Here is a 55,005-nt window from a genome sequence, read left to right on the forward strand (position 1 = left end):
TACGCCTTGGCGACCTTCTCCTGGGAGGCGACGGCGAAGGCGTCGGCGCGCTCCTTGCCGATGGACGGGTAGCGGTCGTGCAGGTTCTCCGCGGTCATGCCCATGACCAGCGCCGAGCCGTCCACGAGCCGCTCGGACAGGAACCGGGGGTTGGGGTCCACCCCCTCGCCCATGGGGTGGCGGCCCATGTGCTCGACGCCGCCGGCGATGGCCACGTCGTACGCGCCGAAGGAGATGCCGCCCGCCACCGTGGTGACGGCGGTCATCGCGCCGGCGCACATGCGGTCGATGGCGTAGCCGGGGACCGACTTCGGCAGGCCGGCGAGCACCGCCGCTGACCTGCCGATGGTCAGGCCCTGGTCGCCGATCTGGGTGGTGGCCGCGATGGCCACCTCGTCCACCCGCTCCGGGGGGAGGCCGGGATTGCGCCGCATCAGCTCGCGGATGACGCGGACTACCAGGTCGTCGGCACGCGTCTCGGCGTACAGGCCCTTCGGGCCCGACCTGCCGAAAGGCGTCCGAACGCCGTCGACGAAGACGACTTCACGGGACGCAGGCACGGGTTCGCTCCTACTTGTCGGTAGCTTCCGGCTCCCTATGCTACTGGCCAGTAACCGGTCCCGGGATCGGTGGGTCCTCGGTGCCTGTGAGTGATCGTTAACCGGCCAGGAATCGGACGGAATCAGTACATGTTGCCGGTGACGATCTCATTCGGGATGCAACCCCTCAAACCTCAAGAATCACCCCTCTAACCCTTGCAGGCGTCTTTCTTGGGGCATTGCACTCGAAAAGGAACCAATGCGCTCTCCTGTGCGCGCCTGGATCAAGGCGCTCGCCGCGGCCGTCACGGCCGCGACCCTGTCCACCCCCCTCCTCGCGGGACCCGCGCACGCCGCGCCGCCCGGCTCGACCGGCGGGGACGGCACCTGGACCGTCGAACCCGTCGGCGGCGGCCACCGGGTCACGCTCCACCTGAACAAGCCGCTGCCGGTCCGCGACGCCGTCCCCGAACTCGCGGCGGACGGCCGGTCGCTCGGTCCGGCCGAGGAGTCGCCCGACGGCATGACGCTGACCGTCGTCACCCCCGACCCCGTCGTCGCCACGGCGTCGTCCGTCGACGTGTCCTGGAACGGCGAGGTGCCCGAGGCCGCCGCGACGGCCGTCGGCAAGGCCGCGCCCACGCCCGCCGCGCCGCCCGCCAAGTCGCACGGCAAGCCGGCTCCAGCGCCCGTCGATCCCGCCGCGCCCGGTCCGTACGCCGTGACCCACGACGACTACGACCTGGGCGACACCGCCATCACGCTGGAGGGGCTCGGCGGCCGCCAGGCCGAGATCCGGGCGAAGGTCTATCTGCCGGAAGGCGCCCGCGGCAAGCGCCCGCTGGTGGTCTTCCTGCACGGCCGCCACTCGGCCTGCTACAACCCGACGGCCTGGACGACGTCCAACACCCAGTGGCCCTGTCCGGCGGGACAGCGGCCCATCGCCAGCTACCAGGGCTACGACGGCCCGGCCGACGTGCTCGCCAGTCAGGGGTACGTTGTCGTGTCGGTCAGCGCCAACGGCGTCAACGCCGCTGACAACCCCTACAGCGAGGACCGGGGCGCGCTGGCCCGGGGCGAGGTCGTCATGCGGCACCTCGACCTGCTCGCCGACGCCGCCAAGGGCGTGGGCGACGCGAAGCTGGTGAGCCTGTTCAAGGGCCGCCTCGACATGTCCGACGTCGGCCTGATGGGCCACTCGCGCGGCGGCGAGGGCGTCGTCAAGGCCGCGCTGATGAACGCGGGCCGGGCCAGGCCGTACGGGATCAGGGCGGTGCTGCCGCTCGCGCCGACGGACTTCGCGCGGGCGACCCTGCCCGGCACGCCGATGGCCGTCATCCTGCCGTACTGCGACGGGGACGTCTCCAACCAGCAGGGCCAGCACTTCTACGACGACTCCCGGTACGCCGCGGACGGTGACCCGGCCTTCCGCTCCTCGCTGATGGTCATGGGCGCCGACCACAACTTCTTCAACACCGAGTGGACCCCGGGCGTGGCGCACGCGCCCGCGTCCGACGACTGGTCGAACCGCAACGACCCGGTCTGCGGCGGCACCGCGCCGTCGCGGCTGACCGCCGCCGAGCAGTACGCCGTCGGCACCGCGTACATCGCCGGGTTCTTCCGCCTGGTCCAGGGCGGCGAGCAGGGCCTGCTGCCGCTGTTCGACGGCAGCGGCGGCACCACCGCCTCCGCCGGGCGGGCCGTCGTGCACGCCGTCGCCCAGGCGCCCGCGGGCAAGCGCCTCGACGTGGCCTCCTTCACGTCGCTCGCGCCGTCCACGCGGGTCTCCGGCGCGGCCACCGCGGTCGTCTGCGCGGGGATGCTCGACCGCTCGCCGCAGAGCGGCCTGCCTCCCTGCGCCTCCACGCTGACCACCTCGCAGGCGCCGTCCTGGACGCCCGCGACGTACGCGAACAACGTCGCCTCGACCCCGGTGCTGCGGTTCTCCTGGAGCGACCCCACGGGCATGGTGACGGTGCCGCTGGACAAGCAGGTCCAGAACGTCTCCCGCTACGACGCGCTCACCTTCCGCGCGGCGAGGGACGAGACGGCGACCGGCGACCTGGACCTCGCGGTCGAGATCGTCGACAAGCGGGGCGCGTCCCAGACGGTCAGGGTGTCCGAGGTGAGCGACGCGCTCACGGCGTTCCCCGGCACGGCCTCGCCGCTGCCCAAGACCTGGCTGCGCACGGTCCGTGTCCCGCTGAGCGCGCTCACCGGCATCAAGCCGCAGCAGATCAGCGAGATCCGGATCTCGGGCGCGAGCCGGAAGGGCGCGGTCTACCTCGCCGATCTCGCGTTCACCACGATGGCCGCGGGTGCGGCCCGCACCGACAGGCTGCCGCAGGTGTCGGTGGAGGGCGCCACGGTGGACGAGGGCGACGGGCCGGGCACGGCCACGATGACCGTGCGGCTGTCGGACAAGAGCGCCACTCCGGTGACGGTCCAGATCCAGACGATCGCGACCGGGGCCGCGCCGGTGATCGCCTCGGCGGCGCAGGAGGTCGTCATCCCGGCCAGGTCCCTGGAGGCGTCCTTCCAGGTGCCGGTGAACGGCGACCCCGCGGTGGCGTCCGCGCCGCAGTCCTACCAGGTGGTCGCCTCTGTGCCGGTCAACGCGACGATCGGCGGCGGCTTCACCCGGCTCGTCGTGACCGACGACGACGCGAGCTGACCACGAGCGGCCCCTCTGGCCGCGCGGTCAGAGGGGCCGCTGCCGGGAGAGGAAGCTCCTGGACGTACGCCGGCCGCTGCCGATCGCGTACCTCCAGGAGCTTCTGCCTGCTCCATCCGTCCCGTCACCGGCAGGACGCGGAAGGGCTCAGCCGGCGTCGGCCACGGGCGTGCAGGGCTTCACGGGCGAGCCGGCCTTGGCCAGCCAGGCGCCGAGCCTCCAGGGCCGCTGCGCGTCCTGGTTGTCGCGGAACTCCAGGACGAGCGTCTCGCCCGGCCGGATGAACTCCGGACGGATTCTGATCTCACGGACGTCGACCACCCGGGTCGCCTCGAACGAGCGCCACCGTTCCACGCCCTTCCGCAACTGCGCCTCCGTGTGGCCCCGCGACCCGTACGAGGGGTCCACGCCCTCGAACCGGGAGTCCGCGCACCGCGTGTGCGGCGCCAGGAACGACACGTCGGCCGTGACGCCGGCCGCCAGCAGATCGGCCCGCAGTCCCTCGGGGTCGCGCATCTCGTTGAGAGCCACCGTGATCGTGCCGTCGGGGTTCTCGGTCACCGCGTACGCCGGGGTCCCGCCGCTGGCGACCAGCGGTGCGGTGACGGCCGCCGCCGCGACGCCGGCCGCGACCAGCAGCCGAGGGGCGGTGACGAACCGCCGCCGGGAGGTGGTGAGGGCGGGCCGCCGGGCCTGCATCCCGTCCAGCAGCCGCCGCCTGGCCCCGGCGAGGTCGTCCCGCGAGGCCGCCGGAACGTTCTGCCACATGCCGGTGAGCGCGTTCATTGCCAATCTCCCTCTGGTAAATCCTGGCGAATCTGGTTGCGGGCCCGGTTGAGCCGCGAGGCGACGGTGCCCGGGGGGATCGCGAGCGCGTCGGCGACCTCCTGGTAGCTCAGCCCGGCCCAGGCGACGAGCAGCAGCACGTCGCGGTCGGCCCGTTTGAGCCGCAGCAGGGCCCGCGCCAGCGGCCGGTTGACGGCCAGGGTGTTGACTCCGTCCTCCACCTGCGCGCCCGGTATCTCCCCCGGGTGCACGCCGCTGCGGAGGTACGCGCGGTAGAGGCTGGTCTCGGCGCGCCGCCGTTTCCCGATCATGTTCGAGGCGATGCCGTACAGCCATGGGCGGGCGTCGGGGCGGCCCCGGTCGTAGTCGCCCCGGCTCTGGAAGGCGGCCAGAAAGGTGTCGGCTACGACGTCCTCCGCGTCGCTGGGTCCCAGCCGCCTGGTCACATAGCGGTGGAGGAGCGGTGCGTGCCGGTCGAACAGGACGGCGAAGACCTCCGGCTCGTGCAGCGATCTCTCGATGAGGGTCGCATCATCCGCCGCGACGACTTCGCGGGTGGTAGTCATGCATCTCGGCCTTTCCTGGCGAATGCGGTCACCTGTACTTACCGAGCCAGGCCGAAATGCTTCATTCTTTTCAATCGCTGGTCGTACGCGCCGGTCAGGTCTCCGGGGAGAGGAATTCGAGCCGGTTGCCGACGTTGTCGTGGGCGTAGAAGCGGCGGTGACCGGGGAAGTGCGGATCCCAGGCGACCTCGACGCCGGCGGCCTCCAGACGCGTGGCGAGGTCGTCGAGGCCGGTCACCAGGATGCCCGGGTGTGCCTTGCGCGCGGGGCGGAAGTCCTCCTCCACGCCGAGGTGGATCTCCAGGGCCCCGGCCCGCACCCACAGGCCCCCGCGCGCGGCGAGCACGGGGGGCTTGCCGATCTCGGTCATCCCGAGCGCGTCCACGTAGAAGGCGCGGCAGTCGTCCTCCGCCCCGGGCGGAATGGCGAGCTGGACGTGGTGCAGGCGGTAGCCGAAGGGGGAGTCCACGTCCGGGCCGTAGCCGCGCATGTCAGACCTCTCCCTTGATCTCCAGCCGTTCGAGGGCCTTGGCCAGCGGGTGGACGGTCAGGCCGATCTGCCACTCCCGCGCGCCCAGCGCGCGCAGCCGCGCCGCCACGGTCTCCTCGCTGATCGGCGCGGGCGGCTCCCAGGTCAGCCTGCGTACGGCGTCGGGCTGGAGCAGGTTCTCCGTCGGCATGCGGTGCTCGTCGGCGAGCGCGGCGACGACGGCCCGTGCCGCCGCGAGCCGCTTGGCGGCGGCCGGGTCCCTGTCGGCCCACCGGTTGGCCGGGGGAGGGCCGTCACCGGGCCCCACGGGCTGCGGCAGCGCCGGCTCCGGCATCGTGCGGGCCCGGTTCACCGCCGCCAGCCAGTCGTTGAGGTGGCGGCGGGCGCTGCGGCCGACGAATGGCGTGATCTCGGTGAGGGCCTTGGTCGTGCGCGGCTGGTCGAGGGCGGCCTGCACGATCGCCGAGTCGGGCAGCACGCGGCCCGGCGCGAGGTCGGCCTCCCGTGCGATCTCGTCGCGCAGCGTCCACAGCTCCCGCACCACGGCGAGCCCGCGCAGCGTGCGCACCCGATGGATGCCCGAGGTGCGCCGCCACGGGTCGGTACGCGGGGGATGAGCGGGAGCGGCCAGGATCGACGCGAACTCCTCCAGCGCCCACTCCAGCTTGCCGGTGGCGGCCAGCTCGGCGTGAAGGACGTCGCGCAGTTCGACGAGCACCTCCACGTCGAGCGCCGCGTAGCGCAGCCAGTCCTCAGGCAGCGGGCGGGACGACCAGTCGGCCGCGGAGTGCCCCTTCTCCAGCCGCAGGCCGAGAACGAGCTCGACCATGGTCCCCAGGCCCACCCGCTCGTAGCCGAGCAGCCGACCGGCCAGCTCGGTGTCGAACAGCCGTCCCGGGCGGAAGCCCAGCTCGGCCAGGCACGGCAGGTCCTGGTTCGCGGCGTGCAGGACGATCTCGGCGTCGCGTACGGCCTCGTCGAGCGCGGACAGGTCGGGACACTTGATCGGGTCGATCAGCGCGCTGCCCGCGCCTGCCCGGCGCAGCTGCACCAGGTAGGCGCGGCCGCTGTAGCGGTATCCGGAGGCGCGCTCCGCGTCGACGGCCACCGGTCCCGTCCCACGGGCGAAGGCGTCCACGGCGGCCGCGAGCGCGGCGGAGTCCTCGATGACGGGCGGGATTCCCTCGCGCGGCTCCAACAGAGGCTGGACTACGGGTTCTGTCACGGGCTAAGGAACTTTCGGATCATCTCGGCGGGCGGGGCGCGGATGGAGCGTGGCGACGTCGGGTGGCAGCGGGGGGATGCCCGCGGCCAGGCACATGAGGTCGCACCAGGCGGCCGCGTGCGGCGACAGGTCCTCGTCGAGCGGCGACCACGAGGCCCGCAGCTCGATCTCCGTGGTGACGGGGTCGTCCGCCTTGCCGCCGAATCCCTCAGAGACGGCGCGGGTGACCGTGCCGCCCACCGCGGCGTACCTCGCGCCGTGGGCGTCGAGCGCCTCGGTCAGCCAGCTCCAGGCCACCGGCCCCAGCAGCGGGTCTGTGGTCATCTCGGGCTCCATGTCGGCGCGTACGTAGGCGACGAGGCGGAACGGGCCCTCCCAGCCGCGCTGGCCCTCGGGGTCGAACAGCATGATCAGGCGGCCGACGGCGAGCTCGTCGTCGTCACGGTACACGGACGCCCCGACGGCACCGGAGTACGGCGCGAGCCGCTGGGGCGCGGGGATGTCCTCCAGCTCGATCTCCGGCCGTACCTCGGCGGGGCGCAACGTCTCCAGCGCGCGCCGGAAGGCGGCGGGAGGCGCAGGCGGTTCACCGAGGGTCATGACGGAAGAGTAGGTCGGATTCGGGAGAGCGCGAAGCAGGGGGGTGGCTGTGGGGGGCATCGGAAGTCGTCAAACCGTCGCCGCCAGTCGAGCCGCCACCCGGTCGGCCCTCCGTGCCGGGGCGCGTCCGCGCGTGCGGGCGGGGCGCGCGGCGTCGCTGCCGGCACAGTGCTCAGTGCGGCGTTCGGGGGAACTCCACATCGAAGTCATCGCTCCGGGGCCTCTCGTCGGATCCACGGTCGTGGCGGTCGCTCGGGACTGATCCGACGTTGGCACGTCCCGGCGACATTTCCCCGCATCGCACTCGGCGTGTCTCGAAAGTGGTATTGGAATCGATGCCGGATGGCCGATTGGCGAACACATTGCCGAGCTGTGAGATGACTCACAGGAGGGGATGGGGTTCACCTTACGCGATCAACGGCCTTCCTCGCGTCGTTCTGGAGCCCCAGGTCGTGGGTCCAGGCGCCGGGCGGCACCCGGACATGGCAGGCTGGTGCCGTGAAACCCCAGCTCGCCGATTCCGTTTTCATTCGCGCCTGCCGGCGCGAGCCCGTTCCGCACACGCCGGTCTGGTACATGCGCCAGGCCGGGCGGTCGCTGCCCGAGTACCGCAGGGTGCGCGCGGGCGTCGAGATGCTCACCGCCTGCGCCACGCCCGAACTCGTGGTCGAGATCACCATGCAGCCGGTCCGCAGGTACGGCACGGATGCGGCGATCTTCTTCAGCGACATCGTGGTCCCGCTCAAGGCCGTCGGCGTCGACCTGGACATCAAGCCGGGCGTCGGCCCGGTCGTCGGGACCCCCATCCGCGACAAGGCGGGCATGGAGGTCCTGCGCCCTCTGGAGCCGGACGACGTCCCCTACGTGACGGAGGCGATCGGCGCGCTCACCGGAGAGCTGGGCGGGACCCCGCTGATCGGCTTCGCCGGAGGGCCGTTCACGCTCGCGTCGTACCTGATCGAGGGCGGTCCCTCCAAGAACCACGACCGCACCAAGGCCATGATGTACGGCGAGCCCGAGCTGTGGCACGAGCTGATGGAGCGGCTCGGCGCGATCACGCTCGCCTTCCTGCGCGTGCAGGTGGCGGCCGGGGCCTCGGCCGTCCAGCTCTTCGACTCGTGGGTGGGCGCGGTCGCGCCGCAGGACTACCGCACCTACGTGCTGCCGCACACCAGCCGGATCTTCGCCGGCCTGGCGGACCTCGGCGTGCCGCGCATCCACTTCGGCGTCGGCACCGGCGAGCTGCTCGGCCTCATGGGCGAGGCCGGCGCCGACGTGGTGGGCGTCGACTGGCGGGTGCCGCTCGACGAGGCCGCGCTGCGCGTGGGCGCGGGCAAGGCCCTGCAGGGCAACCTCGACCCGGCGATCCTGCTCGCGCCCTGGGAGGTCGTCGAGAGGCGGGCCAGGGACGTGCTCGAACGCGGCCGGGTGGCCGAGGGGCACGTGTTCAACCTCGGCCACGGCGTGCTTCCCTCGACCGACCCCGACCAGCTCGCCCGGCTCACCGACTTCGTCCACGAGTCGTCGGCCCGCTGAGGCGTTACCCCGGCGTGCGCTCGGACTCCCGGCCCTGATCCTGGTTTTCGTCCAGGTCCTCGCGGGGGGCCGGCTCAGGCGACGTGAAGCGCGGCGGCCCGTCAGGGCCGCCCGTGGGGGCGGGACCCGCGGGGGAGCCGGGCCCGTGCCCGGAAGGAACGGGGGGAGCGGGAGGGACGGACCCGGGAGGAACCGCACCGGGGGGCACGGGACCGGCCGGCGGGGCGGCACGGCGGCGCATCCGGCGCATGACGATCCGGACGGCCAGCCACACCACCACGGCCACGACGATCCAGGGCAGCAGCGCGCCCAGCACGGTCAGCGCCATCACGGTCGAGGCGGTCAGGGTGTCCCACCCGGCCCGCAGCCCGGCGAGGAAGCCGGACGCGTCCTCCTTCTTCTCATGCCGGGCCGAGGATCGAGGCGGGGGCATCAGGGTGAGCGTCACGGTGGCCATGCCGGTCTGCGTCTCCAGGGCCTTCTGCCTGGCCTGCAGCGACTCCAGATCGGCCTCGCGGTTGGAGATCTCCCGCTCGATCTCCAGAATCTCGCCGATCTTGTTCGCCTTCGACAGCAGCGTGCGGAACTGCCCGAGCGCGGCCTCGGCCGACTTCACCCGGCTGGCGACGTCGGCGACCTCCTCGGTGACGTCCTGCGCGTTCTGCCGCACCGATGTGCGTTTCCCGAGGTCGCGTCCGAGCTGGGCCAGCACGTCGGCGTAGCGCGCCGGGGGCACCTTGAACATGATCGTCGACTGGTCGCCGCCGGAGACGGACTCGCTGCGCTCCTCGGCGACGTACCCGCCCGCGCCCGTCACGATCGCTTTGGCGCGGTCGGCCGCCGCCGTGACGTCCTTGGCCTCGACGGTGAGCTCGGCCTGGTAGATGATCGCCCGGTCGGCCGGGTCGATCCTGACCTTCTCCTGCCCGCCGCTCCCGCCGCCTGCGGCGGGCGCCCGCTGCTCGCTCTGAACCGTGCCCCTGGCCGTGGGGGCGTCCGCGGCCGGCGCCGCGGGGGCGGCGGCGCTGCCGGCCGTGTCCATGCCGGACACATCCGAGCCGCCGCCGCAACCCGTCAACAGAAAGGCGACGGCCACCAGGGCCGCCGCGCCGTACCGGATTCGCCTCATGTCCTTTACATCGGATTACCGATACGGACAGTTCGGCGCCGGCGATCACGATGGCATCACGATGCCGCCGTGGTCGCCGGCGCCTCTGTTTCGAAGGGGTGTGGGGCCCCGTGGGTCCGGCCGGGCCGGGCCGGACCCACGGGACGTCTTGCTAGCCGCGCAGGCGCTCGATCAGCGCCTTCGCGTCGCGGATGAGCGCGTCGCCCGCGGCCTTGTCGGTCACCCGCTTGGCGTCGCCGGCGAAGCCGACGAACCGCTCCAGGGCCTTGATCGCGTTGTCCTTCTTGCCCATGCCGGCCTGCTTGGCCGCCTGGTCGAGCTGCGCGAACAGGACGTTTCTGGGCCCGGCGGTCACCGTGCCGGCGCTCTGGAAGGCGGTGAGGAGGGCCTTCACGTCCTCGAAGGAGGTCGTGTCGGTGAAGGCCGCCGTCTTCTTCGTGGCGTGCCCGGCCTTGTCCTTGGCGGTCACGACCAGCTCGTTCTCGCCGAGCGGCAGCTTCCACAGGGGGAGCGCCTCGCCCGACTCGACCTGCAGGTCGCCGATCGCCGCGGTCACGCTCGCCACCCCGGACGTGTCGTCCGTGGCGGAGAAGACCGGCGTGATCGAGGTCGATTCGGGAACGAGTGAAGGACGGCGAGGAGGGCGAGGGCGCCCCGCGGACTGCTCCTGGTCAACAGGGTGTCTCCCGTCTCATCGTGAAAGAACGTCCGGGACGTGTGCCGGACTCGCACACGTCCCGGACACCTGCACCGGGCGGTGGCATCCTGCCTGCGGCTCAGGACTGGTTGAACAGTGAAAGCGTCAGGGTCGAGTGGTACTCGCCGGCGGCGACGTCGACCGGGGTGCGCAGGGCGAGGTCGGCGTTGACCTGGGAGGTGCCGATCTCGTCGGCGGAGTTCGCGATCGACGCGAGCAGCTCCTGGCCCTCCAGACCCACGGTGGGGGCTCCGGTGCCGTCGGAGATGACGCTGGAGACCGGCTCACCGGCCGACACCGCCCCGGTGGAGGAGTCGCTCAGCAGGCGCGGCTTCCATCCCAGGTACTGCGGGCCGATGGTCTTGGCGGAGTCTCCGGTCGCGGTGAACTGGCTGGACTGGCCGACCACCGCCCAGAACTCGCCCGCGGGGATCTCCTCGGGCAGGCGGGTGTCGGTCACCGTGACCGTCGGCAGGGTGCCGGTGAACTGGCGGGCGGCGGCATCCGAGCCGTCCTCCGTGAGGGACACCCCGTTGTTGTCGGCCACGGTCATCGACAGCTGACCGGGAGTGGTGGTGGGCTCGATGTTCACCGACACGTCGATGCCGTCGCCGTTGCCGGTGCCGGGGTCGTCGGCCGCCAGCGCGGGACCGGCCACACCGGCCAGCGACAGACCGAGCACCGACGCGGCGAGTATCTGGGTAGTCCTGTTGATCTTCATGTGATGGCTCCAGTTATGGGGGCGGGGCCGGCCGGCTGGTCGGCCGGCCGGCCCCGGTTGTGCTGTGGCGGTGTCCTCGTCGTGTGGACCGTGGTCACCGCCGGGCGGTCAGCGAAGCTGACCGCGGTGTGAGCAGCTCAGCCGCAGGCGATCGCGTTGTAGGAGGCGTCGTAGGACGTGGTGACCTGCTTGCCGCCGATCGTCGCGGTGCCCTTGACGGTCACCTTGCCCGCGTCGATCTGCCCGGCCCGGGTGTTGAAGGACTGGTAGGCCTGCTTGCCCGGAGCCACGTCGGCCACGGTCTTGGAACCGTACGGAGTGGTCAGCTCCACGGTCGCCGGCACGTCACCGTTGTTGACGGCCGTGACCGCCAGGTACGCCGAGGTGCCGATGCAGCGGGACGTGGCGGTGACGGTCAGCTTGACCTGCGGCGAGGACGGCGTGGAGATCGTCAGCGTGAGCGTCTTGACCACCTCGACGTTCCCGGCCTTGTCGGTCGAGCGATAGGCCAGCGTGTGCGAGCCGTCGCCCGTGACCTTCACCGGCTCGGTGTAGGCGGTCCAGTCACCGCCGTCGAGGCGGTACTCGGTCTTGCCGACCCCGCTGCCCTGGTCCTTGTCGACGGCCTTCAGCGTGACCGTGACCGGACCGGTGAACGAGCCGCCCTCCGGCTGCGCCGGGTCGGTCGTCGCGGTCGTCACCGGCGCGGTCTTGTCGATCTTCACCGTGACGGTGCCGATCTGCGAGACGTTGCCGGCGCTGTCGGTCGCGCGGTAGCGGACCTCCGTAGAGCCTTCGGTGCTCAGCGTCACCGGGTTGTTGGCGTTCGACCAGGTGGTGCCGCCGTTGACCGAGTACTGCCGGCTCGCCACCGTGCCGTTGTCGGTCGCGGCGACCGTCAGCGTCACGTTGCCGGTGTACCAGCCGTTCTCGCCGTTCGGCTGGGCCGGGTTGAGGGTGGCCGTCACGGTCGGCGGGGTCTTGTCGGCGACGCCGTCGCCCACGAAGGTGAACGCGTCCAGGTCCACGCCGCCGGTCGAGGTGACGTACAGCTTGCCGCTGCCCTTGGGGGCGTTCGGCAGCGCCGTGGTCACCGTCTGCCAGCCGGAGCCGGCCGGGATCGCGATCGTCGCGAACGGGGTCGCGGTCGGCGAGTTCCAGCGCAGCGACAGGGTGCCGGCGCCGGTGGCCACGGTCTTCACCGAGGTGATGCCGGAGAAGTTCACCGGGTCGTAGGCGATGTAGTCGCCGGCGTCGAACGAGGTGATCTTCGACAGAGCGGAGGCCGTCGGGTCCTGGGTCTTGGTGACGCCCTGGAGCTCGTCCGCGTGCTCGGCCTGCATCAGCTTGGGGTTGAGGATGAGCGCCGCGTCGCCCGTCGCGGGCGGGATCTCGCCGTGGCCGTTGTCCTTGTAGCTCACCACGACCACGCCGAAGATGTTCTCGGTCACGCCGTGCTCGGGCGCGTCGACGGGGGTCGCCCAGGTGACGGTGCAGCCCGTGCCGGTGGTCAGCGGGTGGGCGTGGGTGTCGTGGCCGAGGCCGAACGTCCACTGCACCCGGCTGCAGGTCGGGTTGTCGCCGTCCTCCTTGTCGGTGACCTTGACGGTGAACGGCACGCCGTTGCCCCAGTCGATGAAGCCGCCGTCGCCGGGGGTCTCGATGCTCACCTGGGGCGCGGTGTTGCCCACGGTGATCTCGATGCTCGTCAGCGCGAACTTGCCCTGCTCGTCGGTCACCCGGAGCCGGGCGGTGTACTGCCCGAGCTTGTCGTAGGTGTGGGTCGCGGTCACGCCCTTGGCGTCGAAGGTGCCGTCGCCGTCGAAGTCCCACTCGTAGGTGAGGTCGCCCGGCTCGGTGTCGCTGGACTTGGCGCCGCTGAACTGCACGGTGAGCGGAGCCTCGCTGCTCGACGTCTTGTCAACGGTGATCTTCGCCTGCGGGGCCTTGTTGCCGGGGGAGTAGTCGATGCGGTACAGGCCCGCCTCGGGGTTCTCCCGGAAGAAGCTGCTGCCGTACTCGAGCACGTACAGCGACCCGTCGGGGCCGAACTCCAGGTCCATCGGGCCGTCGGTGACGGGCAGCGCCGCGGTCTTGAGCGCGCTGTTCGGCAGGAAGTGCTCGATGTTGGTGACCGGGCCATCCGGTCCCGCGGCGGTGAAGGCCGCGAGGTAGTCCTGGGAGAACTCCCCGAAGAAGTACTTCTTGTCCCAGTAGGCCGGCAGCTTGGTCGGCGAAGGGTTGTCCGGGTCGTAGTGGTAGACCGGTCCGCCCATCGGGCCCTGGCCGTTCTGCACCGGGTCGAACTCGGTCAGCCCGGACCACTCCGCGGGCTGGTCGCCGGCGCGGTCACCGTAGTACAGGGTCGCCGGGAATCCGGGCGGAAGCTGCTCCAGGCCGGTGTTCCAGCGAGAGGTGTTCTTCGGCCCCGCCGCGCAGTCGAACCACTCACGCGGCTTGGAGTTCGCGTAGTCCCAGTTGTTGTAGTTGAAGTTGTGGCCCGTGCAGTACGGCCAGCCCGCGTTGACCGGCTTGTTGAGCGGGACCATGTTCCACTCGACGTAGCCCATCGGCCCGCGGTTGGGGTCGGCGGCGCCGGCGTCCGGTCCGTAGTCGCCCCACGACACCGTGCCGTTGATGGAGTCGACGTCCATGCGGAACGGGTTCCGCACGCCCATCACGAAGATCTCGGGCCTGGTCTTGGCCGTGCCCTTCGGGAACAGGTTGCCGTCGGGAACGGTGTAGGAGCCGTCCTCCTGCACCTTGATCCGCACGATCTTGCCGCGCAGGTCGTTGGTGTTGCCGGCGCCGCGGCGGGAGTCGAAGCCGGGGTTCATGCCCGGGGCGTCGTTGTTGGGCGCGAAGCCGTTGGCGCCGGGGGCACTGGCCGGGGTGTTGTCGCCGGTGGCCAGGTAGAGGTTGCCCTCGTCGTCCCAGTCGAAGTCACCCGCGACGTGGCAGCACTGCCCGCGGTTGGTCCCGATCTTGATGATGACCTGCTCGGTGGACAGGTCGAGCTTGTCGCCGGTCCACTTGAACCGGGAGAGCTGGTTGTAGCCCTTCCACTGGTTCCAGTAGGACTCGTCCGCGCCGGCGGGCAGGGAGTTGGGCGACGACCCGGCCGGGGTCTCCGCCGGGTACCCCGACCCGGTCAGCTTCCTGGGCGCGTAGTAGACGTAGACCCACTTGTTCTGCTCGAAGTCGGGGTCGATGCCGATCGTCTGCAGTCCGTCTTCGGAGTTGTTGTAGACGTCGATCGTGTTGATGATCTTGGTGACGCCGGTGGCGGGGTCGGTCAGCCGGACGGCGCCGTTGCGGGCGGTGTGCAGGACCCGCTTGTCAGGCAGGACCGCCATGTCGATCGGCTCGCCGACGTTCTTGGTGAGGGTGACCTTCTCGTAGTTCTCCCAGTGCAGCGCGTCGTCGTGCGCCTGGGCCGGAGCGGCGGTGAGCGCCGCCGTAAACGGGAGCGTCAACGCGGCGGCAAGAGCGCCGACCAGAATGCGAGTACGCTTCAAATCTACTGCGCCTCTTCTTTCAGGGGGGTGGCAGGGAAAGGCGGGCCGCCGCGTGCCGGTGGAACTGGTCGAACGCGTGGCGGTCCGCCGTACTCGTCGAAGTCGTCAGCCGCGCAGAGCGGACATGTTCGTGTAGCTCAGGTCCGCGTGCTGCAGGGACTGGCCCGGGTGCGACGCGTCGCCGGGGGCGTTGTCCTGCTCGTGCATCGGGTTGTGGGAGCCCTTGGCGCCCACGCCGCGGAAGAACTTCGCGTTGCCGGCCGTCTCCATCTCTTCTTCGTACGCACTCATCGTCTTGCTGACTCCATCTGCATGAAGAACCTCGATCCCCCCGATGGCGCGGCGAGCCGCTGGTGACTCCTCAGGAGCGGACGGGACGGTCAGGGGTGACGGCCGTCGCCGTGGCGGAGAACCACTGGATGTCCTGCCATGGGTACCGCCGTTCGTCTCACTCCGACCCCTCATGACTGTGCGGAGCACTTGGCGAGCAAGTTACGCCACTTTTACCTAGCAGGGAAGAAGTTTTTCCATGATCGTTTGAACTTTCTCTTCTCAGAGGACAAAGTCAGACTTCCTGAGAGAGCTTGGAGGGGCGGCGTCGGCCGCGTCTGCCGACGCTATCGGACCCGAGTGGGCCGACGGCTGGGAGTCGGATGCGCTGTTCCCGTGCAGGTGGGTGAACTTTCTGTAGCCCGCAAGAAACTTTTGCTTGTCAGTGACGAAACATCCCTCTTACTATCCGAATGTTCCGGGTCATCCTTCATACCCGAGTTGACGGGAGAGTTACAGTGCCCATCGGTGTCTGGCTGGTCGGCGCCCGGGGGTCCGTCGCGACCACGGCGGTGGTTGGGGCGGCAGCGGTTCGTGCGGGAGCGGCCCCGCCCACCGGCTGCGTCATCGAGGCCTCGGGCTTCCCGGGGGACTTCACCCCCCTGGGCGAGCTGGTGTTCGGCGGTCACGACGTGGTCGCGACCCCGCTGCGCAAGAGGGCCGAGCTGCTCGCCCAGGCGGGCGTGCTCCCTCCCGTCCTGACGACCCTGCTCGCCGCGGATCTCGACGCGGCCGAGGCCGAGATCCGGCACGGTTACGTCCCCGGCGAGGAGAGCCAGGCGGAGGCCGCCCGGCGGCTGGCCGGCGACATCGCGGACTTCCGGGAGCGGCACGGCCTGTCCCGCGTCGTCGTGGTGGACGTGTCGTCGACCGAGCCCCCCGCCGAGGTGCCGCACGCCACGCTCGCCGACCTGGAGGAGGCGCTGGCGTCCGGTCAGGACGTGCTGCCCGCCAGCTCCCTGTACGCCTACGCGGCCTTCACGGCCGGCTGCGGCTACGTCGCGTTCACCCCCTCCGCGGGCCCGACGCCGCCCGCGCTGGACGAGCTGGCGCGGCGGAGCGGCCTGCCGTACGCGGGACGCGACGGCAAGACCGGGGAGACGCTGGTCAAGAGCGCGCTCGCGCCGATGTTCGCCGGCCGCGCGCTGCGGGTCCGCTCGTGGTCGGGGCTCAACCTCCTCGGCGGCGGCGACGGCGTCACGCTGGCCGACCCGGCGGCCCGGGAGAGCAAGTCGGCGAGCAAGGCGCGGGCCGTCCCCGCGATCGTGGGCGAGGACGTCGAGGGCCTGACGCACATCGACTACGTGGCCGACCTCGGCGAGTGGAAGACCGCCTGGGACCACATCACGTTCGAGGGCTTCCTCGGCGTCCGGATGACCATGCAGTTCACCTGGCAGGGCTGCGACTCGGCGCTGGCCGCCCCGCTCGTCCTCGACCTCGTCCGGCTCGTCGCGCGGGCCCACGAGACCGGGCACGGCGGGGTGCTCCCCGAGCTCGGCTACTTCTTCAAGGACCCGCTGGGCGGCGCAGGTCACGACCTGCCCACCCAGTACGCCCGGCTGGTGGCGTTCGCGCAGGCTCTGTCCGAGGGACAGCCGTGAGGGCCTGGCTGGAGCTGGTCCGCGCGCCCGCCGCGCTGTCGGTTCCCGGGGACACGCTCGCCGGCGCGGCGGCGGCCGGACGATCGGCCCGGCCCGGCCTCGCCGCCGCGTCGGTGCTGCTCTACTGGGCCGGAATGGCGCTCAACGACTGGTCCGACCGGAAGATCGACGCGAAGGAGCGCCCGGAACGGCCCATCCCCTCCGGCCGGATCAGCCCCGGCGGGGCGCTCGGCCTCGCCGCCGCGCTGACCGGCGCCGGGGTGGCCACCGCCGCGGTCTTCGGCGGACGGCGCGGGCTCGCGATCGCGAGCCTGCTCGCCGGCGCCGCCTGGGCCTACGACCTGCGTCTCAAGCACACCGTGGCGGGCCCGGCCGCGATGGCGGCCTGCCGCGCGCTCGATGTCCTGCTCGGGGCGGGCCCGCGCACGCGGGCCGCCGCCCCCATGGCGCTGGCCGTCGGCGCCCACACCTACGGGATCACCCTGCTCGGCCGCGCCGAGGTGGACGGCGCCACCCCCGCGACCGTCACCCAGGCGCTGGCCGCGACCGGCGCGTCCGCGGCGCTGGCGGCCGTCGCCTGCCGGAGCGGCGAGACTTCCGGGCGGCTGGGCGCCGCCGCCATGATCGCCGGCTACCTCGCCACGGCCGGCCGGGCCCAGGCGGCGCTGCGCGCCGACCCCGACCCCGAGCAGGTACGGCAGGCGGTGCGGATGAGCATCCTCGGCCTGATCCCGCTGCAGGCGGCCGCGGTGGCCGGGCGGGGCAGGCTCGCCCAGGCGGCGGCGCTGCTGGCCGCGCTGCCGGCCGGCCGGTGGCTGTCGGCGAAGGTGGCCACGTCGTGATCTGGGCCTACTGCACCAACGGCTTCCGCGACCATCCGCTCGACCAGACGCTGGAGGTGCTCGCCGACCTCGGCTACACCGGCGCGGCGGTCACGCTCGACCACGGGCACCTCATGCCCGGCGCCTCCCCGGCGGAGGTCGGGCGGATCGCGGCGCTGGCGCGGCGGCTCGGCCTGGCCCTCGCGGTCGAGACGGGCGGCCGTTACACGCTGGACCCCCGGCGCAAGCACTTCCCGACCCTGCTGCACGACGAGGCCGAGGTGCGCGTGCACCTCCTGTGCCGGGCGATGCGGATCGCGGCCGACCTCGGCGCCCCCGTGGTGCACCTGTGGAGCGGCATCCGGCCGCCCGAGGTGCCCGAGCAGCAGGCGTGGGACCGGCTCGTACGGCAGTGCGAGCGCCTGCTCTCCGAGGCCGACAAGGTGGGCGTCACGCTCGGGTTCGAGCCCGAGCCGGGCATGCTCGTGGCGGACCTCGCCGGATACGAACGGCTGCGCGACCTGCTCGGCGGGCACCCGAGGTTCGGCCTCACCCTCGACATCGGGCACTGCCGCTGCCTGGAGCCGTACGACGTGCCCGAGTGCGTCGAGCGGGCGCTGCCGCACCTGGTGCACGTGCAGATCGAGGACATGCGGCGGGGCGTACACGAGCATCTCGAGTTCGGCGAGGGCGAGATCGACTTCCCACCCGCGCTCGCCGCCCTCGACGGTTTCGGCGGCCTGGTCGCCGTCGAGCTGGCCAGGCACAGCCACGCGGCGCCCGAGGTGGCGCGAAGGTCGATCGACTTCCTGAGGAGGGCACATGACATGGCTGTCGCAGGCCGTAGCCGACGTTGAGCGCGACCCGGAGACCGTCTACGCGCTGTTCCCGCGGGCCGCGCGGGAGGGTGGCCCCGGCGCCCGCACCGAGCTGCTGAGGGCGCTGGCGAAGGCCCTGCCGGACCCGTCGGCGGCCGTCATGAAGCTCTACTGGCAGGGCGACGCGGGGGAGCGGCTGGAGATCCTGGAGGCGCTTCCGCAGCTCGACTTCGGTCCGGCCGCTCTCCCGCTCGTCCACGACGCCCTGCGGACCAACGACACCCGGCTGGTCGCCGCCGCGCTCGGCCCGTACGGCTCGGCCTGGCTGGACGACCACGCCTTCCGGCAGGGCGTGCTCAAGTGCGTCTTCATGTCCGTCCCGCTCGCGTCGGTCGAGGGCCTCGGCCGGCGCTCCGACGAGGAGCTGCGCCGCATGCTCGCCGACTTCGCCGCCGAGCGCCGCGCGGCCGGGCGTCCCGTTCCCCCCGACGTTCTCGAGAGGCTCTGATTCCGATGAGGATCTTCGACCCCCACGTCCACATGACGTCCCGCACGACGGACGACTACGAGCGCATGTACGCCGCCGGGGTCCGCGCCGTCGTGGAGCCCGCCTTCTGGCTCGGTCAGCCGCGCACGAACGTCGGCAGCTTCCTCGACTACTTCGACGCGCTGCTGGGCTGGGAGCCCTATCGCGCCGCGCAGTACGGCATCCGCCACCACTGCACGCTCGCGCTCAACCCCAAGGAGGCCAACGACCCGCGCTGCGCGGGCGTGCTGGACGAGCTGCCCCGCTACCTGCTGAAGGACTCGGTGGTCGCGGTCGGCGAGGTGGGCTACGACTCGATGACGCCGGAGGAGGACCGCGTCCTCGAGGCCCAGCTCGCGCTCGCCGAGGAGCACGGCCTGCCGGTGCTCGTGCACACGCCGCACCGCGACAAGGCGGCGGGCACCCGGCGCACGCTCGACGCGGTCAAGGGCATGGACCCCGGCAAGGTCCTCGTCGACCACCTCAACGAGCTGACCGTCGGCATGGTCCACGAGGCCGGGTGCTGGATGGGCTTCTCGATCTACCCCGACACCAAGATGGACCCCCAGCGGATGGTGGCGATCCTCAAGGAGCACGGCACCGAGCGGATGATCGTGAACTCCGCCGCGGACTGGGGCCGCAGCGACGTGCTGAAGACCCGCGAGGTCGGCGAGGCCATGCTGGCCGCCGGGTTCACCGACGAGGACGTGGACCGGGTGCTGTGGCGCAACCCTGTGGCGTTCTACGGGCAGAGCGGGCGCCTGTCGCTGGACGACGTCGAGTCGGGCGGCGACTACGAGGGCAACACGATCCTGCGCGGGACGCGCTGACCATGCGCCTGCTCCATCCCTCCGGTTCCGTCGTCCACCTGGCCTACTGCACCAACGTCCACCCCGCCGAGGACCTCGCCGGGATCCACGAGCAGCTCTCCGGTGTCGCCGCCCGGGTGCGGGCGCTGACCGGCGCGCCGGTGCTCGGCCTCGGGCTGTGGCTGTCGTCGGGTGCGGCGAGGGCGCTGCGGGCCGACCCCGCGGAACTGGCGCGGCTGCGCGCCCGGCTGGACGAGCTGGGGCTGGAGGTCGTCACCCTCAACGGCTTCCCCTACCGGGGCTTCCACGACCAGGTCGTGAAACTCCGGGTGTACCGGCCCGACTGGGCGGAGCCGCAGCGGCTCGCCTACACGCTCGACCTGGCCGAGATCCTCACCGTGCTGCTGCCCGACGACGTGACCGAGGGCTCGATCTCGACGCTGCCCCTCGCCTGGCGCACCGGATGGACGCCGGACAAGGCCGCGGCCGTGAACGCCAACCTGGACGCGCTCACCCGGGGCCTGCGGGAGCTGGCGGAGCGCACCGGCAAGACGATCCGCGTCGGTTTCGAGCCCGAGCCGGGCTGCATCGTGGAGACCACCCCGCAGGCGGTCGAGCTGCTGGCCGGGGTGGATCCCGCGCACCTCGGCGTCTGCCTGGACGCCTGCCACCTGGCCGTCGGCTTCGAGGAGGCCGCCGACGCGGCCGGCCTGGGGCTGCCGATCGTCAAGCTCCAGGTCTCGTCGGCCGTCGAGGCGCCGCCGGGCGGCCAGCGGGCGCTGGCGGCGTACGAGGAGGAGCGCTATCTCCACCAGACGCGCTGCGCGGCCGGCTACGCCGACGACCTGCCGGAGGCGCTGGCAGGCGGGCTCCCGGCGGACCTGCCGTGGCGCACGCACTTCCACATGCCGCTGCACGCCGCGCCCCCGCCGCCGCTCACCACGACGGCACCGTACCTGGAGGACCTGCTCGGGCGGCTCATGACCCCGGACGGGGGCCTCACCGCGCCCCTCACCCGGCACCTCGAGGTCGAGACCTACACCTGGAGCGTGCTGCCCGGCCCGGTGGACGTCGCCGAGGGCATCGCGGCCGAGCTCGACTGGACCAGAGGGCGGCTCGCCGCCCTCGGACTTAAGGAGATCTGATGGCGCCCGTCGTCGTCGTGAACGTCGTCGGCCTGACCCCGCGCCTGCTGGCGCACATGCCGAACGTGGCCAAGGTCGGCGCCGCCGCGTCGCTGAAGCCCGTGCTGCCCGCCGTGACCTGCTCGATGCAGGCGACCCTGCTGACCGGTTCGATGCCGCGTGACCACGGCATCGTCGGCAACGGCTGGTACTTCCGCGACCTGGGCGAGGTCTTCCTGTGGCGGCAGCACAACCGGCTGATCCAGGGCGAGCAGCTGTGGGACGCGGTGCCCGGGATCCGCACGGCCAACGTCTGCTGGTGGTACGCCATGGGCGGCTCCAGCGACTTCATCGTCACCCCGCGCCCGATCTACTACGCCGACGGGCGCAAGGAGCCCGACTGCTACACCAGGCCGCCGTCGCTGCACGACGACCTGGTCGCCGAGCTGGGCGAGTTCCCGCTGTTCACCTACTGGGGGCCGACGGCGAGCATCACCTCGTCCAAGTGGATCATCGCGGCCGCCCGCCGGATCCTCGCCAAGGAACGGCCCGACCTGCTCATGGTCTACATCCCGCACCTCGACTACGACCTGCAGCGCTTCGGGCCCGACGCGCCCCAGGCCGTCGCGGCGGCCCGGGAGGTCGACGCCGCGCTCGCGCCGCTGCTGCGGGAGGACGCCACCGTGGTCGTGCTGTCCGAGTACGGCATCACCAACGCGTCCCGCCCGGTCGACGTCAACCGCGCGCTGCGCCGGGCCGGGTTGCTGGAGGTCCACACGCAGGACGGCATGGAGTATCTCGACCCCTGGGCCTCACGGGCCTTCGCGGTCGCCGACCACCAGGTCGCCCACGTCTACGTGAACGACCCCGCCGACCTGCCCCGCGTACGCGACATCGTGGCCGAGCTGCCGGGCGTGGACGAGGTCCTGGGCCAGGAGGGCAAAGTGAAGTACGGCCTCGACCACGAGCGCGCCGGGGACCTCGTCGCCGTGGCGGAGCCGGACGCGTGGTTCACCTACTACTACTGGCTGTCCGACGACCGGGCGCCCGACTTCGCGAAGCTCGTGGAGATCCACCGCAAGCCCGGATACGACCCGGCGGAGCTGTTCATGGATCCCGACGACCCGCTCGTGAAGCTGCGCGCCGGCACGGCGCTGGCCCGCAAGAAGCTGGGCATGCGCTACAAGATGTCGGTCGTGCCGCTCGACCCGGAGCCGGTGCGCGGCAGCCACGGCCGCCTGCCCGACTCGGCGGCGGACGGGCCGGTGCTGCTCGGTCCCTTCGACAAGGACGCCTACGCCGCGACCGAGGTCAAGGGCCTGCTCACACAGCTTCTGAAGGGCTGAGCCTGTGCGGACGGCCGCCGCCCCCCGCGGGGGGCGGCGGCCGTCCGGCGTCTCAGGAGGGGCGCGGCGCCGCGCGGCTCACTCGACGGAGAAGACGTGGTCGGTGATCAGGCGGGTCGCCCCGACGATCCCGGCCGTCTCGCCCAGCTCGGACAAGACGATGGGCAGGTTGCCGGTCGCCAGCGGCAGTGAGCGCTGGTAGACGACGCTGCGGATCTCCGCGAGCAGCGCGTGGCCCAGGCCGGCCACCCCGCCTCCGATGATCACCAGGCCGGGGTTGAAGAAGCTCACGAGCGACGCGAGCACGATGCCCACGTGCCGGCCGCCCTCGCGGGTCATCCGTACGGCGGCGGCGTCGCCCGAGGCCGCCGCCGCGGCGACGTCCTCCGCGGTCAGCGTGCCCTCCTGAGCGAGCCGTTCCGCGAGGAAGGCGGAGTCGCCCGACTCCGCGGCGGCCCGGGCGTCTCGGGCCAGCGCCGAGCCGCCGAAGTACGCCTCCAGGCAGCCGGTGTTGCCGCACGTGCACAGGGGGCCGTCGTCGGACACCCGGATGTGGCCGATGTCGCCGGCGCTGCCGGTCACCCCGCGGTAGATCTCACCGTCGACCACGATGCCGCAGCCGACGCCGGTGCCGATCTTCACGAGCAGGAAGTCGCCGACGGACCTGGCGAGGCCCGCGTGCAGCTCGCCGAGTGCCATGATGTTCACGTCGTTGTCCACGAGCACCGGGCAGCCGAACTCCCGGCTCAGCGTCTCCCGCACGGGGAAGCGGTCCCAGCCCGGCATGATCGGGGGCGAGACCGGTGTCCTGTCGAGGAAGCTCACCGGGCCGGGGACTCCGATACCGACGCCGTGGATCTCCGTCGTCTCGCCGGTCCGCAGCTTGCCGACGAGTTCGAGGGCCTGCTCCAGCACCGCCTCGGGGCCGTCCCGCACGTCCGCCGGCTTCGACAGGTGGCCGAGCACCCCCAGCTCGCCGTTGGTCACCCCCACGTCTATGGACGTGGCGCCGATGTCGATGCCGACGAAACGCAGGTGTGAGGCGATCCGCACGATGCCCGACCGCCGGCCGCCCCGCGAGGCCGCGAGCCCCCCGGATTCGAGGAGGTTCAGCTTGGTCAGCCGGTCGAGCTCGAGGGCGAGCTTCGACGGTGACAGACGGGCCACCTCGCCGAGTTCGGCGCGCGAGCGCGCGCCGTCCTGACGCAGGAGGCGCAGGATCCGCGCCTGGTGCGGGTTCTCGGGGCGAGCCGTCATTCGCTTCACGCCACTCTTCGGGTCGGGGAATCGGGTGCGTGCCAGAAGTGGCCGTACTTCTGCTCTGACTACAACAACTTTATTACAGCGAACCCTTACTTTTTGCCCAGCAGGTGAAAAGTTTCTGAGAATCTTGCATTCCTGGCGGCTTTGTCGGCCGGTGTTTCGATATGTGACTATCCGTACTCTCTCCGTGGCGGCGGGGTTCCCCGTTCCGCGGCGGACACGCCCCGCGCCGGTGCGGAACCCGCGCCTACGGGCCGGTAGCTTTGCCCCATGGACGGGATTGCGGGTCGTCATGTGGTCGTCGTCGGCGGGGGCATCGCGGGTCTGGCCGCGGCGCTGCACCTGAACCGGGCCGACGCCGGCCTGCGGATCACAGTGCTTGAGGCGGCGCCGAGGGTCGGCGGCAAGCTGTACGCCTCGCAGGTGGCGGGGGTCGAGGTCGACGCGGGCGCCGAGTCGATGCTGGCGCGGCGGCCCGAGGGCAAGGAGCTGGCCCGGCTGGCCGGCCTCGGAGACGACCTGGTGGACCCCGGCACGACCCGGGCCTCCGTCCTGTCGCGCGGGTCGCTGCGCCCGCTGCCCCGGCAGCAGGTGATGGGCGTCCCCGCGGACGTGGTCGCCCTCGCGCGCTCGGGCATCCTGTCGCCGGGCGGGCTCGCCCGGGTGCCCTTCGACCAGTTCCTGCCGCCCACGCTCGTGACCGGCGACGTCTCCGTGGCGGCGTACATCCGGGCCCGGATGGGGAGCGAGGTCGTCGATCGGCTGGTCGAGCCGCTGCTCGGCGGCGTGTACGCGGGCCGGGCCGACATGCTGTCGCTGGACGCGACCATGCCGCGGATCGCCGCCGTCGCCCGCACCGAGCGGTCGCTGCTGCAGGCGGCCAGGAGCATCTTCGCGGAGGCTCCCGCGGACGCCGGGCCGGTCTTCACCACGCTCAGGAACGGCATGGGCGCGCTGCCCGCCGCGGTGGCCAAGGAGTCGGGCGCGCAGATCCGCACCGGCGTCACCGTGCGCGACCTGATCCGGACGCCGGACGGCTGGCGGCTGGTCACCGGTCCCACCAGGGACGAGGAGGTGATCGACGCCGACGCCGTCGTCCTGGCGGTCCCCGCGCGGCCCGCCTCCCGCCTGCTCGGGCGCGAGGTGCCGAAGGCGGCGGCCGAGCTGTCCGGCATCGAGTACGCCAGCATGGCGATCGTCACCCTCGCCTATCCCAGGACGGCATTCCCCGAGCAGCCGGAGGGCAGCGGCTATCTCGTGCCGCCGGTCGAGGGCAGGCCGGTCAAGGCCGCGACGTTCAGCAGCGTCAAATGGCCCCACCTGGCCGAGGCCGACCGCAACGTCATGATCGTGCGGTGCTCGCTCGGCCGCCTGGGCGAGGAACTCGTGCTCCAGCGCGACGACGCCGAGCTGACGGCCCTGGCGTTGAACGAGATGGCCGAGATCATGGGCGTGCGGGGCCTGCCGCTGGACACCCGGGTGACCCGCTGGGGCGGCGGGCTCCCGCAGTACGACGTGGGCCACCTCGACCGGATCGCCCGCGTGCGCGCCGCGATCGCCGGACAGCCGGGCCTCGCCGTCTGCGGCGCCGCGTACGAGGGGGTCGGCGTCCCGGCCTGCGTCGCGACCGCCCGGACCGCCGCCAAGCTCGTCCTGGAGCACCTGCGGGACACCCGGGCCGCATCACCGGCCTCCGGGGCCTGACCGGCCGCGTGGGAGCCGGCCGCCGGTGCGCCTGATCGGCGGCACCCGGCGGCCGGACCACCGCCTCCTACCGGCAGAATGGAGGCATGACGGAGCCAGCCCAGCGGCCCAAGGCACGCGATCTCAACCTGGTCATTCGATACACGATGTGGTCGGTCTTCCGGCTGCGCGACCAGCTTCCCGCCGCCCGCGAGGGCGTGGCCGACGAGGTCGAGGAACTGCTCGCGCAGGCGGCGGGCAAGGACGTGACGACCCGAGGCTGCTACGACGTGGCCGGGTTCCGCGCGGACGCCGACTTCATGTTCTGGTGGCACGCCCCCTCACCCGAGGACCTGCAGGAGACCTACACCCGCTTCCGCCGCACCGCCCTCGGGCGCGCGAGCGAGCCGGTCTGGTCGGCCATGGCCCTGCACCGCCCGGCCGAGTTCAACAAGTCCCACGTCCCGGCCTTCCTCGCCGAGGAGGAGCCCAGGGGCTTCGTCTGCGTCTACCCCTTCGTACGGTCCCTGGAGTGGTACCTGCTGGAGGACTCCGAGCGCCGCAGGATGCTCGCCGAGCACGGCATGATGGCGCGCGAGTACCCCGACGTGCGGTCGAACACGGTCGCCTGCTTCGCGCTCAACGACTACGAGTGGATGCTGGCCTTCGAAGCCGACGAGCTGCACCGCATCGTGGACCTGATGCGCCACCTGCGCGGAGCCGAGGCGAGGCGGCACACCAGGATCGAGATCCCCTTCTACACCGGCACCCGCAAGCCGGTCAGCGAACTCGTCGCCGCGCTGCCCTAGCGATCGAGAACCCCAACGCGGTCCAGGTCAGGGCCTCGACCAGGGGACCCGCCGTGCCCAGAACCATCGTCAGCGGCAGCGTCGCAGGAAGGGCGACGGCGACGGCGCGGGGAATCAGCGCGGAGCGGAAGGCCGCGATCGCGAGTGGGACCAGACCGGCCAGCCACAGCACGATCCCCGGCGCGTACAGCGCGCCGAGCGGGTCCGGCGGGTTCGTGGCGAGGACGAAGGTGGCGATCACCGGGATCGCGACGACGGCGTGGCCGAGGGCGTACAGCAGGGTTCCCGCCGCCCAGGCGCGCCGCGATCGCCTGGTTGCCGAGGCCCGATGCGACGAGTTCGAGGATCTCGTACTCCCGCTCGGTGAGCGCGGGGAACGGCCGCGGGGACACGCGGGGCGGCGCGTGCAGCAGCTTGATCACGGCCTCGGCCGCCCCGGTCCCGAAGACGGCCTGCCCCCGGGCCGCCGCGCGCACCGCGGCGACCACGTCGTCCTGGGCGGCGTTCTTGAGCAGGTAGCCCCTGGCCCCCGCGCGGACGGCCGCCAGCAGCGACAGGTCGTCGTCCGACATCGTGAGCATGACCACGCTCGGCGGCCGAGGCCCCGCCGACAGCCGTCGTGTCGCCTCGATGCCGTCCATGTTCGGCATCGCGATGTCCATCAGCACGACGTCGGGGGAGTGCTCGCGGACGGCCGCGAGGGCACGCAGGCCGTCCTCGGCCACCGCGACGACCTCGATGCCCTCCACGGTCGACATCAGCGCCCCGAGGCCGTCGCGGACCACCGGGTGGTCGTCGACGACGAGCAGCCTGATCACAGGGGAATCCACGCGGTCACCACCGTTCCGCCGCCGTGGGCGGTGTCGATCGTCAGCTTTCCGTCCAGTTCCTCCACCCGCTCCCGCATCGAGGTCAGCCCGACTCCCGGGACGGTCTCCGGCCCGAGTCCCCGCCCGTCGTCGCTCACGCTCAGCTCGAACCCGTCCGCGGTTCGGCCCAGCCGTACGGCGCAGCGGCGGGGCTCGCCGTGGCGCACCGCGTTCGTCAGCGCCTCGCGGGCCACCAGGTAGGCCGTGACCTCCACGGCGGCCGGCAGACCGCTCATGTCTCCGGCCGCGATCTCGATCTCCACCCCGCCGGCGCCCAGCGTCGGTGTGCTCGACGGCGCCGGCCAGGCCGAGCTGGGCCAGCTCGGGCGGCCGCAGCCCCCGCACCAGGCGGCGTACGCCCGCACCCGCCTCGGCCACCTGGGTCCTGATCTGGGTCAGCAGGCCGCGCGTCCGCTCCGGGTCGGCCTTCAGCGCGTTGCCCGCGGCGTCCACCGTGAAGCCGATGCCCGCGAGGAAGGCGCCGAGCCCGTCGTGCAGGTCCCTGCTGATCCGCCGCCGCTCCTCCTCCCGCGCCGTGACCAGCAGCGTCCGCGAGCGCTGCAGCGCCGCGGCGCGGTGGGCGGCGGCGAGCGCGGCCCCGGCGTGCGACGCGAGCGGGGCGAGCACCCGCGCGTCGCCTCCCGACGACCCGAGGGTGCCGAGGACCTCGTCCTGGAAGCGCAGCGGCACCGACACACCGAGCGGAGCGGGCGTTCCCCGCTCGACGACCTTCAGCGGCTCGCCGGGCGCGCCCAGCTCGGCCCGTACGTAGGAGGCCCGGGCCGCCTCGGCCGCGGCGTCGGCGACGGCGGCGAGGATCGCCCCGGGCTCCGAGGTCGCGGCCAGGCGGGCGCCCAGCCGGGCGTGGACGGCCTCAGGGTCGGCCCCGCCGCCGTACAGGATGCGGCCGGAGGCCCGGCGCAGCCAGCGGTGCAGCGGCTCGACCGCGACCGCCACGGCCGCCGCGGCGGCGACGTGCGCCCCGGTGAGCCCGGTCACCGTGAAATACAGCAGGGCCAGCGTGCCGGTCAGCAGCCCCAGGGTCAGCACGCGGCGCAGCCACGGCCCGGTCCCGTACAGGTCGTGGCGGAGCATCGCCACGCCGACACAGGCCGGCAGGGCAGGATGAACGGCACACCGGCGGCGGGAAGCCGGGCGACGGCCGGCAGGAAGACCCCTGCCACGAACGCGGCGGCGCCGAGGCAGATCCACAGCAGCTGGGTGCGCTGCTCGCCCTGCGCCCTGGCCGTACGGACGACGAGCCCGGCCGCGCAGGCGAGCGAGGTCGCGGCCAGGATCACGACGACCACCGGCAGCGCGTCCCGCACCGGTGCCAGGGCCTCCACCGGGAACGGCCGGTCCCGCCCTCCGGCACCAGTGCGGCCACGACCGTGAACGCCGCCGTGGCGGCTGTCCATCGGGTCGGCGCCGCCCAGCGCCCCGCCGGCCGCGACCAGGACGCAGGCCAGCCCGAACACGAGCCAGGACATCACGGCCGGCACGCAACCCTCCCGGTGAACGGTGGAGGACAGGACCCGTTTAGAAGGGACATTCTGGCGGATCTTGCGCGAAGCGTCGGAAACGGTCTTGGCGGCTCGAAGTCTTTGCCATACTGTGACGAAGGATCGACGTCAATGTGAGGCAGAGTGGCAAGCGGGCTGGCACGTTCCAGGGGGCGCCGCCGCAAGAGGCGGGCCCGTTCGCACGTCGTCGAGGTGTCACTGGGGGTGGCCGCCTTCGCCGTCGGAGCCGTCGCGATCGCCTGGCCGCTGTCGCGTTCCGACGCGGCGGCCCCGGCGCACGTGGTCGCCGCGCCCACGCCGAAGGCCTCCCCGGCCGGCGAGCTGACCGTCGCCAGCGTCGACACCGGTAAGAAGGCGACCGGCAAGCGGGACAAGAAGGCGGCCGAGGAGAAGGCGTCGGGACCGTCGAAGTACACCGACACCAAGGCGGAGGCCTACTTCCGCAGCAGGTGGAACGACAAGACCGCCAAGCGGGTCAAGGACATCCGCACCACCGGCCGCTACCTGCGCATCTACACGAACCTCCCCGAGAACGCCGACAACTCCAAGGCCGCGATCACCCTGTGCAAGCGCGGCCTGGAGTATCTGGCCGAGCGGGGGGAGGCCAACCCCGTGGTGTTCGTCCAGTCCAGGTTCGGCGAGAACGGCAACCCCGTCCTCGCCAACATCCTCGGCCCGGACGACGACGACTGCCGGGTCACCTACCCCAAGCCCAAGTAGACGTCAGCCGACCGGCTGCAGGGTCAGGCAGACGGAGTTGATGCAGTACCGGTCGTCTGTCGGCGTGGGGTAGCCCTCGCCGTGGAACACGTGCCCGAGGTGCGAGTCGCAGCGGGCACAGCGGACCTCCACCCGGCGCATGCCGAGCGAGTCGTCCTCGTGCAGGGTCACAGTGTCCGACTCGGACGGCTCGTAGAACGACGGCCAGCCGCAGTGCGACTCGAACTTGGCCTCCGACCGGAACAGCTCCGCCCCGCAGGCGCGGCAGGAGTAGACGCCGACGGTCTTGGTGTCGACGTACTCGCCGCTGAACGGGCGCTCGGTCCCCGCGTTCCTGAGGACCCGGTACTCCTCGGGGGAAAGCTGCGCGCGCCACTCGGCGTCGCTCTTGACGACCTTCTCCATGCTCACCACCCTGCCTTCGGCGGCCCCTCGCGGGGATTACCAACTGAGGAACCCCACGGACGCCCGGGATCTTCCCGGCACGTGTTCCCGGTGCGAGGCATCCTTTCCCGGGTCTTCCGGCGTCTTCACTGACGAGGGGTTGATCGCCGTCACCCGCGCGGGGGCGGTCACCCGCACCGCCGTCAGGGCGGCGAAGCACCCGACCCGTGCTGGACGCCGCCGGACGGTGAGAGGAGGCCGCCCGCGGGCGGCCGTCGTGGTCCGTCCCGTCGCGTCCGGCGCAGTCCGAACGCGAGCGCGCCGTACGCGACCACGAGCCTGCGCCGCGATGGCGCGGCCCGTGGGAGCGCCCGGTCCGGCCGCCGTCGGCAGCCCGGGACGGACCCCCTCCTCGGGGTAGGGTCGCCTCCATGGCTTCGCCGTACATCGAGATAGAGGTGGGTGGCCGCACAGTCAAGGTCACCAATCCGGACAAGGTCTACTTCCCGGAGATCGGCGCCACCAAGCGCGACCTGGTGGAGTACTACGTGAGCGTGGGGGACGGCGTGCTGCGCGCCCTGCGGGAGCGGCCGACCTACCTCAAGCGGCACCCCGACGGCGTCGGCACCGAGGCGATCTACCAGAAGCGGATGCCCCGGCATCCCGACTGGATCGAGACCGTCACCGTGCGCTTCCCCAGTGGGCGCACGGCCGACGCGTTCTGCCCGACGGAGGTGGCGGCCATCGCGTGGTGCGCCAACCTCGGCACGATCGACTTCCACCCGTGGCATGCCCGCCGCGCCGACCTCGACCACCCCGACGAACTGCGCATCGACATCGACCCGCAGCCCGGCACCTCGTTCGAGCAGGCCCGTACGGTGGCCTTCACGGCCAAGGAGATCCTCGACGAGCTGGGCATGACGGGCTTCCCCAAGACCTCGGGCAGCCGCGGCATCCACGTGAACGTGCGCATCGAGCCCCGCTGGACCTTCACCGAGGTGCGGTACGCCGCGATCGCCCTCGCCCGCGAGGTCGAACGGCGCTCCGACCTCGCGACGAGCGCCTGGTGGAAGGAGGAGCGGGGGGAGAAGGTCTTCATCGACTACAACCAGAACGCCCGCGACCGCACGGTGGTGGCCGCCTACTCGGTCCGCGCGCGGCCCGACGCCCGGGTCTCCGCCCCGGTGACGTGGGAGGAGCTGGCCGGCTGCGACCCGCGCGACTTCGACATCAGGACGATGCCGGAGCGCTTCGCCAAGCTGGGCGACGTGCAGCGGGCGATCGACGACCGGGCCTACGACATCGGCACGCTGCTGGAGTGGTACGACGCCGACGACCGGGGCGACATGCCGTACCCGCCGAACTACCCGAAGATGCCCGGCGAGCCGAGGCGCGTGCAGCCCAGCAAGGCGAGGCCGTCCAGCTGATCGTGACGTGCCGGGTGACGTTTTTGTCCGCCTGTCTCTCCTCTTGATCGGCTCTTGCATTCCCGCCCGGTGTCCCTGGAGACGGGGGCGGGGATGGTCCTGGCGAGCGCTCGCCGACGGGGGAGCGGGCGCTCGTCCCCGGGCAAGACCGCGTACGGACGAACCTGGAACACCCGAAGAGCCTCGCCCTCGCACCGCTGCCGAGGGCGGGGCCGTTTTGCACAAGACCGAGCGGGGGGAGACATCCGGATGTGCCTGAGCTGCGGCTGCGGCGAACCTGACGACGACCACGGGAATCCCGACCACATCACCTGGACGGACCTGCAGAAGGCCTCCAGGGCTGCGGACATCAGCCCGGCGCAGGCTGCCGACAACATCAGGTCCGGGATGGAAGCCCTCAGCACGCCGCCTTCCTGACGCCCGGCCGTTTTCCCCTGACTACAACAGTAACAGGTGGAAGCCGCCGCCAGACCGATATGTATGGAGAGTGACCAAGTGACAACACCGGTCAAGAGGATCACGATGTCCAAGCCGTTCTGCGCCCTCGCGGGCGTCGGCCCGTACGCCCTGGCCAAGGCCAACGAGGTGTACGAGGACATGGCCGTCCGCGGCCGCAGGATCGTGAGCAGGATGAGCCGGGAGGCCGCGCAGGAGTTCGAGGAGACCGCGCACGAGCTGGAGGACATCTCCAGGACCGCTCGCCAGCAGGAAAGGCAGGAGCGGGAGAGGGAGACCGTCGGCCAGACGACCGGCCGGGCCCGCGCCACGACGTCCAGGGCCTGACGCGCGGTCGCGTCCGTCGCGCCATGAGCGGGTCCGCCGGGCCACGAGCGAGCGGAAACCGGCCGGAACGGGTCGCGAAGCGGCCCCGCCTCTCTCGGTCCCGGGAGAGGCGGGGCCGCCCCTGGCGCGGGCGGTGTGTCAGTGGTGGAAGCTCGTCGCGTCGTCCGGGCCGAATATGGGCGCGGACTGCTTGCGCAGCCAGGGCAGCAGGTCGCGAAGGTCGTCCACCAGGCGGTCGGCCAGATCGAGCGAGAAGCCGTTGCGGCACACCACCCTCAGCACATGCAGGTCCTCCCGGTTGGGCGGGAAGGCGTAGGCCGGCACCAGCCAGCCCCACTCCCGCAGCCGCCGCGAAACGTCGTAGACGTTGAACCGGGTGACGTCGCCGGTGGTGGTGAAGGCGAACACCGGTAGCTGGTCGCCACGCGTGAGGAGCCGGAAGCAGCCGAGATCCTCGATCTGCCCGGCGAGGTGGGTCGCCACCTGCCGGAGGGCTCCCTGCACCTCGCGGAAGCCCTCGCGACCGAGCCGGAGGAAGTTGTAGTACTGCGTGACGACCTGCGACCCGGACCGGGAGAAGTTGAGCGTGAACGTCGCCACGTCTCCGCCGAGATAGTCCACGTGCTCCACCAGGTCCCCGGGGAGCGCGTCCCGGTCCCGCCACAGGACCCACCCGAGGCCCGGGTAGACCATTCCGTACTTGTGACCGGAGACGTTGATGGAGGCAACCCGCGGAAGGCGGAAGTCCCACACCAGGTCCGGTTCGAGGAAGGGGGCGATCATCCCGCCCGACGCGGCGTCCACGTGCACGGGCACGGACCACCCCGTGCGTTCCTCGAGCGCGTCCAGTGCCGCGCAGATGTCGGCGACCGGCTCGTAGCTTCCGTCCATCGTGGAGCCCAGGACGGCGACGACGCCGATCGTGTTCTCGTCGCACCGCTCGGCGGCCTCTTCGGCGCCCAGGTGGAACCGGTCGCCCTCCATGGGGACGAGGCGGGGCTCCACTTCCCAGTAGTTGCAGAACTTCTTCCAGCACACCTGGATGTTGACGCCCATGACCAGGTTGGGCCGCGCCCCGGCGGCGTAGCGGCCGGCGTTGCGACGCGTCCAGCGGCGTTTGAGAGCCATCCCGCCGAGCATGCAGGCCTCGCTGGACCCGACGGTGGAGGTCCCGAGCGAGATGTCGGGGTCGGGGGCGTTCCACAGGTGGCGGAGCATCGGGATGCACCGCTGCTCCAGCTCCGCCGTCGCGGGATACTCGTCCCTGTCGACGAGGTTCCTGTCGGCGGTGTCGCCCATGAGCGCGTGCGCCTCCGGCTCCATCCAGGTGCTCACGAACGTGGCGAGGTTCAGCCGCGGGTTCCCGTCCAGCATCAACTCGTCGCGAATGAGCCGGGACACGGTGGCGGGCGCCGTGGGCCCCTCCGGCAGCCGGCGCCGGGGAGGAACCGTCGTGATTCCGGAGGCGGGGTTGGCCGCCCCGAAAAGCGGATTGACCCATACCGGCCGATGCCTGGCCTGCCTGCCTTCCTGTGAAGCCACTGTTCGCTCCTCTCCGTCGCCCCTGTCACTCGGGTTTCGCCGGGCTGAAGGGGTGCATCTCGAAAACGCCCGGCCTGACGACCGTGTACGTCGACTCCGGAACCTTCAGCCACAGGCCGGGCAGGTCGCGCAGGGGTTCCGACACGACGACCCGCGCATCGTCGGAGAGCTCCACGGTCTCGAAGACCTCCGGATGCAGGTGCCGGAGAGTCTGGGTGTTCGCGCTGTGGAAGAGCGACCGCGAACGACGGTCGCTGGAGTAGCGGAAGGACCACAGCCGCTCGCCGTTCGATGCGGCCAGCGACATCTGGAGCGGGTGCTCCACGTCGTGTCTCCGCCCCGTCCGCTCCACGAAACCGACCATCCGCTCCACCGCCCCCGGCGGGTCCTCCGACAGCCCGAACGTGAGTGCCAGGAAGAACATGACCTCCGAGTCCGTGGACCCCTCGATCGCCGGGAACAGATCCGGTGCGATGGTCATGACGAGGTCCCGTTTGACGCGGCCGAACTCGGAGATCGCCCCGTTGTGCATCCACAGCCATGAGCCGTATCTGAACGGATGGCAGTTCGTCTGCTGTATCGCCGTTCCAGAAGACGCGCGCACGTGCGCCATGAACAGCGGCGACCGGACATGGCGGGCGAGTTCGCGAAGGTTCCGGTCGCCCCACGCGGGCTTGGTGTCCTTGAACACCGCGGGCGGCACGTCGCCGTCACCGTAGTAGCCGACGCCGAACCCGTCGCCGTTCACCGTCTCCTTGCCGTACCTGGCATGGAGGCTCTGGTCGATCAGTGAGTGCTCCGGCTCGTAGAGCATCTTCTCCAGAGTGATCGGCGTGCCACAGTAGGCCAGCCAGCGGCACATGTGTCCTGTCCCCCGTCACATCGGCTCGTCCGGCATCCCCTGCGGGTGGGCTGCGACGGCCTCGACGGATGTATACGACCCGCTTCTGCTCGATCGGCTCTCGGCGCGGTCGAACGCCCGCTGATCCGGCTTCGCCGCCATGGCGCCCCCTGGTCTGCCGTTCCCGCACGGGCAGGTCCGTACGCACGGTGAGGCGTATTCCGGGGTCGGATCCGGCGTCAGCGCGACCGCGGCCACACGTCGTCGTAGCGGTAGCCCAGCTTCTCGACGTCCAGGACGCCCGCGACCGTGTCGCCGTACCGGGGCAGGCGGCTCTCCTCGGTGACGTTCCCGTACGCCGACCGGACCGGGGCCTCGGGATGGCGGGAGCGCCACGAGTGCCACAGCAGGTCGCCGAAGCAGGCGACGACCCAGTACAGGGGGTCGTTGGGGGCGGCGGGCTGGGCCAGGTCGCCCCCGATGCCCATCTGGACCGCGCCGATGTGGATTTCCAGCTGCATGTTGAATACCTGGAAATCCGGATTTTTCAGCATGTTCGCGATGAGATCCCGCGAGGCCCACGGGGGAATCTTCCCGCCGGCGGCGTAGGAACGCCGGAGCGGATGAATCCGCGGGACTTGGGCGGTCCACCCGGCGAACGCGCCGTCGAGCACGGCCTGATCGTGCTTCGCGCTTCCGTTTCCCCCGAAATACGCCTTCGACAGCACCGTCGAGCGCTCCGGCGTGCGGCCGTCGAGGGGCCAGTCCCAGTACGGCACGGACACGGCCGGATCGATGCGCTGGAGCTCCCGCTCGAAGTTCAGGAGGTATCTGCGCTGCCACGGCAGGAAGAAGCCGTTGGCGTGGGTGGCCGCGAAGTCGTCCGCGTAGGTCTTGACCAGCGCGTCGTAGGTCCCCCGGGCCTTCAGCGCGCGCACCGCCCGGACGAACGCCTCCCACTGCTCCTTGGTCATGTCGCCGACCCGCCGGCGAGCCGGTGGCGGGGCCGGGTCCGCGTGCGCCGCCGTCCCGCGCACCCCGAACGCGATCGCCGCCGTGCCCCACACAGCCGATGCCAGCATCTCCCGCCTGCTCGGCCCGCGCATATCCGCCCCCCGAATATCACCGGATTCCGTGGCCTGTTCCGATCGGCGGCAAGACTAGAACGGCGAAGCCGCCAGGACGTGAATTTCGCGCCGTGTCGGCCCGCCGGGCGGGGAGACGTGATCATTCGGCGGAGAGCGCGCGGACGAGCCGGGCGAACGGCGGGGTTGCCGGAGGAGCGGGAGGGAGACCGATTCGCCGAGCGCCACCCATCGGTGGTAGTGGGCCGTGGCGGCGGGACCGCGGGCACGGGGCGTCGCGGGCGGTGTTGTCGGTGCGATGTGCCACTGTAGGAAGCGTGCGCCGCATCCACCCCTCCACCGAGGACGAGCCGGACATCCCCGCCGCCTACGCCTACCCGCGCGACCACTGGCTGCGCCTCAACATGGTGGCCAGCGCCGACGGCGCGGCCTGGGTCGAGGGCCACTCGGAGGGCCTGTCCGGCCGGGCCGACAAGCGGATCTTCGGACTGCTGCGCGGCCTGGCCGACGTGGTGCTGGCCGGGGCCGCCACCGTCCGCACGGAGGGATACCGCCCGGCCCGCCCGCGCGAGTCGTGGCGGGCGCTGCGGGAGGGCAGGACCCCGGCGCCGCCCATCGCCGTCGTCACCCGCCGCCTCGACCTCGACCTCGACAGCCCGCTGTTCACCGAGGCGGAGCCGTTCGCCCGGACGATCGTGATCACGACGGAGTCGGCGCCGAAGGACCGCCGCGAGGAGGCGGCAGGGAGGGCCGACGTGATCGTCGCGGGCGACGAGCGGGTCGATCTCGCGACGGCCGTGAGCGAGCTGCGCGACCGGGGGCTCGGCCGCGTCCTGTGCGAGGGCGGCCCCCGGGTGAACGCGCAGCTGGCCGCCGCCGGCCTGGTCGACGAGCTGGCGCTGACCGTGAGCCCGCTGCTGACCGGCGGCGACGCGGCGCGCATACTGGACGGCGTCGCATCGCACACGCCGCTGACCCTCGCCCAGGTGCTCGAAGAGGACGGCTTCCTCTTCTGCCGTTACATCAGGGAGGCGCAGGATGAAGCTTCCGGTTGAGCCGCAGATCCCCGACCTGGATCTGCCGGTCGTCCCGCCGGTCGCGCCGATGCTCGCCAAGGCCGTCAAGGGGCTGCCGAAGCAGGACGGCACGCTCTACTACGAGCCGAAGTGGGACGGCTTCCGCTGCATCGTCTTCCGCGACGGCGACGAGGTCTTCCTGGGCAGCAGGAACGAGCGGCCCTTCACGCGCTACTTCCCCGAGCTGGTCGAGGCCGTCAGGCGGGAGCTGCCGCCCAAGTGCGTCGTCGACGGCGAGATCGTGCTGATCAGGGGACAGTCGCTCGACTTCGACGCGCTGCAGCAGCGCATCCATCCCGCGCAGTCCCGGGTGCGGCTGCTGGCCGAGAACACCCCCGCGTCCTTCGTCGCCTTCGACCTGCTCGCCACCGGGACGGAGGACCTCATGGAGGCGCCGTTCTCGGAGCGGAGGGCCCGGCTGGAGGAGGTGCTGGCGGGCGCGGGCCGGTCCCTACGGCTCACGCCGGTCACCCAGGACGAGGGCCGGGCCGCCGAGTGGTTCGACGCGTTCGAGGGCGCCGGGCTGGACGGCATCGTCGTCAAGCCGGGCGACCAGCCGTACACGCCGGACAAGCGCGTGATGTTCAAGGTCAAGCACGAGCGGACGGCCGACTGCGTGGTGGCGGGCTATCGCGAGCACAAGTCGGGGCCGGTCGTCGGTTCGCTGCTGCTCGGGCTCTACTCGCCGGACGGCCGCCTGCACCACGTGGGCGTCGCGGCGTCGTTCCCGATGAAGCGGCGTGAGGAACTCGTCGAGGAACTCGCGCCCTACCGGGTGGAGGACCTGAGCGAGCATCCGTGGGGGCGCTGGGCCGAGGTCGCGGCGGGCGGCGCCGAGGGCCAGCGCCTGCCGGGCGCCGTGTCGCGGTGGAACGCCAAGAAGGACCTGTCGTTCATCCCGCTGCGGCCGGAACGGGTGGTCGAGGTGGCCTACGACCACATGGAGGGCGACCGGTTCCGCCACACCGCCCAGTTCCGCCGCTGGCGCCCGGACCGCACCCCCGCGTCCTGCACCTACGAGCAGCTCGAACGCCCGGTGAGCTACGACCTCGACAAGATCCTCGCCCGCTGACCGGCCGGGCCGTCAGCCGGCCTGACAGTCAGCCGGCCTGACAGTCAGCCGGTCAGTGCGCGGACGGCGGCGGTGACGACGACGGCGACCGCGACGATCACGAGGAACGGCGCGCGCAGCAGCAGCGCGACCGCCGCCGCGGCGAGCCCGGCGGCCCGGGCGTCGACGACGAGCGTGCGGCCGTCGGCGAAGGTCTGCAGGGCGATCAGCGCGGCCAGCGCCGCGATCGGCACCAGCGCGGCCAGCCTGCGGACGATCGGCCGCTCCAGCACCGCCGCCGGCACCGACAGGCCGAGCAGCTTCACGGCGTAGCACCCGGCCGCCGTCACGACGATCGCGACCCAGACCATCAGCGTCCTCCTCGGGGCGAGCGGCGGGCGAGGAGCCGTGACGCGGCCAGCACGGCGGGCGCGGCGAGCACGGCCACCAGCACCGGCACGCCCGCGGGCACGAACGGCACGCAGGCGAGGGCGAGCAGGACGGCCAGCACCGCCACCACCGCCTCCTCGCGCCGGAAAAGCGCGGCCCGGGCCTGCGGTGTGCCGGGCGGCGCGGCGTGCGGGCGGGCCGCGTCATCGGCCGGTTCGGAAGGAGCACCTGGAAGAGCGGCGGCGGGCGCGGCGGAGGAGCGGGCCCGGAGCATGGGCAGGAGCAGGGCGAGGAAGACGGCCGGGCCGGCGGCGTCGAGCCCCCAGGCCGCCGGATCGCCGAGCGCGGAGGCGCCCAGCGCGCCGAGGAACGTGGTGATGTTCCATCCGGCGTACAGGCTGACTCCGGTGACCGTGAACCCGAGCCGGGCGAGGCGCCGGTCGGGCTGGGCCAGGGCCACGGCGGAGGTCTCGTCGATCACCCACTGCGCGGCGAGCGGGCGGACCGCCGCGGGGAGCCCGAGCAACTGCGACAGCCGCAGCCCGTAGAACGCGTTCCGTACGCCGAGCAGCAGCGCCCCGGCCGCGGCGGCGAGCGGGTTCCCGCCGGTGCCGAGCGCGCCCACCAGAGCGAACTGAGACGCCCCGGTGAACACGAACAGCGACAGCACGCAGGTCTGGACGACGGACATCCCCGCACCCGCCGAGGTGACGCCGAACGCGAAGCCGGACAGGCCGACGGCCGTGCCGACTCCGAGGGCGTCCCGCACGACCGCCGCCCGGGGCTTCGGCGGCAGGCCGGCCTGCACTGGTGTCGTGGTCACCCGCCCGAGGGTAACGAAGTGTGCAGGAATGTCCCCTATGGGGGTAAGCGCCCGGCCTCCGTCAGCCGCCGGCGCAGACCAGGACCCACATGGACCGGTCGGCGAGGCAGACCTTGGCCCCGGCGGGCAGGGTCTCCTCGGCGTACGGGTCGTCGCGGACGTCCTCGTCGGCGGTGTCGAGGACGGGACGCCAGGCGGCGCCCAGCTCCGGGCCCGGAAGGGCGAACGTCAGGTTCTCGTGGTGCGCGTTGATCAGCAGCAGGAACGTCTCGTCCGTGATCCGCTCGCCGCGCGGGCCGGGCTCGCTGATCGCGTCGCCGTTGACGTACACCCCCAGCGACTTCGCGTAGCCCGTGTGCCAGTCGCCGTCGGTCATCTCCGTGCCGGACGGCGTGAGCCAGACGATGTCCCTGCTGCCGGCCCCGACCGTGCGGCCATGGAAGAACCGGCGCCGCCGGAAGACGGGATGCGCCCGCCGTAACGCGGCCAGGCGGCGGACGAAATCGAGCAGGTCGCCCTCCTGCCGGAGCAGCGACCAGTCGATCCAGGAGATGTCGGTGTCCTGGCAGTAGGCGTTGTTGTTGCCGTGCTGGGTGCGGCCGAACTCGTCGCCCGCCAGCAGCATCGGCACGCCCTGGGACACGAACAGCGTGGTGAGGAAGTTGCGCCGTTGCCGGTGGCGCAGCCGTACGATGCCGGGATCCTCCACCGGGCCCTCGGCGCCGCAGTTCCAGGAGCGGTTGTCGTCCGTGCCGTCGCGGTTGCCCTCGCCGTTGGCCTCGTTGTGCTTGTGGTCGTACGACACGAGATCGGTGAGGCTGAACCCGTCGTGGGCGGTCACGAAGTTGATCGAGGCGACAGGGCGGCGGCCGCTGCTGGCGTACAGGTCGCTCGACCCGGCCAGGCGCGAGGCGAACTCGGGCAGCGTCTGGGAGGCCCCGCGCCAGAAGTCCCGCACGGAGTCGCGGTATTTGCCGTTCCACTCGGTCCACAACGGCGGGAAGTTGCCGACCTGGTAGCCGCCCGGGCCGACGTCCCACGGCTCGGCGATCAGCTTGACCTGCGAGATCACCGGGTCCTGCTGGATGAGGTCGAAGAACGCGCTCAGCCGGTCGACGTCGTGCAGCTCCCGGGCCAGCGCGGCGGCGAGGTCGAAGCGGAAGCCGTCCACGTGCATGTCGAGCACCCAGTAGCGCAGCGAGTCCATGATCAGCTGAAGCGCGTGGGGCGAGCGGACGTTCAGCGAGTTGCCGCACCCGGTGTAGTCGAGGTAGTAGCGGCGGTCCTCCTCGCGCAGGCGGTAGTAGGCGACGTTGTCGATGCCCCGGAAGCCGAGCGTGGGGCCCATGTGGTCGCCCTCGGCGGTGTGGTTGTAGACGACGTCGAGGATCACCTCGATCCCCGCCTCGTGCAGGGCGCGCACCATCGCCTTGAACTCCTGGACCTGCTGGCCGTGCTGCCCGGAGCTGGCGTACGCGTTGTGCGGCGCCATGTAGGCGATCGTGTTGTAGCCCCAGTAGTTGGTCAGCCCCCGGGCCACCAGGAAGTGCTCGGGCACGAACTGGTGGACGGGCATGAGCTCGACCGCCGTCACGCCGATCGACTGGAGGTGGTCGAGCACGGCCGGGTGCGCGAGCCCGGCGTAGGTGCCCCGCTGCTCCTCCGGCACAGCGGGATGGCGCATGGTGAGGCCGCGCACGTGCGCCTCGTAGATCACCGTCTCGTGGTAGGGCGTGCGGGGCGGCCGGTCGTTGCCCCACTCGAAGAACGGGTTCACGACCACGTTCTTCGGCATGTACGGCGCGGAGTCCTCGGTGTTGAGCCGGGTGGGGTCGGCGAAGTGGTAGGAGAACAGCGACTCGTTCCACCGCACCGAGCCCTCGATCGCCTTGGCGTACGGGTCGAGGAGCATCTTGGACGGATTGCACCGGTGCCCGTGGTCGGGCCGGTAGGGCCCGTGCACGCGAAAGCCGTACCGCTGGCCGGGCATGATCCCCGGCATGTAGCCGTGCCAGACGAACCCGTCGACCTCGGGCAGGTCGACGCGGGTCTCTCCGCCCCTGTCGTCGTACAGGCACAGCTCGACCCGCTCGGCCACCTCTGAGAACACCGAGAAGTTGGTGCCCACACCATCCCAGGTGGCGCCGAGCGGGTAGGGCTCTCCAGGCCAAACCTCGCGCATGTAACCTCATTCTCCACTGCCTGGGCGAATCGTGCACCCGTGACGACCCCTGCTCTCGCGCGGGAACGCGGGAGCCCCCGCCGGACCGGGTCCGGCGGGGGCTCCCGCTGATGCTCAGCCGACGAGTTCGGCGTTGAGGGTGATCGTCGTGCCGGCGAGCGCCTGGCTCACCGGGCAGTTCGCCTTGGCCGTCTCGGCGGCCTGCTGGAAGTCCTCGGCCGAGATGCCGGGCACCTGTCCGCGGACGGAGATCACGATGCCGGTGATGCCCTCACCCGGCTGGAAGGTCACGTCCGCCCGGGTCTCCAGCGACTGCGGCGGCGTGCCGGCCTTGGCCAGACCGTTGGACAGGGCCATCGAGAAGCACGAGGAGTGGGCGGCGGCGATCAGCTCCTCCGGGCTCGTCTTGCCGTTGGCCTCCTCCGCCCGGGAGGGCCAGGAGACGTCGAAGGTGCCGACCCCGGAGGAGTCGAGCGAAACGGTGCCCGAACCGTCGAGCAGCGCGCCCTTCCACTGCGTCGTCGCGGTACGAGTGGTCGCCATGGCGACTTCCCTTCACTAGCGAGTCTTAATCCGTCAGCAGCGACCTTAACGCCGCCGCCGGCGCGATGGGCTCACCGGCATGGCCGGTGGGGCTCACGCCGGCGCCGCGCGGTCCAGGATCGCCTCCAGGTCGAGGCCGGAGGGCAGCGTGCCGAAGGCGCGCCCCCAGTCGCCGGACAGGCGCGACGCGCAGAACGCGTCGGCCACCGCGGCGGGGGCGTGCCGTACGAGCAGGGACGCCTGCAGGACCAGCGTCATCTCCTCGGCCACCCGGCGCGCGTCGGCCTCTCCCGCCGAGGCGAGCCTCTTCAGCACCCGCTCGGCCGCGTCGGTGACCCGCCTGTCCTGGGCCGACGCCACCTCGGAGAAGAACGCCTCGACCGCCTCCGGCTCCCTGGACAGCACCCGCATCAGGTCGAGGGCGGCCACGTTGCCCGAGCCCTCCCAGATGCCGTTCAGCGGCGACTCCCGGAACAGCCGGGGCATCTGCGACTCCTCGACGTACCCGTTGCCGCCGAGGCACTCCAGCGCCTCGGCCGCGTGGACCGGCGCCCGCTTGCACACCCAGTATTTGCCGGCGGCGAGGGCGGCCCGGCGGAACAGCCCCTCGGCCGCGTCGCCTCCGATGGCCCGGTCGGTCGCCCCGGCCAGGCGCATCATGAGCGTGGTCGCGGCCTCCGACTCCAGCGCCAGATCGGCGAGCACCGAGCGCATCAGCGGCTGCTCGGCCAGCGTCCGGCCGAACACCGTTCGGTGGCGGGCGTGGTGGAGCGCCTGCGTCAGTCCGGACCGCATGCCGGCGGCCGAGCCGATCACGCAGTCGAGCCTGGTCATGTTCACCATCTCGATGATCGTCCGGACGCCCCGGCCCTCCTCGCCGACGAGGTAGGCGACGGCGCCCTCGTACTCGACCTCCGCCGAGGCGTTCGACCGGTTGCCGAGCTTGTCCTTCAGCCGCATCAGGCGCATCGCGTTGCGGGTGCCGTCGGGCAGCACGCGGGGGAGCAGGAAGCACGACAGCCCGCCCGGGGCCTGGGCCAGCACCAGGAACACGTCGCACATCGGGGCGGAGTTGAACCACTTGTGGCCGGTCAGGGCGAAGCTCCCGTCGCCCAGCGGCTCGGCCCTGGTGGTGTTGGCCCGGACGTCGGAGCCGCCCTGCTTCTCGGTCATGGCCATCCCGGCCAGCACGCCGCGCTTTTCCTGCGGCGGACGCAGCCCGAAGTCGTACGTGCGGGAGGCCAGCAGCGGCTCCCACTCCGCCCGCAGCGACGGCGAGTGCCGCAGCGCGGCCACGGCGGCGTACGTCATGGAGATCGGGCAGCCGTGCCCGGCCTCGACCTGCGACCAGGTGAAGAACTTGGCGGCCCTGGCGACGTGCGCCCCCGGCCGGGCCGACGTCCAGGGCGCGGCGTGCGCGCCGCTCTCGACCGCGACCGTCATGAGCTCGTGCCAGGCCGGGTGGAACTCGACCTCGTCGATCCTGTTGCCGTACCGGTCGTGGGTGCGCAGCACGGGCGGGTGCTCGTTTGCCAGCCGCCCCCACTCCTGCGCCTTCGCCGAACCGGCCAGCAGGCCGAGCTGGCGCAGCTCCCCGGTCGCCCAGTCCGCCCCCTCCCTGGCGAGCCCCTCCAGCAGCGCCGGATCGGCCGAGACGTCGTGGCCGGTCAGCGGGGGCACCTGGTTGGTCACGTCGTGGGTCACTGGGTCCTCCTGTGGTCGATGCCCCGGGACTCGCCATACCGGGACGTCCACGATGCCGGGACTCCATCTCAACATCTCGGGCGGCCGGGACAAACACCGGGCGGCGAACGGTCAGGCGCCCGAGATCTCCAGTCCGAGCTCCTGGGCCGCCTCCAGGGCGAGGTCGCGCGCGTAGTCCTGGTCGGCGCCCGCCTCGCACAGCACCCGGTGGACGCCCTCGATCGCACGCGGGTCTCCGCGCCCGGCCAGGCCCCGCGCGGCCTCGGCCACCGTCGTCAGATCGCGGTCCTTCAGCCGGGTGACCAGAGCGTCCCTGATGGGGGCCGTGTCGGCGGGCAGCCCCGCGATGCCCATCGTGGCCCAGTCGCGTACCTCGTCGTCGGCGCACTCGCTCAGCCGGATCAGCGTGGTCAGGCCGTCCTCGTCGTCCGGGGGCAGGACCGCGGCGAGCGCGATGGGGTCATGGACCGTGGGCTCCCGGCCCGGGCTGTTGACGATCCTCAGCACCTCGGGGAGCGCCCGCTCGTCGGCCTGGTGGCCGAAGGCGTGCAGCAGTGCCTCGACGACCGCGGGCTCGGTCTCGTGCCGGGCCATGTCACGCAGGATCTCCAGGACGCGGTCCCGGTAGGGGGCGTGCGCCGTGGACAGGGAAACGGAGCCCTGGCCGGACCCCGCCTCCTTGCCGAGCCCTGTCTGCTTGCCGAGCCCTGTCTGCTTGCCGAACCATGTCTGCTTACCGAACCCTGTCTCCTGGCCGAATTCCGCCAGCACGTCGACGCCGAACTCCCGCTCCACCGGGTCGTCGCTCTCGCACAGCCGGGCCAGCGACAGGAACGTGCCCTCGTCGTGGCGGGACTGGAGCGCGTGGACGGCCGCCCACCACGTCTCGTCGTCCTCGTCCAGGTCGCGGTAGGGCAGCACGCGCCTGAGCAGCGCGTCCGCGGACGGCCGCAGGCCGAGAGCCGCCTCCAGGACCGTCGCGACGGCGGCGTGCCCGTGCTGGCGGGTGATCGAGTAGCCGCCGTCGGCGCCGCGCGCCTCGACCGTGACCCGCCGGGTGCCGTCCGGAGCGGAGCCGTGGGCCACCAGCACCGTCTGCTCGCCCTCGACCCTCGCGGAGACCTCGTCTCGCAACGCGGCTTCGAGATCCACCGCGGCCAGTCGCGCGGCGATCTCCAGCGGGGTCGCGCCGTCCCAGCCGGGCGCGGACGGGTCGGCGCCGTGCTCGAGCAGAGACCAGACGATCCCGTACGCCCCGAAGATCGCGGCCAGCGTCAGCGGGGTGTCGCCGTCGTCGTCGGCCCGGCCGGGATCGGCCCCGGCGTCGAGCAGGATGTCGGCCGACTCCAGGTTGCCGTTGGCCGCGGCCCACAGCAGGGCCGTCCAGCCGCCCTCCTCCACCGCGTCGGGGTCGGCGCCGCCGTCGAGCAGCGCCTGCACGGTCTCGGCGTGGTCCCAGCACGCCGCGGCGCAGAGCGGAAGGCCCTCCTCGTGCCCTCCGCTCGGCTGGTCCGGGTCGGCGCCGTACTCCAGGAGCAGCCTGACGATGTCGTGGTGACCGCCGACGGCCGCCCGATAGAGCGGCGTCGTCCCCTGAGCGGGGTTCACGGCGGTGTCCGGGTGCAGCATCGCCGCCACCCGCGCGACGTCCCCTCCCGCTATCGCCTCCAGCAACCTGCTGCGGGTCACGATTCCATGCTCACACAACCCCTTTCCGGCCTCGTCCGCAGGGATCGTCTCCCAGGATCGTTCTCAGGATCGTTCCCAGGGAGGAGGGGGAGCGGGGCCGGCCGGGATACGGTGAAGGGCGTGAACGATCCGGGTGGTATGCGGGCATCCGATGCCGAACGCGAGTCCGTGGTGGAACGGCTGCGCGTGGCGTCCGCGGAGGGGCGGCTGACCCTGGCGGAACTGACCGAGCGGACCGAGGCCGCCTATCTGGCGCAGACCCACGGCGAGCTCGCCCAGATCACCGCCGACCTGCCAGGCGCCGCCCCCGCTCCCGGGCCCGCCCCCGCTCCTGCCCCTGCTCCCGCCTCCGCGGTGCCGGCCGCCGCGCAGGGCGGGATGCGCAAGTGGATCGTGGCGGTGATGGGCGACGCCAAGAGGACCGGCACGTGGCGGATCGACGACGGCATCGGCGCGGTCTGCGTGATGGGCGACGTCGTCCTCGACCTGCGCCAGGCCGAGGTGCGCGGGCGTGAGGTGGACATCGTCGCCACGTGCGTGATGGGCGACGTGAAGATCATCGTGCCCGACGGCGTCGACGTCGAGCTCGGCGGCATCACGATCATGGGGGACAAGAAGGTCCAGGTGGTCGAGGCGCCCCGCGGCCAGTCCGCCCCCGTCGTCAAGGTCACGGCGTACGTGCTGATGGGCGACGTGAAGATCATCGGCGACTCCCGGGCCGAGCCGATCAAGCGCGGCTGGTTCGCCTGGAGCGAGTGGTGGCAGGAGCGCCGCCAGCGCCCGGGCTACGACGGTCACGGGATCCCCGACCGCCGCCACCGCGGCCTCCACTGATCCGGCCCGAACCGGCCGGCCGTACCAGGCAACGGCGGGACGCTCTCAGGGCGTAGTCATCGGTGACCGTTCACCAAGGGATCACCGAGAACCTGGGGGCCGCACATGCGCGACCGCGCCGACTTCGAGCGCTACGTCGAGCAGCGCTCGGACCGTCTGCTGCGGACGGCCTACCTGCTCTGCCGCGACTGGGCCACCGCAGAGGACCTGCTCCAGACGGCGCTGGCGAAGGCGTGGCTGGCCTGGCGGAGGGTCGGCGAGAACCCCGACCCGTACGTCTACCGCATCCTGGCCAACACCCACGCCTCCTGGTGGCGCAGGCGCTGGCGGGGCGAGCAGCCGACAGACGTGCTGCCGGAACCGGCCGTCGGCGACTCCGCCGACCTGCTCGGCTCCCGCGACGCCGTACGGCAGGCTCTCACCCGCCTGCCGCCGAAACAGCGTGCCGTGATCGTGCTGCGTTACTTCGCCGACCTGGGTGACGCCCAGATCGCGGAGATCCTCGGCTGCTCGGTCGTCACCGTGCGGAGCCAGGCGAGCAGAGCCCTGGCCAGGCTGCGCGTCGATTCCGCCGCCCGATCCGCGATGAGCCTGGAGGGCTGACATGACGATGACCGACAACGACCTGCGTGACCTGCTCGCCCGGGACGCCTCCGAGGTGAGGGGCGCGGGCGTCACCCTGGCCGACGTCGACCGGCGCGTGCGGCGCATCCGGCGCCGTCGCGGCGCCGCGGGGGCGGTGCTGGCCGCCGGCGTGGCCGCCGCGGTGCTGGTGGCGACCGCGCCGCGTACGGTCACGATCGCTCCCGACGACGGCGCGGACGCCGCAGCCATGGCCGGCCCTTCGCTGACTCCGGGGGTGTCGTACCTCGCGGGGCAGCGGGTGTTCCTCGAAAAGGAGATCGAGACGGGTGGCCGCGTCCTGCGGTTTCCCTACACGGGCATCAGCGCGTCGGTGAACGTGCAGGTCGACTGCCGCGAGCCGTCGTACGCGTTCGTCTGGCTGAACGGCCGGTTGGAGACGCAGGGCGTCTGCGGCGTCCAGAGCGAACCGGTCGATCACCTGATCTCGTGGATCGACGAGTCCGGGAGGGATCTGACGGGACCCAACGAGGTGGACGTCGCGCTGGTGCCGGTCCAGCGGGTTGCGGCGGACCGCGACCCGGGCGCGCCGATTCCCGCGCTGGGCGAGCAGGAGGCCGAGCGGGTCGTCGGCGAGACCGGCGAGTATCGCACCAGCGCCAAGGTGACGATCCGGGAAGCGTGGCTGCTGGCCGTGGCGCCGACGCCCGTCAACTGTGACAGGGACATCGTCATCCGTAAGCCGAACGGGCAGAAGATCCTGTCGTCGGCGTGCGACCGGCCTACCGGCTTCCCGTTGCCCGTGGACTAGGCGGCGTCGGAGGCGGCGCGTACGGCCTGGGTGTGGCGTTCGAGCAGGAGCGTGACCAGTTCGGGGGCGGGGCCGAGGACGCCGGCCACGGCGTGCGCCCCGGCCTCCAGGGTGTCGCGCTCCACCGTGTCGGCGAAGTAGCCGGGGGCCAGGAGATACGGCGCAACCACGACCTTCGGGGCGCCCGCGCGCGTCAGCCGTACGACCTCGTCCCTGGGCGTGGGCGCGGCGGCCGAGGCGTAGGCGGCGGTGACCGACCACCAGGGGCGGGCGCGAGCCCACTCGCGGGCGACGGCGGCGATCGTCGCGTTCGCCCGGCGGTCGCTGGAGCCGGCCGAGACGAGCACCACGGCGGTGTCCGGGTCCCCGATCTCCACACCGGCTTCGGTGAGACGGCGTTCGAGTGCCCGGACGAGCAGCGGGTGCGGGCCGAGCGTGGGGCCGCAGACGGCCCGCAGCAGCGGCGTGCGGCCGGCCGCCTCCCGCAGCGCCGCCGGGATGTCCACCCGGCTGTGGTAGGCGGCGGTGAGCAGCAGGGGGAGCACGACGGCCTCGTCCAGCCCCGACAGCGCCTGTGGCAGCGACGGCGTGGCGTGGTCGAGATAGGCGGCGCGGACGTCCAGGCCGGGCCGCGCCCGCCGTACTCCGTCGAGCAGCGCCTCCACGGTCGCGGCGGCGCGCGGGTCGCGGGACCCGTGCGCCACCGCGATCAGCGGCGCGCCTGCGTGCGGGACTGTCGTCACAGGTGGATGCCGCACTCGATCTTGCCGAGGCCGGACCAGCGGCCGCTGCGCGGGTCCTCGCCCGGCGCCACCCTGCGGGTGCAGGGGGCGCAGCCGATCGAGGGGTAGTCGTCGTAGTGCAGCGGGTTGATCAGGACGCCGTTGTCGGCGATGTAGTTGTCGACGTCCTCCTGGGTCCATCGGGCGATGGGGTTGATCTTCACCATCTGCCGCTTGGCGTCCCACTCCACGACCTTGGTGCTCGCCCTGGTGGGCGACTCGTCGCGGCGGATGCCCGACACCCAGGCGAGGTACGGCTCGAGCGCCCGGTTCAGCGGCTCGACCTTGCGCAGGTAGCAGCACAGGTCGGGGTTGCGCCCGTACAGGCGCGGCCCCAGGTCGCGGTCCTGCTCCTCGACGGTCCTGGACGGCGTCACGTTGATCACGTTGACCTGGTAGACCGCCTCGACCGCGTCCCGCGTGCCGATGGTCTCGGCGAAGTGGTAGCCGGTGTCGATGAACAGCACGTCGACGCCGGGCTTTACCCTGCTGACCAGGTCGATCAGCAGGGCGTCGCTCATCGACGAGGTGAGACAGAGGCGGTCGCCGAAGGTGGCCGCGGCCCACCGGATGATCTCCCGGGCGGGCGCGTCCTCAAGGAAGCGCGCCGCGGACTCCACGATGCCCTGGAGGTCCAGCGTCACCCGCTGCCGCTCCAGTCCTGCCTCTATCTCCGCCACCGACATCGTTACTCCTCAACCGTCGTCATTGGTTCATCGGATGATTGGATGAAAGCCTTCGGGGTCACGAACGCACGCCGAGGCCGAGGAATTTCACCCGGAAGGCACGGGCGCAGGATCTGCAGTACCATCCGTGGCTCTCCTCCTCGGTCACGTAGGGCTCCAGGTCCTCATCGCCGCAGTACGGGCAGTAGAACGGCGCGGCCCGCTCGGTGCTCATTCGCTCGCTCCGCTCGCTGGTCTGCTCATTTCAGGTCGGCGTCGTCGGCGCGCTGGACCCATTCGGCGAAGGTCTCGCCGTCGTTCTTCTGCTTCTCGTAGTTGCGTACGACCCGCTCGACGTAGTCGGGCAGCTCCTCGGTGGTGGCCTTGAGCCCGCGCACCTTGCGGCCGAAGGTCGGGTTGAGGCCGACGGATCCGCCCAGGTGCACCTGGAAGCCCTCGACCTGCTCACCCTTGTCGTTGGCCACGAGCTGGCCCTTGAGGCCGATGTCGGCCACCTGGATGCGGGCGCAGGAGTTCGGGCAGCCGTTGACGTTGATCGTGAGCGGCTCGGCGAAGTCCGGCAGGCGCCGCTCCAGCTCGTCGATCAGGGCCGACGCGGTGGCCTTGGTCTCGACGATCGCGATCTTGCAGTACTCGATGCCGGTGCAGGCCATCGTCTGGCGGCGGAACGTGGACGGGTTGACCTGGAGGTCGGCGGCCTCCAGTTCGCGGACGATCGACTCCACCTGGTCGGGGGCGACGTCGAGGATGACCATCTTCTGCTCGACCGTCGTACGGATCCGGGTGGACCCGTGCCGTTCGGCGATGTCGGCGATGCGGTGCAGCGTGTCGCCGTCCAGCCGGCCCACGCGCGGGGCGAAGCCGACGTAGAAGTTGCCGTCCCGCTGGGGGTGGACCCCGACGTGGTCGCACCGGCCGCTCTGCGGCGCCTCCGGAGCCGGGCCGTCGGGCAGGGCGTACTTCAGGTACTCGGTCTCCAGGACCTGGCGGAACTTCTCCGCGCCCCAGTCGTTGACGAGGAACTTGATCCGCGCCCGGTGGCGCAGGCGGCGGTAGCCGTAGTCGCGGAAGATGCCGATGACCCCGGCCCATACCTCGTGGACCTGCTCGGGCCGGACGAACGCGCCGAGCCGCTTGGCGAACATCGGGTTGGTCGACAGGCCGCCGCCCACCCAGACGTCGAAGCCGCGCTCGCCCTGCTCGTTCACCACGCCGACGAACGCGACGTCGTTGATCTCGTGGACGGTGCAGTGGGCCGTGCACCCGCTGATCGCCGTCTTGAACTTGCGCGGCAGGTTGGAGAACGCCTTGTCCCCGACGTACCGGTCGTAGATCTCGTGGATCTGCGGCGTGCCGTCGATCACCTCGCCGGCGTCGATCCCGGCCAGCGGGCAGCCGAGGATGACGCGGGGGGTGTCGCCGCACGCCTCCGTGGTGGACAGGCCGACCGCCTCGAGCCGCCGCCAGATGTCCGGCACCGACTCGATCTCGATCCAGTGGAGCTGGATGTTCTGCCGGTCGGTGACGTCGGCGGTGCCCCTGCCGTACTCGTTGGAGATGCCGGCGATCACCCGGAGCTGCTCCAGGCTGAGCTGCCCGCCGTCGATGCGCACGCGCAGCATGAAGTAGCGGTCGTCCAGCTCCTCGTCCGGCAGGATCGCGGTCTTGCCGCCGTCGATTCCGGGCTTGCGCTGCGTGTACAGGCCGAACCAGCGGAACCGGCCGCGCAGGTCGGCGGGGTCGATCGAGTCGAAGCCCGCCTTCGAGTAGATGTCGATGATGCGCTGACGGACGTTGAGCCCGTCGTCGTTCTTCTTGTTCTCCTCGTTCTTGTTCAGTGGCTCACGGTAACCGAGAGCCCACTGACCTTCGCCGCGCGGGCGCTTGTGGTGGCGGTTCGCCGGGCGGGCCGGGGTGCTCATGGGCACACGTCCTTCTCCGAGGCTCGGTCTAAGATCGGGATTCGGCGGACGCCGGCGCAGGCGGCCTCTCACCTCGCCGACGGAATGTGCGGCCGTCGAGTGTGAGGGCATACGAAAACGACGCCTGGCCGAGCGCCCGGATGGATCAGCGGAGGGCGACGGTCAGCCGGCGTCGATACAGATCGCGCTACGGACACGCAGGAGATCGACGTGGCGTCGCACGACGAGCAACGGGTCCGCTGGCATGTCCCAAACGATACCTCTGAGATCCTGGATGTCCAAGTTCATGTCCAGGATGCGGGATCGTCACGGCAATATGACGGACGGTCGTCAGCCCTTGCGGATCCAGTTCTCCGGGGGCTCGGCCTCGTTCTCCCTCTCGGACGGGTCCTGGTGCTGGCAGTCGCACCAGGACCCGCCGCGGCACTCCTCGTGCCGGTGCTCCCTGCACGCTGGGCAGATCATGTCTCCATTGTTCACCGTCTGTCACGGGCGGATGACAGGGGTACGCGCGATCGGTTCGCGAGGGGTCCTCGCGGGCAGGGGGCGGGGGCCCCTATTCTTGGCGGCGACAATCCGCCCGCAGGTCACGCACTAATCGCCGCGGCAGCGGGTAGAGCCCAGTTCTCATGACCGGTTGGGTGCCATGACCTCCACGGACGCGCCGTCGCGCAGGCCGCGGCGCAACACGCGCAAGGGCATGGCGCTGGCCAGGGCGCGCCTCACCTGGCTGCGCGACACGAACCTCTGGGCCCTGGTCAAGGCGACCACGATGGCGGGCGTCAACTACCGGGTGACCGGCCTCGCGGGCGAGGCGGCGTTCTTCGCGCTGCTGTCGCTGCCGCCGTTCGTGCTCGGGCTGCTCGGCGTCATGGGTCACCTGAGCGGGATGCTCGGCCCGGCCGCCATCGGCGAGATCAGGCGCTGGGTCGTGGACCAGTCCGAGCTGCTGTTCACCGACAACACCGTGCAGCGGGTCGTCAAGCCGCTGCTCGCCGACGTGCTGGCCGGCGGGCAGGTCTCGCTGATCTCCGTCGGCTTCCTGCTGTCGCTGTGGTCGGGCTCGCGGGCCCTGTTCGTCTACGTGGACCTGATATCCATCGCGTACGGCCTGGGGGAGACCCGGGGGATCATCCGCACCCGGGTCCTGTCGTTCGTCCTGTACCTCGCCGCGCTGCTGATCGGGCTGGTCGTCATGCCGATCCTGGTCATCGGGCCCACCCTGATGTCCAACGCCCTGCCCAGGTACGCCGTGCTCGTGAACGTCCTCTACTGGCCCGTGGTCGTGATCGGCTCGGTGCTGATGCTCACGCTGCTCTACCACATGAGCGTGCCGCACCGGACGCGCTGGTGGCGCGAGACCCCGGGGGCCGTGCTGGCGCTGGTGATCTGGATCGTGTGCGCCGCGTTCCTGCGCGAGGTGCTGGCGGCCTGGTTCACCCCGCTGTCGATCTACGGCTCGCTCGCGGCGCCGATCGCCGTGCTGCTGTGGCTGTACATCACCGCGCTGGCCGTGCTCATCGGGGCGACGCTGAACGCGGAGGTGGACCGGCTGTGGCCGCTCGGCGGCGCCACCCGGCACGAGCACCACCACCGCAAGTCCGATAAGGACTGATCCATCCCTATAGCAGCGGAAGGATGGCGTCGATCGACGCACAGCCTTCCGCCGGCGACCCCACCACGGCCGACCGGCGCACGATCGGCCCCTACGTCCCCGTACGCCGCCTGGGGGAGGGGGGCATGGGCATCGTCTATCTCGCCCGCGATCCGGCCGGCCGCCAGGTGGCACACCGGCACTACCTCGTCACCGAGTACGTCGACGGTCCCGACCTGTCGTCGGTGATCGACGCGCAGGGCTGCTTCCTCTCTACGCCACGTACACGGGTGTGCCGGACGGCCTGGAGGAGATCGGCTTCGACGCGCCGGGGTTCGGGCTCTTCTCCGACCTGCCCGTCTCGTCGGAGTGAGGGGGTCGTCCCGCTCCGATAAAGTGGGGAGGTCGTGACTGGCGCTGACGTGCCCCTGTGGCGCGTCGCTAGTGCCGCGCCCGCCAAGCTTCGCCCGGCGAGGACTGGCGGGAGGGGCACAAGGTGGGGCACCACCGGGGAGCGAATTCGCGGAGGCCGTGCGCCTGGGTCGCCGCCGCCGTCGACGTGGAGAAGGAAAGCGCCATGGCTGAGAACTCGTTGAACGTCGTCGATCCCGAGATCGCCGAACTGATCAGGGCGGAGGAGCGGCGGCAGGCCGACACCGTCAAGCTGATCGCGTCAGAGAACTACGTGTCCAGGGCCGTCCTGGAGGCGACCGGGACCGTCCTCACCAACAAGTACTCCGAGGGTTACCCGGGCAAGCGCTACTACGAGGGCCAGCAGGTCATCGACAAGATCGAGACGCTGGCGATCGAGCGGGCCAGGTCGGTCTTCGGCGTGAGCCACGCCAACGTCCAGCCCTACTCGGGCTCGCCCGCCAACCTCGCGATCTACCTGGCGTTCCTGAACCCGGGCGACACCGTGCTCGGGATGGGCCTGCCGTTCGGCGGGCACCTCACCCACGGCTGGTCGGTGTCCGCCACCGGCAAGTGGTTCAACTCGGTCCGATACGGCGTGCGCCGCGACACCGGCCGCATCGACATGGACGAGGTGCGCGCGCTGGCGCTCGAGCACCGGCCCAAGCTGATCTTCTGCGGCGGCACCGCTATCCCGCGCACGATCGACTTCCCGGCCTTCGCCGAGATCGCCAGGGAGGTCGGCGCGGTGCTGGCGGCCGACATCGCCCACATCGCGGGCCTCGTCGCCGGCGGCGCCCACCCCTCGCCGGTCGGGCACGCGGACGTGATCTCCACGACCACGCACAAGACCCTGCGCGGCCCGCGCGGCGCGATGCTCATGGCGAACTCCGACGAGGTCGCCAAGGCGCTCGACAAGGCCGTGTTCCCCGGCCTGCAGGGCGGCCCGCACAACCACACCACCGCCGCCATCGCCGTCGCCCTGCACGAGGCCGCCCAGCCGGAGTTCAAGGCGTACGCCGCGCAGATCGTGAAGAACGCCCAGGCGCTCGCCGACGAGCTGCTCGCCCACGGGTTCGACCTGGTCTCCGGCGGCACCGACAACCACCTGATCCTGATGGACCTCACGTCCAAGGGCGTCGGGGGCAAGCCGGCCGCGCAGGCCCTCGATCGCGCGGGCCTGGAGACCAACTACAACGCGGTCCCCTTCGACCCGCGCAAGCCGTTCGACCCGTCGGGCATCCGCATCGGCACGCCGTCGGTCACCTCGCGGGGGATGGGCGAGGCCGAGATGCGGCAGATCGCCGCGTGGATGGACGAGGTCGTCACCGCCGTGGCCAAGGGCGACGCGGAGGACGTGATCGCACGGGTGCACGGCGAGGTCACCGAGCTGACGAGCCGGTTCCCCGCGCCCGGCCTGTCCTGATCGCCGTAGATCGACGAGCGACGGCTCCCCGCGACCTCACGAGGTCGCGGGGAGCCGTTTTCATGCCGCCCGTGGGCAGGCATTCCGTACGGCCGGTCGCGCGGATCAGGGTGGATTTATTCGGTTGCGCGGGGCCGCGGGAGTGCTGCTAGTGTTCCCCCATCGCCGCCACGGGGCGGCCAGGACCAGGGAGGTGAGGACTATGCGGGTCTTTCTGACGACCATGCCGTCCGTCAACTCCCGGGTGTCCGCCTGATCTGTCGCTGCGACACCCGGTTTCCGAAGGGTGTCCACCAGCAGTGTTCAACGATCTTTCTCTTCTCGGCTGGCACGACGGGCTCGCGGAGCAGCTGCCCGACCTGCCCGGCGGCGCCGTTCCCGCGCGTGTGGCGCGGGTCGACCGTGGCGCCGCAGAGGTCATCGCCGCCGACGGAACCCACCAGGCGCGGTTCGGCGCCCGCGTACGCAGGGCCGCGGCGGCCGACCCGCTCGCGCTTCCGTGCGTGGGCGACTGGGTCGCGCTCACCCGGCTCAGTGAGGGCCGCTACGAGCTGGCCGAGGTGCTGCCCCGCAGCACGGCCTTCGTCCGCGGCGGCGTGAGCCGCGACTCGCGCGGAGGGCTGTCGGGCGACGGCCAGGGCCAGGTCCTGGCCGCCAACGTCGACGTGGTCTTCGTGGCCGAGCCGTCCATGCACGCCACGGACTTCGCTGATCTCGGCAGGATCGAGCGCCTCGTGGCGCTCGCCTGGGAGAGCGGCGCCCGGCCGGTCGTGCTCGTCACCAAGGCCGATCTCTTCGACCAGGGACTCGGCGATCTCCTCGCCGACGTCGCGGCCGCGGTGCCGGGCGTCGACGTCCACCCGGTCTGCTCGCTCACCGGCGACGGCGTGGACCTGGTGCGCGCCCACCTCGGCCCCTCCGGGACCGCGGTGGTGCTCGGACCGTCGGGCGCGGGCAAGTCGACGCTCGTCAACGCCCTCGCGGGCGGGGAAGTCATGGAGACCCAGCAGGTCAGGGCCGCCGACGGGCGGGGCAGGCACACCACCGTCCACCGGCAGCTCATCCCGCTGCCCGGCGGTGGGCTCGTCATCGACACCCCCGGCATCCGCCGGGTCGGGCTGTACGAGATGAGCGAGGGCGTCGACCTGGTCTTCTCCGACATCGAGGAGCTGGCCGAGGGCTGCCGGTTCTCCGACTGCCGGCACCGGGAGGAGCCGGGCTGCGCGGTGCTGGCGGCGGTCGAGTCGGGCGAGCTGCCCGAGCGGCGGCTGGAGAGCTGGAACAGGCTCCAGCGCGAGGCCGCCTGGATGGCCCGCCGCACCGACGCCCGGCTGCGCGCCGAGGAGACCCGCAAGTGGAAGACCATCCACAAGCAGATGCGGGGCATGAGCCGCCCGTAGGCTCGGGTGCCTCCCGCCCGGTCGATGGGTATGACCGGGGGCGTGAAGACGATGCGGGTGCGGCTGCCGTACGCCGACCGCGCCGAGGCGGGGGCGCTGCTCGCCGAGGTCGTGTGGGACATGAGCCCGCGGGATCCGGTGGTGCTCGCCCTGCCGCGCGGCGGCGTGGCGGTGGCCGCGCCGATCGCGGAGCGGCTGTGCGCCCCGCTCGACGTGCTGGTGACCCGGAAGATCGGGCATCCGGCCCGGCCCGAGCTCGGGGTCGGCGCGATCGCGGAGGGCGGGCGGCCCGTGTTCGACACCGAGATGCTCGA

Annotated in this window: 55 protein-coding genes and 1 pseudogene (2 of these 56 running past the window's edge); 24 read left to right on the top strand and 32 right to left on the bottom strand. The window is 71.9% G+C overall.

What is annotated here, in order from left to right:
• Positions 1-560, bottom strand: partial view of a thiolase family protein gene (locus ACQEVJ_RS12720; protein ID WP_433100443.1) — the 5' end (the start) only. It extends 625 nt beyond the left edge of the window; 560 of the gene's 1,185 nt are visible here — the first part of the coding sequence; the start codon lies at positions 558-560; its stop codon lies beyond the left edge, outside the window.
• 238 nt (positions 561-798) lie between these two features.
• Here ACQEVJ_RS12720 and ACQEVJ_RS12725 point away from each other — a divergent pair, with 238 nt between their 5' ends.
• The gene (locus ACQEVJ_RS12725) at positions 799-3,213 is read left to right on the top strand and encodes a hypothetical protein (RefSeq protein WP_433100445.1); all 2,415 of its coding nucleotides are present in this window, start codon (positions 799-801) and stop codon (positions 3,211-3,213) included.
• Positions 3,214-3,360: 147 nt separating this feature from the next.
• Here the strand turns inward: ACQEVJ_RS12725 and ACQEVJ_RS12730 are convergent, their stop codons facing one another.
• The 5 genes from ACQEVJ_RS12730 to ACQEVJ_RS12750 all read right to left on the bottom strand — a co-directional run bounded on the left by ACQEVJ_RS12730 (position 3,361) and on the right by ACQEVJ_RS12750 (position 6,880).
• A complete protein-coding gene (locus ACQEVJ_RS12730) occupies positions 3,361-3,999 on the bottom strand; it encodes a hypothetical protein (protein WP_433100447.1) in 639 nt (212 codons plus the stop codon).
• Entirely contained in the window at positions 3,996-4,565 is a 570-nt protein-coding gene (locus ACQEVJ_RS12735; RefSeq protein WP_433100449.1) for an RNA polymerase sigma factor, read from the bottom strand. Before ACQEVJ_RS12735 ends, ACQEVJ_RS12730 begins: the two co-directional genes overlap by 4 nt.
• 94 nt (positions 4,566-4,659) lie before the next feature.
• A complete protein-coding gene (locus tag ACQEVJ_RS12740; RefSeq protein ID WP_433100451.1) occupies positions 4,660-5,055 on the bottom strand; it encodes a VOC family protein in 396 nt (131 codons plus the stop codon).
• A 1-nt stretch (position 5,056) separates the two neighbouring features.
• A complete protein-coding gene (locus ACQEVJ_RS12745; protein WP_433100453.1) occupies positions 5,057-6,280 on the bottom strand; it encodes an HRDC domain-containing protein in 1,224 nt (407 codons plus the stop codon).
• A 3-nt stretch (positions 6,281-6,283) separates the two neighbouring features.
• Positions 6,284-6,880 carry a DUF3000 domain-containing protein gene (locus ACQEVJ_RS12750; protein ID WP_142563873.1) on the bottom strand — a complete coding sequence of 199 codons (597 nt, stop codon included), beginning with the start codon at positions 6,878-6,880 and terminating at the stop codon, positions 6,284-6,286.
• Positions 6,881-7,378: 498 nt separating this feature from the next.
• On the opposite strand from ACQEVJ_RS12750, the gene hemE reads away from it, so the two are divergent.
• The gene (hemE, locus tag ACQEVJ_RS12755; RefSeq protein WP_433100455.1) at positions 7,379-8,416 is read left to right on the top strand and encodes a uroporphyrinogen decarboxylase; all 1,038 of its coding nucleotides are present in this window, start codon (positions 7,379-7,381) and stop codon (positions 8,414-8,416) included.
• 4 nt (positions 8,417-8,420) lie between these two features.
• On the opposite strand, the gene ACQEVJ_RS12760 is transcribed toward hemE, so the two are convergent.
• From ACQEVJ_RS12760 to ACQEVJ_RS12780, 5 genes are all read right to left on the bottom strand, one after another.
• Positions 8,421-9,545 (bottom strand): DUF4349 domain-containing protein, encoded by a 1,125-nt coding sequence (locus ACQEVJ_RS12760; protein WP_433100457.1) that lies wholly within the window; start codon positions 9,543-9,545, stop codon positions 8,421-8,423.
• 151 nt (positions 9,546-9,696) lie between these two features.
• Positions 9,697-10,101 carry an FIMAH domain-containing protein gene (locus ACQEVJ_RS12765; RefSeq protein ID WP_433100459.1) on the bottom strand — a complete coding sequence of 135 codons (405 nt, stop codon included), beginning with the start codon at positions 10,099-10,101 and terminating at the stop codon, positions 9,697-9,699.
• Between the two features lie 220 nt (positions 10,102-10,321).
• On the bottom strand, positions 10,322-10,963 hold the full coding sequence (locus ACQEVJ_RS12770; RefSeq protein WP_433100461.1) for a hypothetical protein: 642 nt from the start codon (positions 10,961-10,963) through the stop codon (positions 10,322-10,324).
• 137 nt (positions 10,964-11,100) lie between these two features.
• Positions 11,101-14,439, bottom strand: coding sequence for an OmpL47-type beta-barrel domain-containing protein (locus tag ACQEVJ_RS12775; RefSeq protein ID WP_433100463.1), 3,339 nt, complete (start codon positions 14,437-14,439; stop codon positions 11,101-11,103).
• A 147-nt stretch (positions 14,440-14,586) separates the two neighbouring features.
• Positions 14,587-14,772: a hypothetical protein gene (locus tag ACQEVJ_RS12780; protein WP_433100465.1), complete on the bottom strand. Its 186-nt coding sequence runs from the start codon at positions 14,770-14,772 to the stop codon at positions 14,587-14,589.
• A 497-nt stretch (positions 14,773-15,269) separates the two neighbouring features.
• On the opposite strand from ACQEVJ_RS12780, the gene ACQEVJ_RS12785 reads away from it, so the two are divergent.
• From ACQEVJ_RS12785 to ACQEVJ_RS12815, 7 genes are read left to right on the top strand one after another with little or no spacing between them, the layout of a single operon-like run.
• Positions 15,270-16,412: an inositol-3-phosphate synthase gene (locus ACQEVJ_RS12785; RefSeq protein WP_433100467.1), complete on the top strand. Its 1,143-nt coding sequence runs from the start codon at positions 15,270-15,272 to the stop codon at positions 16,410-16,412.
• A complete protein-coding gene (locus ACQEVJ_RS12790; protein ID WP_433100469.1) occupies positions 16,409-17,254 on the top strand; it encodes an SCO3242 family prenyltransferase in 846 nt (281 codons plus the stop codon). Before ACQEVJ_RS12785 ends, ACQEVJ_RS12790 begins: the two co-directional genes overlap by 4 nt.
• Positions 17,251-18,090 (top strand): sugar phosphate isomerase/epimerase family protein, encoded by an 840-nt coding sequence (locus tag ACQEVJ_RS12795; protein ID WP_433100471.1) that lies wholly within the window; start codon positions 17,251-17,253, stop codon positions 18,088-18,090. The genes ACQEVJ_RS12790 and ACQEVJ_RS12795 overlap by 4 nt, the downstream gene beginning before the upstream one ends.
• On the top strand, positions 18,056-18,559 hold the full coding sequence (locus ACQEVJ_RS12800; RefSeq protein WP_433100473.1) for an EboA domain-containing protein: 504 nt from the start codon (positions 18,056-18,058) through the stop codon (positions 18,557-18,559). The genes ACQEVJ_RS12795 and ACQEVJ_RS12800 overlap by 35 nt, the downstream gene beginning before the upstream one ends.
• A gap of 5 nt (positions 18,560-18,564) precedes the next feature.
• Positions 18,565-19,407 carry a TatD family hydrolase gene (locus ACQEVJ_RS12805; RefSeq protein WP_433100475.1) on the top strand — a complete coding sequence of 281 codons (843 nt, stop codon included), beginning with the start codon at positions 18,565-18,567 and terminating at the stop codon, positions 19,405-19,407.
• Positions 19,408-19,409: 2 nt separating this feature from the next.
• Positions 19,410-20,531, top strand: a complete 1,122-nt coding sequence (gene eboE, locus ACQEVJ_RS12810; protein WP_433100477.1) for a metabolite traffic protein EboE — start codon at positions 19,410-19,412, stop codon at positions 20,529-20,531.
• Positions 20,531-21,856, top strand: a complete 1,326-nt coding sequence (locus ACQEVJ_RS12815; protein ID WP_433100479.1) for an alkaline phosphatase family protein — start codon at positions 20,531-20,533, stop codon at positions 21,854-21,856. The genes eboE and ACQEVJ_RS12815 overlap by 1 nt, the downstream gene beginning before the upstream one ends.
• 78 nt (positions 21,857-21,934) lie before the next feature.
• Here ACQEVJ_RS12815 and ACQEVJ_RS12820 read toward each other — a convergent pair whose 3' ends face one another.
• Positions 21,935-23,113, bottom strand: coding sequence for an ROK family protein (locus ACQEVJ_RS12820; RefSeq protein WP_433100481.1), 1,179 nt, complete (start codon positions 23,111-23,113; stop codon positions 21,935-21,937).
• Positions 23,114-23,389: 276 nt separating this feature from the next.
• Here ACQEVJ_RS12820 and hemG point away from each other — a divergent pair, with 276 nt between their 5' ends.
• Entirely contained in the window at positions 23,390-24,823 is a 1,434-nt protein-coding gene (gene hemG, locus ACQEVJ_RS12825; protein ID WP_433100483.1) for a protoporphyrinogen oxidase, read from the top strand.
• Positions 24,824-24,909: 86 nt separating this feature from the next.
• A complete protein-coding gene (hemQ, locus tag ACQEVJ_RS12830; RefSeq protein WP_433100485.1) occupies positions 24,910-25,611 on the top strand; it encodes a hydrogen peroxide-dependent heme synthase in 702 nt (233 codons plus the stop codon).
• On the opposite strand, the gene ACQEVJ_RS12835 is transcribed toward hemQ, so the two are convergent.
• The 4 genes and pseudogenes from ACQEVJ_RS12835 to ACQEVJ_RS12850 form a co-directional block, all read right to left on the bottom strand.
• Positions 25,608-26,441 (bottom strand): response regulator, encoded by an 834-nt coding sequence (locus ACQEVJ_RS12835; protein ID WP_433112681.1) that lies wholly within the window; start codon positions 26,439-26,441, stop codon positions 25,608-25,610. The genes hemQ and ACQEVJ_RS12835 overlap by 4 nt on opposite strands.
• Positions 26,426-26,716, bottom strand: coding sequence for a sensor histidine kinase (locus ACQEVJ_RS12840; protein WP_433112684.1), 291 nt, complete (start codon positions 26,714-26,716; stop codon positions 26,426-26,428). The genes ACQEVJ_RS12835 and ACQEVJ_RS12840 overlap by 16 nt, the downstream gene beginning before the upstream one ends.
• A 142-nt stretch (positions 26,717-26,858) precedes the next feature.
• Positions 26,859-27,575 (bottom strand): annotated as a pseudogene (locus tag ACQEVJ_RS12845) (histidine kinase); the annotation flags it as partial.
• Entirely contained in the window at positions 27,524-27,982 is a 459-nt protein-coding gene (locus ACQEVJ_RS12850) for a hypothetical protein (RefSeq protein ID WP_433100487.1), read from the bottom strand. The gene ACQEVJ_RS12850 and the pseudogene ACQEVJ_RS12845, both read right to left, overlap by 52 nt.
• 144 nt (positions 27,983-28,126) lie before the next feature.
• On the opposite strand from ACQEVJ_RS12850, the gene ACQEVJ_RS12855 reads away from it, so the two are divergent.
• A complete protein-coding gene (locus tag ACQEVJ_RS12855) occupies positions 28,127-28,723 on the top strand; it encodes a hypothetical protein (protein ID WP_433100489.1) in 597 nt (198 codons plus the stop codon).
• A gap of 3 nt (positions 28,724-28,726) precedes the next feature.
• Here ACQEVJ_RS12855 and msrB read toward each other — a convergent pair whose 3' ends face one another.
• Positions 28,727-29,128 (bottom strand): peptide-methionine (R)-S-oxide reductase MsrB, encoded by a 402-nt coding sequence (msrB, locus tag ACQEVJ_RS12860; RefSeq protein ID WP_433100491.1) that lies wholly within the window; start codon positions 29,126-29,128, stop codon positions 28,727-28,729.
• A gap of 410 nt (positions 29,129-29,538) precedes the next feature.
• Here msrB and ligD point away from each other — a divergent pair, with 410 nt between their 5' ends.
• Complete coding sequence (gene ligD, locus ACQEVJ_RS12865; protein WP_433100493.1) at positions 29,539-30,534, top strand: non-homologous end-joining DNA ligase; 996 nt, start codon at positions 29,539-29,541, stop codon at positions 30,532-30,534.
• A gap of 495 nt (positions 30,535-31,029) precedes the next feature.
• Positions 31,030-31,317 (top strand): hypothetical protein, encoded by a 288-nt coding sequence (locus tag ACQEVJ_RS12870; RefSeq protein WP_433100495.1) that lies wholly within the window; start codon positions 31,030-31,032, stop codon positions 31,315-31,317.
• 138 nt (positions 31,318-31,455) lie between these two features.
• Here the strand turns inward: ACQEVJ_RS12870 and ACQEVJ_RS12875 are convergent, their stop codons facing one another.
• The 3 genes from ACQEVJ_RS12875 to ACQEVJ_RS12885 form a co-directional block, all read right to left on the bottom strand.
• Entirely contained in the window at positions 31,456-32,859 is a 1,404-nt protein-coding gene (locus ACQEVJ_RS12875) for a glutamate decarboxylase (RefSeq protein ID WP_433100497.1), read from the bottom strand.
• 25 nt (positions 32,860-32,884) lie between these two features.
• The gene (locus ACQEVJ_RS12880) at positions 32,885-33,721 is read right to left on the bottom strand and encodes a class II glutamine amidotransferase (protein ID WP_433100499.1); all 837 of its coding nucleotides are present in this window, start codon (positions 33,719-33,721) and stop codon (positions 32,885-32,887) included.
• Positions 33,722-33,939: 218 nt separating this feature from the next.
• Positions 33,940-34,782 carry a tyrosinase family protein gene (locus tag ACQEVJ_RS12885; RefSeq protein WP_433100501.1) on the bottom strand — a complete coding sequence of 281 codons (843 nt, stop codon included), beginning with the start codon at positions 34,780-34,782 and terminating at the stop codon, positions 33,940-33,942.
• A gap of 320 nt (positions 34,783-35,102) precedes the next feature.
• Between ACQEVJ_RS12885 and ACQEVJ_RS12890 the strand changes: the two genes are divergently transcribed.
• Both ACQEVJ_RS12890 and ACQEVJ_RS12895 read left to right on the top strand, forming a co-directional pair.
• On the top strand, positions 35,103-35,840 hold the full coding sequence (locus tag ACQEVJ_RS12890; RefSeq protein ID WP_433100503.1) for a pyrimidine reductase family protein: 738 nt from the start codon (positions 35,103-35,105) through the stop codon (positions 35,838-35,840).
• Positions 35,824-36,933, top strand: coding sequence for an ATP-dependent DNA ligase (locus tag ACQEVJ_RS12895; protein WP_433100505.1), 1,110 nt, complete (start codon positions 35,824-35,826; stop codon positions 36,931-36,933). Before ACQEVJ_RS12890 ends, ACQEVJ_RS12895 begins: the two co-directional genes overlap by 17 nt.
• A 44-nt stretch (positions 36,934-36,977) precedes the next feature.
• Here ACQEVJ_RS12895 and ACQEVJ_RS12900 read toward each other — a convergent pair whose 3' ends face one another.
• The 6 genes from ACQEVJ_RS12900 to ACQEVJ_RS12925 all read right to left on the bottom strand — a co-directional run bounded on the left by ACQEVJ_RS12900 (position 36,978) and on the right by ACQEVJ_RS12925 (position 44,243).
• On the bottom strand, positions 36,978-37,286 hold the full coding sequence (locus ACQEVJ_RS12900; protein ID WP_433112687.1) for an AzlD domain-containing protein: 309 nt from the start codon (positions 37,284-37,286) through the stop codon (positions 36,978-36,980).
• A complete protein-coding gene (locus tag ACQEVJ_RS12905; protein WP_433100507.1) occupies positions 37,283-38,125 on the bottom strand; it encodes an AzlC family ABC transporter permease in 843 nt (280 codons plus the stop codon). Before ACQEVJ_RS12905 ends, ACQEVJ_RS12900 begins: the two co-directional genes overlap by 4 nt.
• 61 nt (positions 38,126-38,186) lie before the next feature.
• Positions 38,187-40,307 carry a glycogen debranching protein GlgX gene (gene glgX, locus ACQEVJ_RS12910; protein ID WP_433100509.1) on the bottom strand — a complete coding sequence of 707 codons (2,121 nt, stop codon included), beginning with the start codon at positions 40,305-40,307 and terminating at the stop codon, positions 38,187-38,189.
• 114 nt (positions 40,308-40,421) lie between these two features.
• Positions 40,422-40,850: an OsmC family protein gene (locus ACQEVJ_RS12915; protein WP_433100511.1), complete on the bottom strand. Its 429-nt coding sequence runs from the start codon at positions 40,848-40,850 to the stop codon at positions 40,422-40,424.
• Positions 40,851-40,943: 93 nt separating this feature from the next.
• Positions 40,944-42,554 (bottom strand): isovaleryl-CoA dehydrogenase, encoded by a 1,611-nt coding sequence (locus ACQEVJ_RS12920; RefSeq protein WP_433100513.1) that lies wholly within the window; start codon positions 42,552-42,554, stop codon positions 40,944-40,946.
• A 111-nt stretch (positions 42,555-42,665) separates the two neighbouring features.
• Positions 42,666-44,243 carry an ankyrin repeat domain-containing protein gene (locus ACQEVJ_RS12925; RefSeq protein WP_433100515.1) on the bottom strand — a complete coding sequence of 526 codons (1,578 nt, stop codon included), beginning with the start codon at positions 44,241-44,243 and terminating at the stop codon, positions 42,666-42,668.
• A 120-nt stretch (positions 44,244-44,363) separates the two neighbouring features.
• Here ACQEVJ_RS12925 and ACQEVJ_RS12930 point away from each other — a divergent pair, with 120 nt between their 5' ends.
• From ACQEVJ_RS12930 to ACQEVJ_RS12940, 3 genes are all read left to right on the top strand, one after another.
• The gene (locus tag ACQEVJ_RS12930) at positions 44,364-45,077 is read left to right on the top strand and encodes a DUF1707 SHOCT-like domain-containing protein (RefSeq protein ID WP_433100517.1); all 714 of its coding nucleotides are present in this window, start codon (positions 44,364-44,366) and stop codon (positions 45,075-45,077) included.
• 105 nt (positions 45,078-45,182) lie between these two features.
• A complete protein-coding gene (locus ACQEVJ_RS12935) occupies positions 45,183-45,680 on the top strand; it encodes a SigE family RNA polymerase sigma factor (protein WP_433100519.1) in 498 nt (165 codons plus the stop codon).
• Between the two features lies 1 nt (position 45,681).
• Positions 45,682-46,470, top strand: a complete 789-nt coding sequence (locus tag ACQEVJ_RS12940) for a hypothetical protein (RefSeq protein ID WP_433100521.1) — start codon at positions 45,682-45,684, stop codon at positions 46,468-46,470.
• On the opposite strand, the gene ACQEVJ_RS12945 is transcribed toward ACQEVJ_RS12940, so the two are convergent.
• The 6 genes from ACQEVJ_RS12945 to ACQEVJ_RS12970 all read right to left on the bottom strand — a co-directional run bounded on the left by ACQEVJ_RS12945 (position 46,467) and on the right by ACQEVJ_RS12970 (position 50,325).
• Positions 46,467-47,213, bottom strand: a complete 747-nt coding sequence (locus ACQEVJ_RS12945) for a sirohydrochlorin chelatase (protein ID WP_433100523.1) — start codon at positions 47,211-47,213, stop codon at positions 46,467-46,469. The genes ACQEVJ_RS12940 and ACQEVJ_RS12945 overlap by 4 nt on opposite strands.
• Positions 47,210-47,938, bottom strand: a complete 729-nt coding sequence (locus tag ACQEVJ_RS12950; protein ID WP_433100525.1) for a phosphoadenylyl-sulfate reductase — start codon at positions 47,936-47,938, stop codon at positions 47,210-47,212. Before ACQEVJ_RS12950 ends, ACQEVJ_RS12945 begins: the two co-directional genes overlap by 4 nt.
• Before the next feature lie 58 nt (positions 47,939-47,996).
• Positions 47,997-48,152, bottom strand: coding sequence for an Insertion element protein (locus ACQEVJ_RS12955; protein ID WP_433100527.1), 156 nt, complete (start codon positions 48,150-48,152; stop codon positions 47,997-47,999).
• A gap of 25 nt (positions 48,153-48,177) precedes the next feature.
• Positions 48,178-49,860, bottom strand: coding sequence for a nitrite/sulfite reductase (locus ACQEVJ_RS12960; RefSeq protein ID WP_433100529.1), 1,683 nt, complete (start codon positions 49,858-49,860; stop codon positions 48,178-48,180).
• 162 nt (positions 49,861-50,022) lie between these two features.
• Positions 50,023-50,148 carry a putative leader peptide gene (locus tag ACQEVJ_RS12965; protein WP_433100531.1) on the bottom strand — a complete coding sequence of 42 codons (126 nt, stop codon included), beginning with the start codon at positions 50,146-50,148 and terminating at the stop codon, positions 50,023-50,025.
• A gap of 42 nt (positions 50,149-50,190) precedes the next feature.
• Positions 50,191-50,325, bottom strand: a complete 135-nt coding sequence (locus ACQEVJ_RS12970; RefSeq protein WP_433100533.1) for a hypothetical protein — start codon at positions 50,323-50,325, stop codon at positions 50,191-50,193.
• Positions 50,326-50,506: 181 nt separating this feature from the next.
• Here ACQEVJ_RS12970 and ACQEVJ_RS12975 point away from each other — a divergent pair, with 181 nt between their 5' ends.
• From ACQEVJ_RS12975 to ACQEVJ_RS12995, 5 genes are all read left to right on the top strand, one after another.
• Entirely contained in the window at positions 50,507-51,475 is a 969-nt protein-coding gene (locus tag ACQEVJ_RS12975) for a YihY/virulence factor BrkB family protein (RefSeq protein WP_433100535.1), read from the top strand.
• Between the two features lie 23 nt (positions 51,476-51,498).
• Positions 51,499-51,849, top strand: a complete 351-nt coding sequence (locus ACQEVJ_RS12980) for a hypothetical protein (RefSeq protein ID WP_433100537.1) — start codon at positions 51,499-51,501, stop codon at positions 51,847-51,849.
• Between the two features lie 164 nt (positions 51,850-52,013).
• Positions 52,014-53,291: a serine hydroxymethyltransferase gene (glyA, locus tag ACQEVJ_RS12985; protein ID WP_433112690.1), complete on the top strand. Its 1,278-nt coding sequence runs from the start codon at positions 52,014-52,016 to the stop codon at positions 53,289-53,291.
• Between the two features lie 299 nt (positions 53,292-53,590).
• On the top strand, positions 53,591-54,691 hold the full coding sequence (gene rsgA, locus ACQEVJ_RS12990; protein ID WP_433100539.1) for a ribosome small subunit-dependent GTPase A: 1,101 nt from the start codon (positions 53,591-53,593) through the stop codon (positions 54,689-54,691).
• A gap of 51 nt (positions 54,692-54,742) precedes the next feature.
• Positions 54,743-55,005, top strand: partial view of a phosphoribosyltransferase gene (locus ACQEVJ_RS12995; protein WP_433112693.1) — the start only. The gene runs 409 nt beyond the window's last position; only the first 263 of its 672 coding nucleotides appear in the window; it begins with the start codon at positions 54,743-54,745; the stop codon falls past the right edge of the window.

The sequence above is a fragment of the Microbispora sp. CA-102843 genome (genome assembly GCF_050936215.1).
In the GTDB taxonomy this organism is placed as follows: Bacteria; Actinomycetota; Actinomycetes; order Streptosporangiales; family Streptosporangiaceae; genus Microbispora.

Bases quoted from the DNA above. Each gene is read 5' to 3' on its own strand.
- ACQEVJ_RS12725 (WP_433100445.1), top strand. From the start codon at position 799: ATGCGCTCTCCTGTGCGCGCCTGGATCAAGGCGCTCGCCGCGGCCGTC.
- ACQEVJ_RS12730 (WP_433100447.1), bottom strand. From the start codon at position 3,999: ATGAACGCGCTCACCGGCATGTGGCAGAACGTTCCGGCGGCCTCGCGG.
- ACQEVJ_RS12735 (WP_433100449.1), bottom strand. From the start codon at position 4,565: ATGACTACCACCCGCGAAGTCGTCGCGGCGGATGATGCGACCCTCATC.
- ACQEVJ_RS12740 (WP_433100451.1), bottom strand. From the start codon at position 5,055: ATGCGCGGCTACGGCCCGGACGTGGACTCCCCCTTCGGCTACCGCCTG.
- ACQEVJ_RS12750 (WP_142563873.1), bottom strand. From the start codon at position 6,880: ATGACCCTCGGTGAACCGCCTGCGCCTCCCGCCGCCTTCCGGCGCGCG.
- ACQEVJ_RS12760 (WP_433100457.1), bottom strand. From the start codon at position 9,545: ATGAGGCGAATCCGGTACGGCGCGGCGGCCCTGGTGGCCGTCGCCTTT.
- ACQEVJ_RS12770 (WP_433100461.1), bottom strand. From the start codon at position 10,963: ATGAAGATCAACAGGACTACCCAGATACTCGCCGCGTCGGTGCTCGGT.
- ACQEVJ_RS12780 (WP_433100465.1), bottom strand. From the start codon at position 14,772: ATGAGTGCGTACGAAGAAGAGATGGAGACGGCCGGCAACGCGAAGTTC.
- ACQEVJ_RS12800 (WP_433100473.1), top strand. From the start codon at position 18,056: ATGACATGGCTGTCGCAGGCCGTAGCCGACGTTGAGCGCGACCCGGAG.
- ACQEVJ_RS12805 (WP_433100475.1), top strand. From the start codon at position 18,565: ATGAGGATCTTCGACCCCCACGTCCACATGACGTCCCGCACGACGGAC.
- eboE (WP_433100477.1), top strand. From the start codon at position 19,410: ATGCGCCTGCTCCATCCCTCCGGTTCCGTCGTCCACCTGGCCTACTGC.
- ACQEVJ_RS12815 (WP_433100479.1), top strand. From the start codon at position 20,531: ATGGCGCCCGTCGTCGTCGTGAACGTCGTCGGCCTGACCCCGCGCCTG.
- ACQEVJ_RS12820 (WP_433100481.1), bottom strand. From the start codon at position 23,113: ATGACGGCTCGCCCCGAGAACCCGCACCAGGCGCGGATCCTGCGCCTC.
- hemG (WP_433100483.1), top strand. From the start codon at position 23,390: ATGGACGGGATTGCGGGTCGTCATGTGGTCGTCGTCGGCGGGGGCATC.
- hemQ (WP_433100485.1), top strand. From the start codon at position 24,910: ATGACGGAGCCAGCCCAGCGGCCCAAGGCACGCGATCTCAACCTGGTC.
- ACQEVJ_RS12840 (WP_433112684.1), bottom strand. From the start codon at position 26,716: ATGAGCGGTCTGCCGGCCGCCGTGGAGGTCACGGCCTACCTGGTGGCC.
- msrB (WP_433100491.1), bottom strand. From the start codon at position 29,128: ATGGAGAAGGTCGTCAAGAGCGACGCCGAGTGGCGCGCGCAGCTTTCC.
- ligD (WP_433100493.1), top strand. From the start codon at position 29,539: ATGGCTTCGCCGTACATCGAGATAGAGGTGGGTGGCCGCACAGTCAAG.
- ACQEVJ_RS12880 (WP_433100499.1), bottom strand. From the start codon at position 33,721: ATGTGCCGCTGGCTGGCCTACTGTGGCACGCCGATCACTCTGGAGAAG.
- ACQEVJ_RS12885 (WP_433100501.1), bottom strand. From the start codon at position 34,782: ATGCTGGCATCGGCTGTGTGGGGCACGGCGGCGATCGCGTTCGGGGTG.
- ACQEVJ_RS12895 (WP_433100505.1), top strand. From the start codon at position 35,824: ATGAAGCTTCCGGTTGAGCCGCAGATCCCCGACCTGGATCTGCCGGTC.
- glgX (WP_433100509.1), bottom strand. From the start codon at position 40,307: ATGCGCGAGGTTTGGCCTGGAGAGCCCTACCCGCTCGGCGCCACCTGG.
- ACQEVJ_RS12915 (WP_433100511.1), bottom strand. From the start codon at position 40,850: ATGGCGACCACTCGTACCGCGACGACGCAGTGGAAGGGCGCGCTGCTC.
- ACQEVJ_RS12935 (WP_433100519.1), top strand. From the start codon at position 45,183: ATGCGCGACCGCGCCGACTTCGAGCGCTACGTCGAGCAGCGCTCGGAC.
- ACQEVJ_RS12940 (WP_433100521.1), top strand. From the start codon at position 45,682: ATGACGATGACCGACAACGACCTGCGTGACCTGCTCGCCCGGGACGCC.
- ACQEVJ_RS12950 (WP_433100525.1), bottom strand. From the start codon at position 47,938: ATGTCGGTGGCGGAGATAGAGGCAGGACTGGAGCGGCAGCGGGTGACG.
- ACQEVJ_RS12955 (WP_433100527.1), bottom strand. From the start codon at position 48,152: ATGAGCACCGAGCGGGCCGCGCCGTTCTACTGCCCGTACTGCGGCGAT.
- ACQEVJ_RS12960 (WP_433100529.1), bottom strand. From the start codon at position 49,860: ATGAGCACCCCGGCCCGCCCGGCGAACCGCCACCACAAGCGCCCGCGC.
- ACQEVJ_RS12965 (WP_433100531.1), bottom strand. From the start codon at position 50,148: ATGAACTTGGACATCCAGGATCTCAGAGGTATCGTTTGGGACATGCCA.
- ACQEVJ_RS12970 (WP_433100533.1), bottom strand. From the start codon at position 50,325: ATGATCTGCCCAGCGTGCAGGGAGCACCGGCACGAGGAGTGCCGCGGC.
- ACQEVJ_RS12975 (WP_433100535.1), top strand. From the start codon at position 50,507: ATGACCTCCACGGACGCGCCGTCGCGCAGGCCGCGGCGCAACACGCGC.
- ACQEVJ_RS12980 (WP_433100537.1), top strand. From the start codon at position 51,499: ATGGCGTCGATCGACGCACAGCCTTCCGCCGGCGACCCCACCACGGCC.